At 63.2% G+C, this 57,500-nt stretch carries 48 protein-coding genes and 7 pseudogenes (1 of these 55 running past the window's edge); 20 read left to right on the top strand and 35 right to left on the bottom strand.

What is annotated here, in order from left to right:
• Both ACQCSX_RS22860 and ACQCSX_RS22855 read left to right on the top strand, forming a co-directional pair.
• A protein-coding gene (locus tag ACQCSX_RS22860) for an ice-binding family protein (RefSeq protein WP_427019414.1) crosses the window boundary here: on the top strand, positions 1-872 show its 3' portion. The gene continues 757 nt to the left of window position 1, outside the view; only the last 872 of its 1,629 coding nucleotides appear in the window; its start codon lies off the left edge, out of view; the stop codon is at positions 870-872.
• Positions 873-972: 100 nt separating this feature from the next.
• Positions 973-1,779 (top strand): class F sortase, encoded by an 807-nt coding sequence (locus ACQCSX_RS22855; RefSeq protein WP_427019413.1) that lies wholly within the window; start codon positions 973-975, stop codon positions 1,777-1,779.
• Between the two features lie 273 nt (positions 1,780-2,052).
• On the opposite strand, the gene ACQCSX_RS22850 is transcribed toward ACQCSX_RS22855, so the two are convergent.
• The 4 genes and pseudogenes from ACQCSX_RS22850 to ACQCSX_RS22835 all read right to left on the bottom strand — a co-directional run bounded on the left by ACQCSX_RS22850 (position 2,053) and on the right by ACQCSX_RS22835 (position 6,267).
• Entirely contained in the window at positions 2,053-2,361 is a 309-nt protein-coding gene (locus tag ACQCSX_RS22850; protein ID WP_427019301.1) for a transposase, read from the bottom strand.
• Between the two features lie 21 nt (positions 2,362-2,382).
• Positions 2,383-2,502 (bottom strand): annotated as a pseudogene (locus tag ACQCSX_RS22845) (IS5/IS1182 family transposase); the annotation flags it as partial.
• Positions 2,503-3,214: 712 nt separating this feature from the next.
• A complete protein-coding gene (locus tag ACQCSX_RS22840; protein ID WP_427019248.1) occupies positions 3,215-4,558 on the bottom strand; it encodes a transposase in 1,344 nt (447 codons plus the stop codon).
• On the bottom strand, positions 4,483-6,267 hold the full coding sequence (locus ACQCSX_RS22835; RefSeq protein ID WP_427019412.1) for a DUF4158 domain-containing protein: 1,785 nt from the start codon (positions 6,265-6,267) through the stop codon (positions 4,483-4,485). The genes ACQCSX_RS22840 and ACQCSX_RS22835 overlap by 76 nt, the downstream gene beginning before the upstream one ends.
• A gap of 216 nt (positions 6,268-6,483) precedes the next feature.
• Between ACQCSX_RS22835 and ACQCSX_RS22830 the strand changes: the two genes are divergently transcribed.
• Positions 6,484-7,377 carry a tyrosine-type recombinase/integrase gene (locus ACQCSX_RS22830; RefSeq protein WP_427019246.1) on the top strand — a complete coding sequence of 298 codons (894 nt, stop codon included), beginning with the start codon at positions 6,484-6,486 and terminating at the stop codon, positions 7,375-7,377.
• A 19-nt stretch (positions 7,378-7,396) separates the two neighbouring features.
• Here ACQCSX_RS22830 and ACQCSX_RS22825 read toward each other — a convergent pair whose 3' ends face one another.
• Together ACQCSX_RS22825 and ACQCSX_RS22820 are read right to left on the bottom strand one after the other, a co-directional pair.
• Complete coding sequence (locus ACQCSX_RS22825) at positions 7,397-7,831, bottom strand: plasmid pRiA4b ORF-3 family protein (protein WP_427019411.1); 435 nt, start codon at positions 7,829-7,831, stop codon at positions 7,397-7,399.
• A 4-nt stretch (positions 7,832-7,835) separates the two neighbouring features.
• A complete protein-coding gene (locus ACQCSX_RS22820) occupies positions 7,836-8,423 on the bottom strand; it encodes a recombinase family protein (protein ID WP_427019410.1) in 588 nt (195 codons plus the stop codon).
• Between the two features lie 188 nt (positions 8,424-8,611).
• Here ACQCSX_RS22820 and ACQCSX_RS22815 point away from each other — a divergent pair.
• Positions 8,612-11,215, top strand: a pseudogene (locus tag ACQCSX_RS22815) (Tn3 family transposase); the annotation flags it as partial.
• A gap of 106 nt (positions 11,216-11,321) precedes the next feature.
• On the opposite strand, the gene ACQCSX_RS22810 reads toward ACQCSX_RS22815, so the two are convergent.
• The gene (locus tag ACQCSX_RS22810) at positions 11,322-11,894 is read right to left on the bottom strand and encodes a GNAT family N-acetyltransferase (protein WP_427019473.1); all 573 of its coding nucleotides are present in this window, start codon (positions 11,892-11,894) and stop codon (positions 11,322-11,324) included.
• 358 nt (positions 11,895-12,252) lie between these two features.
• Positions 12,253-12,987: a hypothetical protein gene (locus tag ACQCSX_RS22805; RefSeq protein ID WP_427019472.1), complete on the bottom strand. Its 735-nt coding sequence runs from the start codon at positions 12,985-12,987 to the stop codon at positions 12,253-12,255.
• A gap of 39 nt (positions 12,988-13,026) precedes the next feature.
• Between ACQCSX_RS22805 and ACQCSX_RS22800 the strand changes: the two genes are divergently transcribed.
• Positions 13,027-13,389 carry a hypothetical protein gene (locus ACQCSX_RS22800; protein ID WP_427019471.1) on the top strand — a complete coding sequence of 121 codons (363 nt, stop codon included), beginning with the start codon at positions 13,027-13,029 and terminating at the stop codon, positions 13,387-13,389.
• A gap of 168 nt (positions 13,390-13,557) precedes the next feature.
• On the opposite strand, the gene ACQCSX_RS22795 is transcribed toward ACQCSX_RS22800, so the two are convergent.
• Entirely contained in the window at positions 13,558-14,655 is a 1,098-nt protein-coding gene (locus ACQCSX_RS22795; protein ID WP_427019085.1) for an ISAs1 family transposase, read from the bottom strand.
• 271 nt (positions 14,656-14,926) lie between these two features.
• On the opposite strand from ACQCSX_RS22795, the pseudogene ACQCSX_RS22790 reads away from it, so the two are divergent.
• Positions 14,927-16,274, top strand: a pseudogene (locus ACQCSX_RS22790) (DDE-type integrase/transposase/recombinase).
• A 250-nt stretch (positions 16,275-16,524) separates the two neighbouring features.
• Positions 16,525-17,874 carry a DDE-type integrase/transposase/recombinase gene (locus ACQCSX_RS22785; protein WP_427019470.1) on the top strand — a complete coding sequence of 450 codons (1,350 nt, stop codon included), beginning with the start codon at positions 16,525-16,527 and terminating at the stop codon, positions 17,872-17,874.
• 417 nt (positions 17,875-18,291) lie between these two features.
• On the opposite strand, the gene ACQCSX_RS22780 is transcribed toward ACQCSX_RS22785, so the two are convergent.
• Entirely contained in the window at positions 18,292-18,906 is a 615-nt protein-coding gene (locus ACQCSX_RS22780) for a recombinase family protein (RefSeq protein WP_427019476.1), read from the bottom strand.
• Positions 18,907-18,958: 52 nt separating this feature from the next.
• On the opposite strand from ACQCSX_RS22780, the gene ACQCSX_RS22775 reads away from it, so the two are divergent.
• Entirely contained in the window at positions 18,959-19,579 is a 621-nt protein-coding gene (locus tag ACQCSX_RS22775) for a recombinase family protein (protein ID WP_427019469.1), read from the top strand.
• Between the two features lie 158 nt (positions 19,580-19,737).
• Positions 19,738-20,940 (top strand): polysaccharide deacetylase family protein, encoded by a 1,203-nt coding sequence (locus tag ACQCSX_RS22770; RefSeq protein WP_427019468.1) that lies wholly within the window; start codon positions 19,738-19,740, stop codon positions 20,938-20,940.
• A gap of 301 nt (positions 20,941-21,241) precedes the next feature.
• On the opposite strand, the gene ACQCSX_RS22765 is transcribed toward ACQCSX_RS22770, so the two are convergent.
• From ACQCSX_RS22765 to ACQCSX_RS22740, 6 genes and pseudogenes are all read right to left on the bottom strand, one after another.
• Positions 21,242-21,961, bottom strand: a complete 720-nt coding sequence (locus ACQCSX_RS22765; protein WP_427019467.1) for a hypothetical protein — start codon at positions 21,959-21,961, stop codon at positions 21,242-21,244.
• Between the two features lie 461 nt (positions 21,962-22,422).
• A complete protein-coding gene (locus tag ACQCSX_RS22760; protein WP_427019466.1) occupies positions 22,423-23,094 on the bottom strand; it encodes a DedA family protein in 672 nt (223 codons plus the stop codon).
• 140 nt (positions 23,095-23,234) lie between these two features.
• Entirely contained in the window at positions 23,235-24,116 is an 882-nt protein-coding gene (locus ACQCSX_RS22755) for a GTP pyrophosphokinase (protein WP_427019475.1), read from the bottom strand.
• Between the two features lie 139 nt (positions 24,117-24,255).
• A complete protein-coding gene (locus tag ACQCSX_RS22750) occupies positions 24,256-25,272 on the bottom strand; it encodes a hypothetical protein (RefSeq protein ID WP_427019465.1) in 1,017 nt (338 codons plus the stop codon).
• A 237-nt stretch (positions 25,273-25,509) separates the two neighbouring features.
• The gene (locus ACQCSX_RS22745) at positions 25,510-25,731 is read right to left on the bottom strand and encodes a hypothetical protein (protein ID WP_427019464.1); all 222 of its coding nucleotides are present in this window, start codon (positions 25,729-25,731) and stop codon (positions 25,510-25,512) included.
• 54 nt (positions 25,732-25,785) lie between these two features.
• Positions 25,786-26,124: pseudogene (locus ACQCSX_RS22740) on the bottom strand (chromosome partitioning protein ParA); the annotation flags it as partial.
• Here ACQCSX_RS22740 and ACQCSX_RS22735 point away from each other — a divergent pair.
• Together ACQCSX_RS22735 and ACQCSX_RS22730 are read left to right on the top strand one after the other, a co-directional pair.
• Positions 26,121-26,585 (top strand): annotated as a pseudogene (locus ACQCSX_RS22735) (SCO6880 family protein); the annotation flags it as partial. The pseudogenes ACQCSX_RS22740 and ACQCSX_RS22735 overlap by 4 nt on opposite strands.
• Positions 26,586-26,657: 72 nt before the next feature.
• Positions 26,658-27,860, top strand: a pseudogene (locus ACQCSX_RS22730) (ATP/GTP-binding protein); the annotation flags it as partial.
• Between the two features lie 59 nt (positions 27,861-27,919).
• Here the strand turns inward: ACQCSX_RS22730 and ACQCSX_RS22725 are convergent.
• The 3 genes from ACQCSX_RS22725 to ACQCSX_RS22715 form a co-directional block, all read right to left on the bottom strand.
• Complete coding sequence (locus tag ACQCSX_RS22725; protein WP_427019463.1) at positions 27,920-29,290, bottom strand: hypothetical protein; 1,371 nt, start codon at positions 29,288-29,290, stop codon at positions 27,920-27,922.
• 407 nt (positions 29,291-29,697) lie between these two features.
• Complete coding sequence (locus ACQCSX_RS22720) at positions 29,698-30,048, bottom strand: helix-turn-helix domain-containing protein (protein ID WP_427019462.1); 351 nt, start codon at positions 30,046-30,048, stop codon at positions 29,698-29,700.
• Between the two features lie 4 nt (positions 30,049-30,052).
• Positions 30,053-31,144, bottom strand: coding sequence for a tyrosine-type recombinase/integrase (locus ACQCSX_RS22715; RefSeq protein WP_427019461.1), 1,092 nt, complete (start codon positions 31,142-31,144; stop codon positions 30,053-30,055).
• 221 nt (positions 31,145-31,365) lie between these two features.
• Here ACQCSX_RS22715 and ACQCSX_RS22710 point away from each other — a divergent pair, with 221 nt between their 5' ends.
• The 6 genes from ACQCSX_RS22710 to ACQCSX_RS22685 all read left to right on the top strand — a co-directional run bounded on the left by ACQCSX_RS22710 (position 31,366) and on the right by ACQCSX_RS22685 (position 37,402).
• A complete protein-coding gene (locus ACQCSX_RS22710) occupies positions 31,366-33,138 on the top strand; it encodes a type IV secretory system conjugative DNA transfer family protein (protein ID WP_427019460.1) in 1,773 nt (590 codons plus the stop codon).
• Positions 33,135-33,563, top strand: coding sequence for a DUF4913 domain-containing protein (locus ACQCSX_RS22705; RefSeq protein ID WP_427019459.1), 429 nt, complete (start codon positions 33,135-33,137; stop codon positions 33,561-33,563). The genes ACQCSX_RS22710 and ACQCSX_RS22705 overlap by 4 nt, the downstream gene beginning before the upstream one ends.
• 376 nt (positions 33,564-33,939) lie before the next feature.
• Entirely contained in the window at positions 33,940-34,419 is a 480-nt protein-coding gene (locus tag ACQCSX_RS22700) for a DUF4231 domain-containing protein (RefSeq protein WP_427019458.1), read from the top strand.
• Positions 34,419-35,054 (top strand): GTP cyclohydrolase II RibA, encoded by a 636-nt coding sequence (gene ribA, locus ACQCSX_RS22695; RefSeq protein ID WP_427019474.1) that lies wholly within the window; start codon positions 34,419-34,421, stop codon positions 35,052-35,054. The genes ACQCSX_RS22700 and ribA overlap by 1 nt, the downstream gene beginning before the upstream one ends.
• A gap of 492 nt (positions 35,055-35,546) precedes the next feature.
• Positions 35,547-36,239 (top strand): hypothetical protein, encoded by a 693-nt coding sequence (locus tag ACQCSX_RS22690; RefSeq protein ID WP_427019457.1) that lies wholly within the window; start codon positions 35,547-35,549, stop codon positions 36,237-36,239.
• Positions 36,239-37,402 (top strand): ImmA/IrrE family metallo-endopeptidase, encoded by a 1,164-nt coding sequence (locus ACQCSX_RS22685; protein WP_427019456.1) that lies wholly within the window; start codon positions 36,239-36,241, stop codon positions 37,400-37,402. Before ACQCSX_RS22690 ends, ACQCSX_RS22685 begins: the two co-directional genes overlap by 1 nt.
• Positions 37,403-37,490: 88 nt before the next feature.
• Here ACQCSX_RS22685 and ACQCSX_RS22680 read toward each other — a convergent pair whose 3' ends face one another.
• Genes ACQCSX_RS22680 through mobC form a run of 3 tightly spaced genes read right to left on the bottom strand, consistent with a single transcriptional unit; the run spans position 37,491 to position 40,260 of the window.
• On the bottom strand, positions 37,491-38,249 hold the full coding sequence (locus ACQCSX_RS22680) for a hypothetical protein (RefSeq protein ID WP_427019455.1): 759 nt from the start codon (positions 38,247-38,249) through the stop codon (positions 37,491-37,493).
• Between the two features lie 9 nt (positions 38,250-38,258).
• Positions 38,259-39,857 carry a relaxase/mobilization nuclease domain-containing protein gene (locus tag ACQCSX_RS22675; protein ID WP_427019454.1) on the bottom strand — a complete coding sequence of 533 codons (1,599 nt, stop codon included), beginning with the start codon at positions 39,855-39,857 and terminating at the stop codon, positions 38,259-38,261.
• Between the two features lie 7 nt (positions 39,858-39,864).
• On the bottom strand, positions 39,865-40,260 hold the full coding sequence (mobC, locus tag ACQCSX_RS22670) for a plasmid mobilization relaxosome protein MobC (RefSeq protein WP_427019453.1): 396 nt from the start codon (positions 40,258-40,260) through the stop codon (positions 39,865-39,867).
• Positions 40,261-40,483: 223 nt separating this feature from the next.
• On the opposite strand from mobC, the gene ACQCSX_RS22665 reads away from it, so the two are divergent.
• Positions 40,484-40,783, top strand: a complete 300-nt coding sequence (locus ACQCSX_RS22665; RefSeq protein WP_427019452.1) for a hypothetical protein — start codon at positions 40,484-40,486, stop codon at positions 40,781-40,783.
• A 336-nt stretch (positions 40,784-41,119) separates the two neighbouring features.
• Here ACQCSX_RS22665 and ACQCSX_RS22660 read toward each other — a convergent pair whose 3' ends face one another.
• The 4 genes from ACQCSX_RS22660 to ACQCSX_RS22645 all read right to left on the bottom strand — a co-directional run bounded on the left by ACQCSX_RS22660 (position 41,120) and on the right by ACQCSX_RS22645 (position 47,682).
• Positions 41,120-41,389 carry a helix-turn-helix domain-containing protein gene (locus ACQCSX_RS22660; RefSeq protein ID WP_427019451.1) on the bottom strand — a complete coding sequence of 90 codons (270 nt, stop codon included), beginning with the start codon at positions 41,387-41,389 and terminating at the stop codon, positions 41,120-41,122.
• Between the two features lie 141 nt (positions 41,390-41,530).
• Complete coding sequence (locus ACQCSX_RS22655; RefSeq protein ID WP_427019450.1) at positions 41,531-46,426, bottom strand: helicase; 4,896 nt, start codon at positions 46,424-46,426, stop codon at positions 41,531-41,533.
• A 209-nt stretch (positions 46,427-46,635) separates the two neighbouring features.
• Complete coding sequence (locus tag ACQCSX_RS22650) at positions 46,636-46,914, bottom strand: hypothetical protein (protein ID WP_427019449.1); 279 nt, start codon at positions 46,912-46,914, stop codon at positions 46,636-46,638.
• A gap of 183 nt (positions 46,915-47,097) precedes the next feature.
• Positions 47,098-47,682, bottom strand: coding sequence for a recombinase family protein (locus tag ACQCSX_RS22645; RefSeq protein ID WP_427019448.1), 585 nt, complete (start codon positions 47,680-47,682; stop codon positions 47,098-47,100).
• An 853-nt stretch (positions 47,683-48,535) separates the two neighbouring features.
• Between ACQCSX_RS22645 and ACQCSX_RS22640 the strand changes: the two genes are divergently transcribed.
• Positions 48,536-48,874, top strand: a complete 339-nt coding sequence (locus ACQCSX_RS22640) for a hypothetical protein (protein ID WP_427019447.1) — start codon at positions 48,536-48,538, stop codon at positions 48,872-48,874.
• 1,278 nt (positions 48,875-50,152) lie between these two features.
• Here ACQCSX_RS22640 and ACQCSX_RS22635 read toward each other — a convergent pair.
• From ACQCSX_RS22635 to ACQCSX_RS22615, 5 genes are all read right to left on the bottom strand, one after another.
• The gene (locus ACQCSX_RS22635) at positions 50,153-51,106 is read right to left on the bottom strand and encodes a hypothetical protein (RefSeq protein ID WP_427019446.1); all 954 of its coding nucleotides are present in this window, start codon (positions 51,104-51,106) and stop codon (positions 50,153-50,155) included.
• On the bottom strand, positions 51,103-51,807 hold the full coding sequence (locus ACQCSX_RS22630; RefSeq protein ID WP_427019445.1) for a cytochrome b N-terminal domain-containing protein: 705 nt from the start codon (positions 51,805-51,807) through the stop codon (positions 51,103-51,105). Before ACQCSX_RS22630 ends, ACQCSX_RS22635 begins: the two co-directional genes overlap by 4 nt.
• A complete protein-coding gene (locus ACQCSX_RS22625) occupies positions 51,804-51,971 on the bottom strand; it encodes a hypothetical protein (protein ID WP_427019444.1) in 168 nt (55 codons plus the stop codon). The genes ACQCSX_RS22630 and ACQCSX_RS22625 overlap by 4 nt, the downstream gene beginning before the upstream one ends.
• Positions 51,972-52,522: 551 nt before the next feature.
• Complete coding sequence (locus ACQCSX_RS22620; RefSeq protein WP_427019197.1) at positions 52,523-52,756, bottom strand: hypothetical protein; 234 nt, start codon at positions 52,754-52,756, stop codon at positions 52,523-52,525.
• Positions 52,757-52,911: 155 nt separating this feature from the next.
• Positions 52,912-53,202: a DUF4190 domain-containing protein gene (locus tag ACQCSX_RS22615; protein WP_427019198.1), complete on the bottom strand. Its 291-nt coding sequence runs from the start codon at positions 53,200-53,202 to the stop codon at positions 52,912-52,914.
• Between the two features lie 179 nt (positions 53,203-53,381).
• Here ACQCSX_RS22615 and ACQCSX_RS22610 point away from each other — a divergent pair, with 179 nt between their 5' ends.
• Positions 53,382-53,696, top strand: coding sequence for a PASTA domain-containing protein (locus ACQCSX_RS22610; RefSeq protein WP_427019443.1), 315 nt, complete (start codon positions 53,382-53,384; stop codon positions 53,694-53,696).
• 132 nt (positions 53,697-53,828) lie between these two features.
• Here ACQCSX_RS22610 and ACQCSX_RS22605 read toward each other — a convergent pair whose 3' ends face one another.
• The 4 genes and pseudogenes from ACQCSX_RS22605 to ACQCSX_RS22590 form a co-directional block, all read right to left on the bottom strand.
• Entirely contained in the window at positions 53,829-54,380 is a 552-nt protein-coding gene (locus ACQCSX_RS22605; protein WP_427019199.1) for an NUDIX hydrolase, read from the bottom strand.
• Between the two features lie 174 nt (positions 54,381-54,554).
• Complete coding sequence (locus ACQCSX_RS22600; RefSeq protein ID WP_427019200.1) at positions 54,555-55,367, bottom strand: AAA family ATPase; 813 nt, start codon at positions 55,365-55,367, stop codon at positions 54,555-54,557.
• A pseudogene (locus ACQCSX_RS22595) lies at positions 55,367-56,751 on the bottom strand (Mu transposase C-terminal domain-containing protein). Before ACQCSX_RS22595 ends, ACQCSX_RS22600 begins: the two are co-directional and overlap by 1 nt.
• 7 nt (positions 56,752-56,758) lie before the next feature.
• Positions 56,759-57,355 (bottom strand): recombinase family protein, encoded by a 597-nt coding sequence (locus ACQCSX_RS22590; protein WP_427019442.1) that lies wholly within the window; start codon positions 57,353-57,355, stop codon positions 56,759-56,761.
• Positions 57,356-57,500 lie beyond the last annotated feature (145 nt).

The following is a 57,500-nucleotide window of genomic DNA, read 5'->3' as shown; positions in this document are numbered from 1 at the left end:
GTAGCTCCGGCACTCCGACACCCACACCGACACCCACACCGACCCCCACTCCAACGATTACACCCACCCCCACGATTACGCCCACCCCCACGATTACTCCCACTCCCACGATTACGCCCACCCCCACGATTACTCCCACTCCCACGATTACTCCCACCCCCACGATTACTCCCACCCCCACAATCACGCCCACACCCACCCCCACAATCACGCCCACACCCACCCCCACAATCACGCCCACCCCCACACCCACCGACAACGGCGGCGGTAACGGCGGCGGCGGCAACAATGGCGGCGGCGGCGGCGGCGGCAACAATGGCGGCGGCGGCGGCAACAATGGCGGCGGCGGCGGTAACGGCGGCGGCGGCAACAATGGCGGCGGCGGTAACGGCGGCGGCGGCAACAATGGCGGCGGCGGTAACGGCGGCGGCGGCAACAATGGCGGCGGCGGCGGTAACGGCGGCGGCGGCAACAATGGCGGCGGCGGCGGTAACGGCGGCGGCGGCAACAATGGCGGCGGCGGCGGTAACGGCGGCGGCGGCGGCGGAACGCCGACGGCCACGCATAGCGCTACGGCCACACCGACTGTCACTGAGACCCCGGGAGGCGGCGGCGAAGGCGGCGGAACGCCGACGGCCACGCCTAGCGCTACGGCCACACCGACTGTCACTGGGACCCCGGGAGGCGGCGGCGAAGGTGCAAGTGAGGGACCCGGGGGCATGAATCCAGGCTCGGGCGTCCAGACGGCAGCCGTGGCGTACGATCAAGGCCCTCGGCGCACCCTGGTGTCCGGGGCTCTCATCCTCATAGGGCTGACGCTTCTCTTCGCGGCCAGGACTGTCATGCGCCGTGAATACCGCAGGAAGCACTAAATAGTTCCTCGTTCCTACGAAGTGCCGGCTTTCAGCCAGGCCGGGCACTCGTCCCAGGGCAAATAGGGAGGTGCCGGCCCTTTCCGGGCTGGCACCTCCCATGGCTGACGATAAGGGGTACTCTGCCGTGAACCACCTGGATAATACTCGCCCCGGGTCCTCACCCCGGCCGGCCATACCAGCGCTGTTGACAGCGGTCTTTCTGGTGCTGGTCGCGACGGCGCTGATGGTCGTTGCAGCCTTCGCTCTGAACCCACAATGGACGGGCGGGAATACATGGCCAGGGCCAGGTAAAGCATCCGCGGCAAGTACCGAGCATACAGCGATACCAGTCCCGGTCCCATCGGTCCAGCCACCCTTTACTGCCGCGCAATCAATCTCCGGTTCCCCGCCGCTGACGGCCGGGGTCATCCCTGCGCCGGTGCCGGTGCCGGAAAGGAACAACACCCCCACCGCCTCTTCCGTTCCCGTTGCGTCCGCTCCCATTCGGTTCAGTATCGCGGCTGCCGGAGTCGACATCCCGGTACTGCCCCTCACCCCCACCGGCGCTGGCCAGCCGATTGAACCGCCCCTGACCCTGGACGGGTACTGGCTGACCTCCTTCGGGAAGCCGGGCAAAGGATCCGTGAACACCACCTACATCATCGGCCATAGCTGGGAGGGTCTGAACGCGCCCTTCAACCAATTAAGCACCCGTGTTCAAATCGGGGATCTGATCAAGGTCACAACGGGAACGGGAACGATGATGTACATCGTGGATTCAATCACCACCCATGACAAAACGACCCTGCAGGACGCTGACATCTGGCGCATCGTGCCCGACCGGCTCGTTATCATCAGCTGCTACACCCGGGACCTATGGGGCCAAAACCTCATCGTCACAGCCTCCCCGGAACCCCGGCCCTGATTATTCTCGGAACCGTGACAGCCCGGTCCTGCACGGCCGCTGCCATGCCTGCCTGCCTGCCTGCCTCCGGGGTGAACTACGCGGCCCGGCCCTTTTCCTTGTTGAACAGGCCGGTTACCTCACCGACGAGCTTGTCGTGTCGCACCTGGCGCGGGGACGGGCGCTTGGGCCTGCGCCACCGGTAGAACGAGGCCCGGGAGACCTTCAGGGTCCGGCACAGCCAGGCAATCGGATGGCTCGCCTTCTCCGCTTCGATGAACTCGTAGAAATCTTCTACCGTTGCTTCGCTGCAAAGAAGGCGCTGACCAAGAATTCGACGTCCTGCTTCAGCTTCGCGTTCTCGGCCAAGAGCTTCTGGTGCTCATCCCAGGGCACCGGCGCCTTCTCATCGGCGCCGAACCTCTCCGGATGATCGGCACGGTACAGCCGCACCCAGTTCCCCAACGTGCCCTCGTTGACGCCGATATCAGTGCAGACCTGGGCGATCGGCCGGCCCGAGGAAATCACCAGCTCCACGGCATCATCCTTGAACTGCTGCGTGTACTTCTTACGATCAGTAATGCGAAAAAGGGCTCCTAACAACCTGTCTCACAAAACCATACGGCCGCACCGGGACAGTCCTTCCAGGGAGGGGCGGAGCAGGGGCGAGTCATGCCGGTTCGCCGGTGCGACCTCGGTGTGGAGCGGGATGCCTTTGCCATCGACGAGCAGGGAGCGTTTGGTTGTCAGCGGCCAGAAGGAAGTGCCCGTAGATGGCCAACAGGAATGCCACAGTTCGATGGCCGTCAGTGGGCTCGGCTGTCGTCATGCCGGCCCCAAAAATTCGATCCTTCATTGCCGGAGGAGCTGTACCAATAACTGCCTTCAGGATACAGCCGTGGTACCTCGCCCCGGCACCGGCCAGGGAGGCGCCAGCGGCCCACCGATCCCTGCATTCACGTGCCAGCGGCCTCTGGGACGTTCAGGAGGCGTCGCCGGTTGTGGCGACGCAGGTCGTCAGTCGAGGCTGTTCCGACTCGAACCCTGGCCCGTCGAACAGCCTGAATTCGGGGATTCTGACAGCGGAAACAGGCGCGATTCGCGTGGCCGCCAGGGGGCACCCTTTGTGGCCATCCGATGCGTATTCGGCGAAATCCTCTTGACCGCCGGTGGGCATCTTCTCGTGGCCACTAACATTTGGTGCCCTGTTTGCCGCGGTCCACCGGGGATCGTCCGGCTGCCTCGCCCCTGCACGGGAGAGCGGGAAAAACCGTGGGAGGGCTATGCAGCGTCGGCTAGATCCTCGGCGGGGGGTGGGCAGTGCGCGAATCCGGGGTACCAGCGGTGGAAGTCGGCGTCGAGTCGGCCGTCGAGCACTCGGGTGCGGATCTGTAGTAGGGGTGGGACCCAAGTACGCCTGAAACCTGCCATGCCCCATGGCGGGGAATGCATGGTTCTAGATTCTGGTGGGTGGGAATAGTGCCCCTGGTTGCAGGTCTAGTTTCGTTTGCGGGTCTTGGTCCGGCGGGGCGAGGTTGAGGACGTAGTCTCCGAAGCGGCGGATGCTCCTGGTGATATAGGGAGAGATCGTGGCCAGGTCTTCGGTGTCGATAGTGTGGCCTTCGGCTGCGAGCTCGTTGGCGGCGGCGGTGATGTCGCAGGCGGTGGAGTAGATGACGATGTTGGCCAGCAGCTCGTTGAACTTGATGATCTTTTCCTGCTGTTCGGGGTCGTTGTGACCGATCATTTCGTTCCCGAAAGCCAGCCAGTCGCTGAATTTGTGGAACGATTCGACCCGGTTGGTGATCGCGGTGATCTGTTCGCGCAGTTCGGGGTCGGATAGATAGCGGAGCAGCGTGATGGTGCGCACGACGCGCCCGAGTTCGCGGAAGGCCCGGTAGAGGCGGTTCTTGCGGGAGTGGTTGCCCAGCCTGCGTAAAAGGGTGACTGATGACAGGCGGCCCTCGCGGATGGAAATGACGGTGCGCATCAGGTCGGGCCAGTGGGTCTCGATCAGTCCCCAGTCGATGGCTGTGTCACCGAACAGTGAGTCGATGTGCGTGTAGCGGGTGGTCGTGTCGGGGCGGTAGAGAATGAGGTCTTTCCAGTCCCGGATGCGTGGGAGCAGGTCAAAGCCCAGGAGCGCGGCGAGACCGAAGACGGGCAGGGACTGTCCTTGCGTGTCGGCGTGGATCGTGTCGGGTTGCAGCTCGGAGTCGTTTTGCAGCAGTCCTTCGATGATGTAGACCGCTTCCCACACTCCGCAGGGAATGAAGTGGCTGAACAGCGCGATGTAGGTGTCGGAAACGTGGCGGTAGGCGATGCCTCCGTATCCCCCGTAGCGGATATGGGACTCGGCCAGCAGGTTGTTCTCCCAGGTATCGACCTGGGTGCCGTCGGCTGCGACGGTGCGCCCATCGCCCCAGACGGAGGCGACGTCCAGATGCGCAAAGGCATTGATGACCTCGGCCGAGGCACGGGTGATCTTCTCGGCCGTGGCGTGCTTGTTCCCTGCGGTGTAGAGCTCGTGGGCGCTGACGGCGCCTTCCATGTGGCGGGCGACCTGTGCGGGGCCAAGGAGGGTGCCGTAGGTGAAGACAGTGAGGCAGTATCGGCCCAAGGCGTCGCGCAGTTTCGGGTCGGAGCCCGAGGCCGGTCCGAAATGCTTGTGCCAGCCCAGCCGGTGGGCGCTGACGGTAATGATGTCCAGAAGTCCGCGTTCGCTCAGGCGCTCATGGACGGCTGCTTCCAGGGCGATGGCCGATGGCCTCCGGTCGGCCCCTTTCCGGCGTTTGAGCAAGGGCCGGTCGCCTTCCAGGACGAGGTCGGTGTTGGCCGGGTATCCGGCGTCGGCGGCCTGTGCGGTGTCGGCCAGCTGCGCCTTGAAGTGCTCGACCAGCCCGCTCCCGGTTGCGGGGATGCCGGTCTGGGAGCAAAGTCCTCGGCGAGGTCGCGGCACTGCTGCCAAGTCATCATCTGCCGGTGCAGCCCCGCGTAGGAATCGGCGCCGACCACTGCGATATCGCCCGAGCGCAGTTCCGCGGCGAGGAATGAGAACACGCAGACCTCCAGGTGGCGGCGCGCGAGTTTCCCGGGGTGCTTCTTGTCACGGATGACCTTCTTCCACGCCTCGGTAGCGAAGGAGTCCAGATCGAGTGCCAGCTTCCGCAAGGTGCCATCTTCGCCGGCAACCGTGAGGGTTTCGGGGACGTATTCACCGGTGCGTTTGCGGCAGGCACGAATGAAGTTCACGGCATTCACCACGCTGGCATCAGCGCTGGTCGCTTCCAGGACAAGGGCCTCCAACAGCTCGAACAGGGCGGCGCGGTGAGCCCGGCAGAACGATTCCAGCAGTGGCAAGTAGTTGCGTCCGTGGTGGGCCGAGACCGCTTCGTGTGCGGCTGTCAGCCGCTTCAGGCCACCGGCGGCCTGAAGCGTCTCCAAGAGTTTCTGCCCCGCCGCGGCTGCGTCGAACCCTCCCTCGGAGGTCTCTTCATTCCCGGACACCTCATGGGCCAGGGAGAGGACCTCTCCGAACACATCGAGCAGGTACTCCGACTCGGCGCGGTGGGCGAGTTTGAGTTCCTCGAGCCGCTCGCGTCCCTTTTTGTGGACGAGGGCCATGCGTTTGCAGAACATCTCGACGGTCTCGTCGCGCAGGCGGATACGGGTCTCATGCAGCAGGCACGCGATGAGGGTCAGCCGCTTGGGCTCCCCGGTCCTGGAGAGTTCATCGACGAGGGCGCGGGCCTGCCCGGCGAAATGGGAGATCCGCTGCGCCGAGACGCCGCCGAGCCAGGTGCCGGTCTCGCCGACCGCGTCGAGCCGGCGCAGGAGCTCGATGCGGTCCTTGAATTTCCCCAGCTTCATCGCCGAGCCCGCGGGCGCCTTGAGCGTCTCGAATTCGCTGCGCCGCGATACAGGGTCCACCAGCAGCAATCGTTCCAACCGCAGCCGGTCACCGGAAGCCATCCGCTCTTGAACCCCGGCGAACAGCGTGGTGTTGTACCGGGCACGGATCCTGGCGACCATGCTGTCGAGAGTCGAATACCCGGGCAGCTCGCAGCCGGCACGGAGCAGTTCCTCCAACGCCACGTTAATCAGGTCGGCAGGGTGGTCTTTGGTCACCACCGCGGCCTCCAACGCCCCGGCAGCCATCCGGCGAACCCGTTTGGCATCGTAGACGACGCCCATGCGGACGCGGACATAATCGCGATAGCGCCACCAGGTCCTCGCCGCCCGGGACGCGCCGGCAAGGTCGATCGTCACACCCAACAGCGCTCCAACATGGCCGGTAACGGCCGCGGGAACCTCCTCGGCCCGCGTGAAATACCCCAACCGCTGATAGCACTTCAACACCGTCAGCAGCACCGCACGACCGGCTTCGTCCCGTGTCTTTGCCCCGGCCCAGTCCTTCTCGTCCTCGGTCGGGGTGAACGACTCTGCCAACTGCCGCTCCGATACCGCAGCGGTGAATCTCGGATAGGCGGTCCTGTCCACGGACGTCACGAATCTTCCTCTCCTGCAGGGAACCGGAGGCACCAGCGAGGCGCACAAGTCGAAACAACTTCAGATAACAACGAATATCTGAAGTAGAATACTGCAATGACTTCAGATATCGCGAAATCTGCGGGACAGGAAGGCCCCGGGGCAGCTTCAGATATCACAACGGAAGCAGAAGAAAAGCCTCGACGGGGACGTGCCCCGGCCGTGTTGGCCCCGTATTTGGAACAACTCTGGGGCGAATACCTCCTGCTTCTGGGGTCTGCCCCGCTCGATGACGATTCCCGCCGCGCCTACGCCTCACGGGTGCGTACCTTCTTCGCCTGGCTCGATGGCGCCGACGTGGACAGCTCGGCCCTCTTTGACCCAGCGGCGCGAGACGGAGCCGTCCGGGACTGGCGCACCCACCTTCAGAAAGTCCTCAAGCGCAAACCCGCCACGATCAACGCGCATCTGGCGGCCCTGAGCGACTTCTACACCCGCACCGGCGTGGGCACCCCGAACGCCAAACGGCTCGAACTGCCCTCCACCGCACCCAGGGCCTTGGACGAACGCAACCAGAAACGCTGGCTACGCACCTGTGAACGCTGCACCCACCCCCGCAACCGGGCCATCGGCTACACCCCGTTCTATGCCGGGTTGCGGATCAGCGAGATCACCGCACTCGACCTCGGGGACGTGCGCCTCTCGGCCCGCAAGGGCCTGCTGATCGTTCGTTCCGGCAAGGGCGGCCGCTACCGGGAAGTCCCCGTCCACCCCGTGCTGCGGGAGAACCTGGCCTTGTGGATCAACGAGGAACGCCCCTCATGGCCGGGCGCGGCCAACAACCCCGCGGTCTTCTTGAACTACCGCGGCGAACGACTGAGCGTCAAGGGATGCGATGGCATCCTTGGGGATCTGGCCTGCGACGCCGGTTTCACCGATAGCCCCGACATCGATTTCACCACCCAGATCCTGCGCCACACGTTCGGAACCAACCTCGTGCGCGAGGGCCACGACGTCGTGCTCGTCGCCGAACTCATGGGCCACGCCCGGCTGGAGACCACCCGCCGCTACACGAAACCATCCGAAGCCGACCGCCAAAACGCCATCGACACCCTCCCCACCGACCGATAAACCACGGGCGTGGCAGGTTTCAGGCGTACTTGGGTCCCACCCCCTCGAGGTAGTCCCAGGGGCCGTCCCAGTCCTCGTCCGGGCCGGTGCGGCGCCCACCGGCACACCGCGGATACACGCGCCCAGGTGCGGCGTCGGCGATCTGCTCGACGCGCAGGTCCAGGCGCCACCCGGCGGTGAAGTTGTAGTCGTAGGCGAACCGCTCGCCCTCGCGCAGCCCCCACTCGCGCAGCCTCACCCGGCTGCCGCCGTAGCGGGGCTCGTGCTCCGCGCCGTGGACGGTGAACCGGCACAGGTGCTCCCCGGACCAGCCGAACGCGGTTTGCAACACCTCACCCAGCCCGGCGATCGTCATGTCATCGCGAACGATCAGGCGCCGCCAGATCAGCGGGCTGACGCCAGCCACCACGACGCGTAGCCGGTAGACCGCGGCGGGCGGGCCCGGTTCGAGCACCGGGTCACCCCTGCCCGTCGGACGCCGGGTGGGGGTCGACGCGGATGTGGCGGTAGACGGTCATCGGGGCGACCGAGCAGGACGCGGCGATCTCGGCCATCGTGAACGACCGCGAGTCATACATCCGCTGCGCCTTGTCGACCAAGGTCGGGGTCATCTTCGGTGTGCGGCCGCCGACCCGCCCGCGGGCGCGGGCCGCGGCCAGACCTGCGGCGGTGCGTTCGGCGATCAGGGCGGCCTCGTACTCGGCCATCAGCGCGAACATGCCGAACACCAGTTTGCCGTGCGCGGTCGTGGTGTCGATGATCCCGTCGGTCAGCGACCTGACCGAGACCCGGCGTTGGTCGAGGGTGGTGACGATGTCGATCAGGTCTTTAAGGTTGCGGCCGAGCCGGTCGATCTTCCACACCACCAGGGTGTCGGTGGGGCGCAGATCGGCCAGGCACGCCTGCCACTGCGGCCGGTCGGCCTTGGTGCCCGAGGCGTGGTCGGTGTAGACCTTCAGGCAGCCCTCGCCGGCCAGCGCATCCAACTGGGCCCGCGGGTTCTGATCAGCGGTACTGACCCTGGCATACCCGATCTTGTCTCCCACCAGGCGACCCTATCGCAACCCATCTGCGGACGGCAGTTTCGTGGGATTGATTCCGTGGCGAGCTCTGGTGCACCCCACCGCGGGGAAACACCCTCCACCACCAGTCCGTCCCGGGGTCTATCGCAAACGGTCGTCTCCGATAGACCCCCCACCTCCCACGGTTTTTCCCGCTCTCCCGGGCGTGGACGTCGACGGAGGGACCGGTGCGTTTGTTTGAACGGGCGGCGCTCTGGCTACGTGAGCGCAAGGTCCTGCTCCCCGGCGTCTCCACGTTGACACGACTGGTTTCAGAGGTCCGTGCCGGATCAAATGACCGCCTCCATTCAATGTTGGTTGACGCGGCCGGACCCGCCTTGATCCTGGAATTGGAAGGTCTGCTTCGCGTTGGGGAGGGGTCAAGGCTGACTGCGTGGGAAAGGCTGCGGACCGGGCCCTCGAGGGTATCGGTGCCGGAGTTGCTGCGGCAGCTGGACCGACTGGCATGCCTGCGGGCCCTGGGCGCTGGGACTGTCGATGTGGAGACGATCCCCGAGGGCCGGATGAATGCCCTGGCCCGCTACGGGCTGGCGGGCAAGGCCTCATCGCTTCGAGGACTTTCGGGCCCGCGCCGGGGTGCGACACTGCTCTGTGCCGTGCGCGCATTGACGTCGGAGGTTGCCGATGATTTGTGCGACGCCCTGGACGCCATTGTCACCGAACGCGTTCTTCGCAAGGCAGCCAGGGAATCCACCGCAGCCCGGTTGAAGTCCCTGCCGCGCCTGTCGAGGGCATCACTGCAGCTGGCAAAGGCCGCGAAAACGCTGGTCGAGGTCCTGGGCAATGCGGAATATTCCAGCGCAGAGGCCGCCTCGGTGCTTGCCGAACAGATTTCGTTGACCGAGTTGCGCGCTGCGGCCGATGTGGTGACTGAGCTGGTGAATCCAGACGGCAGCGAGGGTGACACCGCGGCCGAGATGATGCGCCGATTCACCACGGTACGATCCTTCCTGCCGGCGTTGGCCGCGGCGGCACCCTTTGGGGCCACCGCAGGCGGGGCCCCAACATTGGCCGCCCTGACAGCGTTGCCGGACGTTTTGGACGGCCGTAAAGCCGACCGGGGCCAGGTTGACCTGTCCGTACTGTCACCGGCCTGGCAACGCCTCGTCGCGGGAGCGGCAGGGATCGATCGCAGGGCGTACACGGTGGCGGTGATGGACGCCGTCCATAAGGCGCTGCGGCGCAGGGACATTTTCGTTGTCGGCGGGCGCCGCTGGGGAGACCCCAGGGCGCGGCTGCTGACCGACCCGGCGTGGCAGGCAACCAAGAACGAGACATTGAGGGCACTCCAACTGCCTGAAGAGCCCGCGGCCCACCTTGATGGTGTCCGCCACAGCCTGGATGCCCGCTACCGGGCAGCGGCCGATCAACTGGCCAATAATCCTGCGGTACGGATTGACGATGACGGCAAGGTCCATCTCTCGCCCCTGGAGGCCAAGACGATACCGGAGTCCTTGACGCAGTTGCGGGGGCTGGTGTCGGCAATGCTGCCGCGGGTAGATCTGCCCGATGTGCTGTTGGAAGTGCATTCGTGGATGGGGTTCCTCTCGGAATTCAGCCACGTCTCGGAGGCCTCCGCGAGGATGGGCCAGCTCGACGTCTCCGTCGCCGCCATCCTGGTGGCCGAGGCGTGCAACGTCGGGCTGACACCGGTAGTCAAGGACGGCCACCCCGCACTGACTCGTGGACGCCTGACACACGTCGATCAGAACTATGTGCGCGCCGATACGCTTCGCGCGGCCAACGCCCGGCTGATCCAGGCCCAGTCCGGTCTTGGACTCGCGCAGCGCTGGGGAACCGGACTGCTGGCGTCCGTCGACGGGATGCGCTTCGTGGTGCCGGTGTCCACCGTCAACGCCGGGGCGAATCCGCGCTACTTCGGCCAGGGCCGCGGCCTGACCTGGCTGAACTATCTCAACGACCAGGTCTCCGGCCTGGGTGCCGTCGTCGTCCCGGGGACGGTCCGCGATTCCCTGCACATTCTGGATGGGCTGCTCGACCTTGACGGCGGCCAACGCCCCGAGATGGTAGCCACCGACACGGCATCCTACTCGGACCAGATTTTCGGGCTCTTCACCCTGCTCGGATACCGGTTCTCGCCCCGGCTGGCAGGGTTGCCGGACCAGCGGTTCTGGTGCATCGACACCACAGCTGACTACGGGGAGCTGAACGCGGTGGCCGGCCGCAACCGCATCAACATGGAGCTCATCACGGCCAACTGGCCGGACATGCTCCGCCTTGCCGGATCCCTGACCGCCGGGACCGTGCGCGCCTCGGAAGTCCTGCGGGTCACCCAGGGCGGAGGGACACCAACCCTGCTCGGAAAAGCGTTGGCGGAGTACGGCAGAATAGCCAAGACCGAGCACCTGCTGGACTTCATCGATGCTGACGAGGGCTACCGCCGGCAAATCCATGCCCAGCTGACCCTGCAGGAATCCCGGCACGCCTTGGCCAGGCTCATCTTCCACGGCAGGAGGGGGCATATACGCCAGTCCTACAGGGAAGGCCAGGAAGACCAGCTCGGTGCTCTCGGTCTGGTCCTGAACGCGGTCATTTTGTGGAACACCCGCTACCTGGACGCCGCGCTCACCGAGCTCCGCGACCGGGGAACCGGTGTTGCCGATGAGGATGTACAACGGCTGTCGCCGCTGGGCTCGGAACACATCAACATGCTGGGCCGCTACTCTTTCGCCGCGGACTCCACCGGCACACAGCTTCGGCCCTTCCGGAACCCCGAGGAGGATCGAGAGGCCTGAACGAAGCAATACTGCGCTGACCGCTACCGGCCCGTATAGGAACGCTAGGCGGGCGGCCCGTGGAGGGAAATCCTCAGCGTAATGACGCGGACGTTGGCGCTGCCTTTTACGGAGTTCCGACGAATAGCTCGCAAGTTTCGTTGTAGTACTTCGTTGTTGGCCCCCGGTGGGTCAGGCCGATTCGAGTGCAAACTTTCTGAGATGCATGGTTCTCTGGGGAAGTGACAGCAACGACCTTGTTCAGCCCGCAACTGAAGGCATGATCGAGTACAACCGCGGCCGCCTCGGAGGCGTAGCCGTTGCCCCAAAAGTCCGGGTGAAAATGCCAGCCGATTTCGATATCGCCAGATGGTTGTAGAGGGCTCGTCTCTCCTGAAGCAGGGATCGGCTTCAGGAGGATGGTGCCTACCAGCCCATCCGTGTCTTTGCGACCGACTGCCCAGAATCCATGAACAGGATGCTCTTGGCTCCTCAACCGTTCGATTAGCGCAACCGCCTCGGATCTGCCTTCCATGACTCTCGGAACGCGTCCGATGAAACGCTGCACGTCCCAACGCGAGTACATGTCGAACACGAAGTCGGCATCCTCATCCTCCCAGCGTCGAAGGAAAAGTCGGTCGGTCTCGAAACTTAGCACCATGAATAGTAACCCGCGGTCCCGAATTTCAGTCTGGCGCATGACTCAGAGGACTGCCCGTAAGCTGGTCCCCCACCGCAACACCTTCCGGCCACTCCCCCGACCCGAAAAATCTGTCACTTTTCGAAGTCGCCTGCACGGAAGGTTCGAAGTCGTCTGCACCAGCTGCTTTGCCAAAGTGGAAGGCCCAGAATTTCCGAAGGCGACCTCGCGCGTCGTCGTTCCGCGTCTTAGCAGGGGTCGCTGAGCATACGAATTTCTCCGTATCTTGAAGCGACTGCTCCATGAGATCGCCTGCTGCCAAATGGTGCCGCCATCACAAGACGAGCGACGGCGGCACCATTTCATCCAACTGGAGTCGATCCCGCAGGACGAGAATTACCGCTCCTACGGGACATTGCTACTTATTGGGGTTGTCGATGACTTCGGGCAGCGGATAGTAGTCAAAGTCCAGCGTCGTAGTCCCCGCACTGAGTTCACTGAACAATTCCTTGGACTCCGGTTCTGCAACCTTCTGCCGCTCCAGAGCATCAGGACCGGCCGACGGGCTTGCACTGCTCTGCGCGGTCCCCGAAGCTTCCCCCTTGGCCGCTATGTTGTTGTATGGGTTCGTCACCCCAGGATTCGTGATGGAGAAGGTCACCCAGTTCGGACACGCCGCCGCACCATCAGGATTGTTGCAATAGGCCGTGAGCATGCCCATGAGTCCATTGACGGGCCAGGTGTAGTAGGTCGAATAGGTTCTTCCATCATGGACACCGGTCAGCTGGCGCTGGTCAGTGAGAGTGCACGTCGATCCGGAACAAGTGTATTTTCCGGCGTAAGCAGTCAACGCGTAGTTGCCATTGCCCTGCATGACGTAGTTCGTCGAGAGCATGATCCGCCGCATGGCTTCACTGCTCCACAGGTTGTGCTTATTCCAGGCCTTATCAAACCCGAAGCCCTGGTCCGGCACGGAATCCCAGAATCCACGATGAATGGGAATCGGCCCCAAAATCGGGTTCTGGGCGGTGACCATGATCTGATCGGTCGGATATCCCGGTGGCGGAGGGCTGGCAGAAGCTGGCCCGGCCATTCCGGCGATGACAGCGAGTGATGCCCCAAGCGTGATGATGAATCGGAATGGTTTCTTCATAGTTGACCTTCCACGTTGTCCTGGTGAATGGTGGCAACTGTGGATAAATCAAATGATGCCGAACGTGTCGTCTCAGCGTTCCAGAAAGCGATGAATCAAGATCCGGAATCTTCCGTCGTGATTCATGCCGTCTGGGCAGATACTCCCCACAGTGCCTGCGTACTCTATGAACGTAACCCATCGAAGCTGGGATTAATCGGACGTCGCATCGTGTTCCCGCCTCATGCCATCGCGGGCGATCCCGAGTCCACGGGTAATGATTGGGCACAGAATGTCCGTGAACCGCTCGGCCGTCTGGTGTCCTATCTTCGGAAGGACGAGCGGGGAATCTCGTGGATTGGAATCCGGGGAGATACCTTCCCGCTCCCTCCGATCGGGGGCCCAGAGCAGGTCAAGAGTTGAACGACGGCGCGTATCGATTGGCACGGACAAATCCGCGCCGAACGCACGATTTTCCGTGTTCTAAAGCGCCCCCAAGAAAGCATCCAGGTCCTGGATGTTCCGGAAGGCTTGATGGCTCCAACCGCCACACCCATTCTGGCGTGTCGGCCAGGGCTCCTGCAAAGTCGTTTAGCTGGTAGTGAGGCCGGCGAGTTTTAGGGCGCGGAGCGGGTAGTTGCGGGCGGCCCGTGTGGCTTTGGCGAGGTTGGTTTCTCCTTCCAGTCGCAGGATGCTGATGGCAGTGTTGCGCAGGGAGGCCATTACCCTGGGGGCGTTGCCTCTCCTGACCTGGCTGTGGTCCTCACGGTAGAGAACGTCCCTTCTCCAATGGAGGCCGTTTTCGATGGCCCAGTGGCCGCGGACCAGGGCGCCGATGTGGGCCGGTTTTCCGGCTGCCGGTTTGAGCGACGTGACTATGTAGACGGTCTCCGTGTTCCACTTCCGGGCCCCTATCGGCCGGGACTTTCTGGTGATTTGTCCGGCTTGGGCGGCGTGGGGGAAGTTGATCCCGCCGGCCAGACCGACGCACTTGATGGTGCGTTCGATCTCGCGGCCATTGGCGGTCTCCAGTGTCTTGCTCCCTGACCGGATCCGGTTCCAGGGCAGGGAGCGAAGCTGGTCGTGGAGCTTGGGTTGGTTGGCTTTGACGGTGAGTACAAAGTGGGCGCCACGCCCGTGCAGGTAGACGGCGTGCTCACGCTGGGTGTGGAGGGCGTCCGCTGTGACGATGACACCCGTCAGCTCTTTCACGCCCTCCAACAGTGGCTTGAAATAGGTGATCTCGTTGTGCTTCTCGGCTACGTTCTGCTGCATCAGGACGGCGCCGGTTCCCTGGTCGATGCCAGAGAGCAGATGGACCCGTGTGCCTCCGCCATTCTTGGCGCCGCGGACTTCCTTCCCGTCGATGGCCACAGCCGTCACGGTCGCGGCAGCTTGCACCCAGCTCCCCGCCAACCGGTCCAGCAAGTCCGCATCGAGGCGTTCAAGGACCCGGCCCAGCGTCGTCGCGTGCGGGGTACCAATCCCCAAGACGGCCAGCTGGTCCCGCGCTGTGTCGGCAGCCCATTCAGCCATCTCCACCAACGATGTTGCCCCAGCCAACACCGAACAGACCATGATGACCAGCAAGTGGGCGAAACGGTGCCGCACCCCGCGTTTCTTCCGCGGATCCGGCAACCCGCACAAGGCGGCCAGAACAGCTCCAGGATCGATTTCCACTGGTCCCATCCGGGCGAATTCGTCATGGAACAGGGCAAGGTGGGAAGATGGCACGAGAGAACTCCTGGCAACATGTGGGACTGAACAATCACATGCTTAACAGGGGTTCTCGCCTTTTAACAGTGTTATCTCGCAGGACATCGGTAACAGTTCTGCCTCACGACATCGGTGACACAACAGTGCTCCTTGGTGGTGACACTTCACCCCACCTTTTAACCTCGGCAAGCACACAGCCCGCCTCTGGCACGAAGGCCAACGGCGGGCTGCTGAACTGGATTGTGTGAAAAATGATCCAGTTGAACCGACGATACGCCTGGCCATCGCCCGATGGCCAGAAGACGCACCCAGAGGAGCTGTCACAGCGTTTTGCACCGAGAACCACATCAGCCGCAAAACGTTCTACCAAATCCTCAAACGAGCCCGCACCGAAGGACAAGCAGCCGCACTCGAACCCCGTTCCCGCCGCCCGAAGACCTCGCCCAACGCCACCACCGAAACCCTCAAAGACCAAGCCGTCGCCATGCGCAAGTCCATGGAAGACGCAGGCTGGGACCACGGTCCGATCAGCGTGCACGACCAAATGCGCAAGCTTGGCATGCAAACCCCCTCGATTGCGTCCCTGGCCAGGATCTTCAGCGAACGCGGCCTTGTCACCCCGGCCCCGCAGAAGCGTCCCCGCTCCTCCTACCGTTCCTTCCGCTATCCGATGCCCAACGCCTGCTGGCAGCTCGATGCTACCGAGTACGTGGTGGAAGGCGGTCGCAAATGCGTGATCTTCCAGCTGCTCGATGACCATTCCCGCCTGGCCGTGGCCTCGTTAGTGGCAAGGACGGAGAACGGTCCGGACGCGGTGAAGGTCTTCCGCATGGGTGTCGCCGCCCACGGAATACCACAGCGCCTGCTCAGTGACAATGGCGAGGCCCTGAACCCCATCCGTCGGGGCGTGATCAGCGAACTGGTCGCGTACGCCAACAGTCTCGGCGTTGCCACGATTACCGGCAAGCCGTATAAGCCCACGACTCAGGGGAAGAATGAGCGCTTTCATTCGACGCTGTTCAAGTGGTTGAAGAAGCAACCTTTCGCCAAGGACCTGGCCGAACTGCAGGCGCAGGTTGAGGTCTTTGACCAGGCCTACAATACGCAGCGCGGCCATCAGGCCTTGGAGGATCGGATGACACCGCAGGAGGCGTGGGATGCCACACCGGTCGCTGAGCCCCTCGCACCCGGGGAATGGATGAAGCACAGCACCACGCCTCCTCCGGGCGTCGGCGAAGCCGTCCTGGCCGTATGGCCCAGTGAAGAGCAATCGCCACCGCCGCAGGACGGTTCAACCCCGGAGCCGGCCAAATAGTGCCACGCTGCGCACCGAGCACATGGAGGCGACCGGCAGTCAGCTGATGCGGGTCAATAAGAACAGGTGCCTGCGGGTTGCGGGTGTGGAGCTCTATTTGGGCAAGCTACTACGCAGCGCCATGGTGAAAGTCGTCTGGGATCAGGCGGAGTTGATGGTGATCTCGATGGAGGGTGAATTGATCACGAAATATGACTATCCGTTCCCAGACGGCGTCACGTATCTGAGCTTGAAGCATGCCATTGCAATGTTCCAGAACCCGCCGGAAATGGGGTAAGTGTCACCGATGTCTTGAGACACCGAGTGCTACCGATGTACTGGTGCAGAACTGTCACCGGTGTCTTGAGACATCACACTCGCCTTTTAACAGTGTTATCTCGCAGGACATCGGTAACAGTTCTGCCTCACGACATCGGTGACACAACAGTGCTCCTTGGTGGTGACACTTCACCCCACCTTTTAACCTCGGCAAGCACACAGCCCGCCTCTGGCACGAAGGCCAACGGCGGGCTGCTGAACTGGATTGTGTGAAAAATGATCCAGTTGAACCGACGATACGCCTGGCCATCGCCCGATGGCCAGAAGACGCACCCAGAGGAGCTGTCACAGCGTTTTGCACCGAGAACCACATCAGCCGCAAAACGTTCTACCAAATCCTCAAACGAGCCCGCACCGAAGGACAAGCAGCCGCACTCGAACCCCGTTCCCGCCGCCCGAAGACCTCGCCCAACGCCACCACCGAAACCCTCAAAGACCAAGCCGTCGCCATGCGCAAGTCCATGGAAGACGCAGGCTGGGACCACGGTCCGATCAGCGTGCACGACCAAATGCGCAAGCTTGGCATGCAAACCCCCTCGATTGCGTCCCTGGCCAGGATCTTCAGCGAACGCGGCCTTGTCACCCCGGCCCCGCAGAAGCGTCCCCGCTCCTCCTACCGTTCCTTCCGCTATCCGATGCCCAACGCCTGCTGGCAGCTCGATGCTACCGAGTACGTGGTGGAAGGCGGTCGCAAATGCGTGATCTTCCAGCTGCTCGATGACCATTCCCGCCTGGCCGTGGCCTCGTTAGTGGCAAGGACGGAGAACGGTCCGGACGCGGTGAAGGTCTTCCGCATGGGTGTCGCCGCCCACGGAATACCACAGCGCCTGCTCAGTGACAATGGCGAGGCCCTGAACCCCATCCGTCGGGGCGTGATCAGCGAACTGGTCGCGTACGCCAACAGTCTCGGCGTTGCCACGATTACCGGCAAGCCGTATAAGCCCACGACTCAGGGGAAGAATGAGCGCTTTCATTCGACGCTGTTCAAGTGGTTGAAGAAGCAACCTTTCGCCAAGGACCTGGCCGAACTGCAGGCGCAGGTTGAGGTCTTTGACCAGGCCTACAATACGCAGCGCGGCCATCAGGCCTTGGAGGATCGGATGACACCGCAGGAGGCGTGGGATGCCACACCGGTCGCTGAGCCCCTCGCACCCGGGGAATGGATGAAGCACAGCACCGCGCCTCCTCCGGGCGTCGGCGAAGCCGTCCTGGCCGTATGGCCCAGTGAAGAGCAATCGCCACCGCCGCAGGACGGTTCAACCCCGGAGCCGGCCAAACTTAGTGCCACGCTGCGCACCGAGCACATGGAGGCGACCGGCAGTCAGCTGATGCGGGTCAATAAGAACAGGTGCCTGCGGGTTGCGGGTGTGGAGCTCTATTTGGGCAAGCTACTACGCAGCGCCATGGTGAAAGTCGTCTGGGATCAGGCGGAGTTGATGGTGATCTCGATGGAGGGTGAATTGATCACGAAATATGACTATCCGTTCCCAGACGGCGTCACGTATCTGAGCTTGAAGCATGCCATTGCAATGTTCCAGAACCCGCCGGAAATGGGGTAAGTGTCACCGATGTCTTGAGACACCGAGTGCTACCGATGTACTGGTGCAGAACTGTCACCGGTGTCTTGAGACATCACACTCGCCTTTTAACAGCCCCGCCCGCGTCGTCTCACATCTTAAGACCCAAGCCGCCCATCAAAGACTTTGCAGGAGCCCTGGCGTGTCGGCTGACCATCACCGCCTTCTAGCGGAGGGGCCGGTGGCTGCACCTACCGGGCAGGTCGCCCGATGGTCACGAACCTCGGTGGGCCAGAGGGGGTTCATCGGCCCGGCTCCGATGCTGCCGGAAATGAGTGGAGCGCCTGGTTGGTCGGGGATAAGGTTCGCGTTCGAGACAGCCTTGAAATTTAGACTGCTCATAGGGCCGATCTTCCAATACGCGTGCGGGTTCGGCCAATGTTCACTATGGCAGGGACGCTACTGTCGGGAGAGGAGCCTTGCTCCGTCCGGTCGCAGTTCCCCTGCCGGTGACACGTGCCGGTACAGCGTCTGGCGGGTGACGCCCAGTTCGGTGCACAGGTCGCCGATCTTGGTTTCGGGCTTGCCCATGGAGGCCATGGCGAGGCGGACCTTCGCCGCCGTCATCTTGTGCGGGCGCCCACCCTTCCGTCCCCGGGCCCGGGCCGAGGCAAGGCCGGCGATCGTGCGTTCGGAGATCAGCTCGCGCTCGAACTCGGCCAGGGCCGCGAAGATCCCGAAGACCAGCTTCCCCGAGGCGGTGGTCGTGTCGATGGCCGCGCCCTGCCCGGTGAGGACCTTCAGGCCGATGCCGCGTTCGGTCAGGTCATGGACGATGTTGACCAGGTGGCGCAGGTCCCGGCCGAGCCGGTCCAGCTTCCACACGAGGAGGGTGTCGCCGTGGCGCAGGGCCTTGAGGCAGGCGGCCAGCTGGGGCCGGTCCTCCTTCTTCCCCGAGGCCCGGTCCTCATAGAGGGCGTCCTTGTCGACGCCTCCGGCCAGGAGCGCATCGCGCTGCAGGTCCGTGGATTGGGACCCGTCGGCCTTGGAGACGCGCATGTAGCCGACGAGCATGGCCATTTCCCCTGTCATTTATACGTTCGTATAAATGACAGGGGAACGAAGCATGCTGATCGGATACATGCGGGTCTCAAAAGCGGACGGATCCCAAAGCACCGATCTGCAACGCGATGCACTCCTGTCCGCGGGAGTCGAGCCGGGGAACCTCTACGAAGATCATGCTTCGGGGAAAAAAGACGACCGGCCCGAATTGGCCGCGTGCCTGAAGGGAATGCGTGACGGGGACACCCTGCTGGTGTGGAAACTCGATCGACTCGGGCGAAATCTCCACCACCTCGTGAACACCGTCCATGACCTCACAGCCAGGGGGATCGGGCTAAGAGTCCTCACCGGGCAGGGGGCCGCAGTCGATACAACGACTGCGGCCGGGAAGCTTGTCTTCGGCATCTTTGCCGCCCTCGCCGAATTCGAACGCGAACTCATTTCCGAACGCACCAAAGCGGGCATGGCTTCAGCCCGGGCCCGGGGACACAAGGGTGGGCGACCCTTCACGATGACGCCGGCGAAGATCCGTCTCGCGATGTCTGCCATGGGCCAGTCCGAGACTCACATCGGGAAACTCGCCAAAGAACTCGGCGTCTCCCGGCAGACCCTCTACCGGTACGTCTCACCCACCGGCGAGCCCCGCCCTCAAGCACAACGAATACTCAAACCCACCAACGGTTAGCCCCGGCGCGGAAAACGGACTCCAACGTGCCGCAGAACCACCGAAATCCTCTTCCTTACGACACAATAAAATCCGTTTTCCGTAGCGACCCCAGCTGGCAGTACCTTGGCGGGGCCGAGGCGTTCAACAACATACTTGACGCGCGGTTGCTGGGGCTGATGGACGCCAATGCCGGAGGCCGGCACCAGCCCTCCGTGCCCGACGCGGCGGCCGGCCCGCTCACCAGCGGACTCTCCATCAGCCACCAGCTCGTGCTGGCCACCGGCAACCTCGTCGGATCCAGTCTGGTCCAGACCAGGCTCGTGAACGCAACCATCGCCCAGCGCACCGAAACCATCACCTTCGATGACCTGGCCACCGGCGCCTCCTACGCCGGACTCGACCTGGTCTCCCCGGACCGGGTCGGCACCTTGCGCACACTTATCGTTGACGCCTCGGCCGCCGCCACGACCCCGGGGTTCGGATCCATTGCACGCCTGCACGCCGCCGGACGCCTCCCGGACGCAGACCTCCTGTCCGCCCTTGCCTTCACACCCGCCGGGGACCTGGACGTTTCCCTCAACGAGGATCCCGGCACCGGAGCCCCGCTGGCCCACCCGGTGACCGTGACGCTGGCGCCCGAGGCCACGGTGCGGATGCTCTCCCCGGCCGGAGCCGCGGTGCGCCGGGCCGCCAGGGCCAACGCCCCGTTCAACGTGCCGGCCGCGGCGCCGGGCGCCCTGCGGCACATCAATTGCGACATCGTCCCGTGCGCCGCCCTGACCTACGACGACGGCCCCAACACCCAGACCAGCCGACTGCTGGGCATCCTCGCCCAGCACCAGGTCTTTGCCACCTTCTTCGAACAGGGCGCCTTCATCAATAGCTTTCCCCAGATCTCCCGGTCGGTGGCTGACGCCGGGCACGTGATCGGCAACCACACCATGAGCCACCCACACCTGACCAAACTCCCCGTGGCCGGCGTGGTCGGTGAAATACAAGGTGACACCGAAGCCATTCAAAAAGCCGCCGGCGTAACGCCGGCGTTCTTTCGGCCACCCTACGGAGACACGAACGCCATCGTCGCCCGCGCGGTTGGCCTGCCGCAGATCATGTGGAGTGTGGACTCGCTGGATTGGCAGTCTCGGAACAAGGAGGTGTTCCTGCCGCGCATTCTGGACCTCATCCGGCCCGGATCGATCGTCCTCCAGCACGACATCCATGCCAGCACCGTTGACGGGCAGGACCAGCTCATCTCTTCGCTGCAGGAGAAGGGATACCACCTTGTGACGGTCCCGCAGCTCTTCGCCGGCATCACACTGCAACCCGGCGGCACGTACAAGTGCCGGGGAACGCAACCGGGCTGCACCCCCGGACGATAACCGGCATTTCCTGTACAGGTGGTTTGACGTCGTGCCTTGGAGGGGACGAAGCGTCCATCAACCTGACGGCCGCCCGACACCGGCTGCGGGGTTCCGTGCCCGAGCGATCCCGCCCCGGACAGCATGGGGCCAGCTCACGCAACGGAAATACTGACCCCGACGGCACACCACCGACCGCCCATACCGGCGGATTGCACGCCAGTCAGAAAATCACCAGCCACAAACACTGATCCCAACCCCTACCTCAAACGGCAATCCTGCTAGCGCTAACGGCTGCACGGATCCTACTCAGCCCCAGCCCCTACCGGCTCAGGGTTGCGTCAATAAAGATGTCGCGGTTGCCGTTCCACGATGAGCCCAGCACCTGGATGTGTGCCGACTGATCGCCTATGTTTCCTGCCAGGGCCGTTCTGTACCCGTCGATGTTCAAGTCATCCGCCAACGGGTAGACCCCGGAGTTGCGGATGCAGGTGGGCAGGTCTTGGGAAAAGACAAGATTCAAGGCTGCCGCGTCGTACTTGTGGCTATTGGCCAAGGTTCCACTGATGGCCCCCGTCTGGGCGTCGTAGGTGAAGCTCCAGTAGACAAACAGGATGTCCCGCTGCGAGCCGCCGATGATCCGTCCGTAAAAGGACGAGGTCAAACCCCATGCTCCGTCAGCTGCCTGCACATCCGTCGCCAGTGAGAACGTGAACGGGTTGGGGTCGCGGACGCCGTTGCTGTCATGGAGGCTGGGACCGACCAGGAGCGTCACAGGCCGGGCGTAGGTCTGTTCTCCAATGAACCGCCGCTGCGTCGTGCAGTAGTCGTAGTGCCGCAGGACGACGTTTGCCGTCCCTCTAAACACGAGGGACGCCGAAGGCGCCACCGCCAGCGGGTGAAAGGTGGCCCGGCTCGAATGATTGATCGCGTTGACGCCCTGGCTCGGGACATCGCCGAGCGCGGCCGCGGGGCCCATCACAAACAGAAGAATTGTTGTCACCAAGAAAGCCAGCCATGACGCTGGCTTGTAGCGTTTCATTGCTATCACCACTCATGACCGAGGCATTCCCCCGACTGTAAAGCCTACCCCTGGGAGCTCCCACCTGGAATGGGATCGGCTGCCGCTGCCGGCATTCTCGACGTTTTCGACTCCATTCCCGCGTAGGACCCGCCTGACCACGGTGGAGCAGGGCCCATGACGGGCCGGCACGTCTGAATGGCTGGCCACACCATCGCCCACTTGCATGGCATCTCGAAATCGGAGATACCTTGCGTTTCCGCGACCGACCGGAAGAGGTGGTACAGGGAGCGATTAGCGGCCTGCCACACCAGAGACCAGAGGCTCGGGAACCATCTCGCGGAAAAGTAGCCCTAAGCCGTCCCCTGACCCCGACCCTGACCTAAAGCCAACCCCGGAGGCTTGGCGCCAACCACTGTTCCGCTCCAAGTCAGCCCCCGGGTCCCCGGGCGGCCCGGCACCGCTGATGGGGTGGCCGGACATCACTGGGCCTCCGGCGCATCGTCTACGGAATCGTTCCGTCCTCCGGCCGGCGGGGTGCCGGTCCGGCGCCGTTCCCGGCGTGCCTTCCGCACACGCCAGATAATGAGTGCGGCTAGGGCTACCAGAACGACGATGACGGTGACGTCCCGGCCGGCGATTTTGGCCACGCCTTCGTAGGAGTTGCCAGCCAGAAAGCCCAGCAGGACAAACCCCACACCCCAGACCAGTCCACCCGCGGCGTTGAAAGCCAGGAACCGGGGGTAGTGCATGCGAGAGGTGCCGGCAAGGGCAGGCATGACCGCCCGGAAGAACGCGACGAACCGGCCCAGAAATACGGCCGAGCCTCCGCGCCGGCGCAGGAAGTCCTGAGCCTTTTCCAGCTCCGCCCGCCGCCGATCCATCACCTTCAGGTTAAGCACCCGGGGCCCGAAGTGTTTGCCAATTTCATAACCGACCGTGTCCCCGATGATTGCGGCCAGCACAACCAAGGCCATCATCAGCCACAGCTGTACGTGACCGCGGCTGGCCACCACCCCACCCAGGACCGCGGCGGTCTCTCCCGGGATCACGAATCCGACGAACAGGGCGTCCTCGGCGAACACCAGCAGCCCCACAAGCGTCAACGCCAGGGCAGGGGTGACGTTCAGAATACTGTCCACGAACCCGCCCATCAACACCCTCCCGCCAGCCCGGACGGTGCGCGGCACCGCAACCTGACAGGTTCGGTGCGGGTGCTAAAGACCCTTCCCTTGGCCACTGCGGCTTGGCCTGACACCGGCAAGTGATTCCCGCACCTATCCTCTTCAGACCCCTAGCCGATGAGGCAAGCCAATCGGAACTTGAGTTTGTCCCGACGATTCGCATCATGGCTCATGTCGACGCTGGCGTCGATATACCGTCGGCCCCAGTTCATCAGGAGAAAATCGTCGAGGGCACGGATGTGCCCTGGCTTGCTCTGGTAGTTGAGCTTCCTTGAGATTTGGTCCCACTCTGCTGTCGCAAGGAGCTCAGCGGCTTGGGATGTGGTGAGGACCCTGTGGCGCCGAAGAAGCTTGGCCATCCATTTGTAGTCCTCCGCTCTGCTTCGGGGATGGCGAGGCAGAGCGCCCTCCAGCAGGACTCTCAGGTCTCTGCCGGTAATCTGGCGCTGTTTGTCTCCAGTGCTCTGCCGGCCATCCTCGGATTCCTTCTTGGCAACCACCTCATTGATGGTGCCAAACTCTTTGTCTGTCAGCTCAATCAGCGCCGACGCCAGAGTGAATGCCCTGTTCACAATGGGCGGGGCTGGAGTGCTTCCTTTGTAGCGGATGTCATGTTCAAACTCGGCCCAGTCGTGTTGAAGAATCGTTCGAAACTGAACTTCAAATCGTTGTCCTTCGTTCTCGACGCCGACTCTTTGAAGCGCATTTGAATCCACGCGAAGAATCAGATGCTGGCCACAGTAGCCAAACTCTCCCCGCTCCTTCTGCTCCGCCGTCTTGTTCACACGCTCAAGCACGGTGAAAGTCTTATCGAGGGATCCGATGGCACGATGGACATCCACGTCCAGATAGGCGAGGACCCGGATTCCGACGTCCTCGAGCCGTGCAACGACAGCGCTCTGAATCCTTCTGGTTGCAAGCTTCAACTGCGGTCGATTGGAGCCGAATTCGCGCACCCATTGGTCGATTTGGTCCTCGTCCTCAACTGACATCACGGCACCTCTTCATGGTCGGCGAGGGACAAACGCTTCGATAAGAATCCGCCCCGCTACCGCGAATTTCAAGTGCTGGCCATGACAACTTCCAGTCCCCGAACTGCTGAGAGAGGGATAAGAGTTCTGGGCCGTGGTTTCAACGGCTTGCATCGAAGATGGCCCGGATCTGTGCCAGGGCGGTGACCTTGGCTGGAGAGGCCCCTTCGCTGAGCCGGGCGGCGCGTTCTGCCTGGCGTTCGAGCACGCGGCGGCTCTCGGTTTCCTGCTGCCGGCGTTGCTCGGCCTGGCGGGCGGCGGCTTGCTGGTCGCGGGAACGCAGCGGCTCGGCGGCTTCGGTGCGCCAGGCTCCGAGGCGGTGGCGGAGCCAGCCGCGCATCCGCCAAGCGTCTTTGGTGTCGGGTGCGCCGCTGTGCGGCCAGGCGGTGCCGTCGGGCTTCCAGTCCAGGGCGTGCAGGAGGTCGGCGACGGTCCAGCCGGCCAGGAAGAAGTCCCGGCACGTGCTGGCCACGTCCTTGGTCGTCATGCACCGCAGGGGAAAACTCCGGTTGCGGATCTCCGCAGCAGCGGCGACACGCTGTATTCGGCGGCTTGTCGTCCGGTGGGAGGGCCACTGGATTTCTGGCCGCCATGGCACCTGGGCGGCAGGTGCGGCGCTTGCGCCGCCATCAACAATGAGTCGTGGCGAAGCCACGTCCTTAGTGAAGTTATTTTCTCGTGCGCGCGTATGGGTTAACTTTTTTTTCTTAAGGTGAGAACCGCCTAGGGCGGGAGGGGTGCCAACTTTGTGCACAAGGGCTAGGGGGGAGGGGGTGCAGAGGACGTAGACGGCGGCTTCGTTGATGCGGTCCCCGTCGGGGCCGGTCGCTGCGTATTTGGCCTGCCGGCCGGCGGCGACACGGCCGATGATGCCCCAGGCGAGCAGAAGGCGCAGGACGCGTGCCACGGTTGTTCTGGAGGTTCCGGTGGCGGTGATGAGGGCGTCCCAGCCGGGGCGGGTGGTCATGGTGTCGTAATCGGCGCGCTCGGTCAGGGCGGAAAGGACGGCCATGATGGTGGCCTGGCCGTTGCGGTTGCGGGCAGCGAACGCCTCGTGGTGGAGCAGCGCTTTCATGGATTGGCGGCCGTGGGCGGCACGGACGCTGCCTTTGGGCACGGCGGCCAGGACCACGGCAGAGTCGGTTTCGCGGGCGCGGTTGACACGCCGAAGCCGCGTGAGAGGCAGTGGTTCGCTGGGCTTTAAAGCGCGCGCATGTACACTAGAGGGCATGCAGTACCTTTCGCAATGAAGGTGTGACTGTGGGAGCCCTTCACCGGACCGCCTGCCAGCTAATGCGGTGGAGAGCTGAATAACTTGATACGAAGGCCCGCCTTTTAGGCGGGCCTTCCTCGTTTAACTGGCCTTACTGAATAAGGCCCCCTGATTTTTGAGCTTTCCCAGATCGACATCGGACAGGGACTGACTCACGATCATTTCGAGGAGATCCTGATAGGACTGCTTTTGCAGGTCCGCTAGTTCGCGGAGCCGTTCGCCGTCACTCAGGGTGAGCTTGACGGTGAAGACGTCACGCGGGCCACGGCTGGGCCTGCCCGTTCGCTTCTTCATCGGTGTCATAGCTCGATCCTTGCCTATGTTTCGTATGATCAAAGTTATTTTGGCCGCGTGTCGCTAGAATCCTTTGGCGACGGCGGCCGCTGCTGCCAGCCAGGCCCTCCGTGTGGCCGGTTGTAGGGCGTCGTACCTGATGGGTCCATTGACCAGGGCCGGATCGTAGGGGATCCGGACAATGGCGCGGACATGGGGGGCGAAGCCGTCGGCGATGCGCTGTGCTTCAGCTTTGGCGCGTTTGAGTGCGTCGCCGCTCATGGTGCGTTTGGCGTCGGTGGACTCGGAGACGATCACGACGGCGCCCCGTGCCAGTTCCGCGTCGTGGCCTCCGCGGGATTCCAGCGTCTGCAACGTCAGGCGGGCCGCTTCGGCCCGGTCTTCCACAGCCGTCACGGGCACCGCGCGGCCACATCCTCTCCGCCGTGCTAGCCCGACTGGTGGCCCGGCACGGGGACATCGACCGCAAACGGGTGACGCTGCTGTACCGGCCCATTGACTCGGGCCGGGCCGCCGCCATGGTCGAATCGGACCAGACGAACGCCCTGACCAGGGCCTCCTCGACGAACCGTCCCACGGCCCGTTCCCTCGTGGACGCCCGCGCAGCCCAAGCCACCGCCGCCGAAGAGGCGAAGGGGGCCGGGCTGGTCAACTTCGGCCTGGTGGTCACCGCCACCGTCCTCTCACCGGAGAACCTGGCCGATGCGGTGGCCACGGTGGAAGGCAACCTTGGCCCGTCGGCCCGGCTGCTGCTGCGCCGCGCCTACGGCTCCCAGGACTCGGCCTTTGCCGCCTCTCTGCCGCTGGGCCTGGTCCTGCCCAAGCACCTGAAGGTTCCCGAAGAGATCCGCGAGGCCCTGTGATGTTCCCCCGCTGGATCAAACACACCAGCACCACCGCCGGCACGCGCACGCTTCCGGCCGCCGGCCGGGCCTGCGGGGCTGGTGCGGCACATGGTGCTGGGCCTGGCCGGCCGGGGCATCAACCCCCTCATCCTGGGGGACTTGAAGCCGGACTATGTGGACCTGATCAAGGCCATGGACGGGCAGGTCATCAGCCTGGGGCCGGGCCGCGGCCACCTGAACGTCCTCGATCCCGGGGAGGCCACCGGCGCGGCCGCCCGGCTGCGCACCGCCGCCGACGACCACCGGGCAACCGCCGCCCGGGCCACAGATGAGGGCGGGGCGAAGCGCCTGCTGGGCAAGGCGGCGCAGGCCCAGAGGCTGGCCGAAGAACTCACCGCCGACGCCCACAACCGGCGGCTGAACATGGTCACGGCGCTGGTCACAATTGTGCGGACCCAGAAACCCAGCGCCCAGGAGGAATCCCTGCTCGACCGGGCACTGCACATCCTGGATGACCGTCTGGGCCGGGTGCCGTTGATCGGGGATCTGATCGACGTCATTAAGGACGCCCCGGACCAGCTGCGCACCTCCCTGTATTCCCTCAACGGGGCCGGCCGCTTCGGTGACATGTTCTCCCGGCCGACGGACCAGCCGATGAACCTCTCCCAGCCGGTCGTCTTTGACCTTTCGGGGATCTCCGACACCCAGCGCGACATTCAGGCCGCCTGCCTGTTGGCGTGTTGGTCCACCGGGTTTGCCACGGTGCAGGTCGCCCACGCCCTCGCCGATGCCGGGCTGGAGGCGCGGCGGAACTACTTTGTGGTCATGGATGAACTGGGGCGGGCGCTGCGCTCCGGGGAAGGCATGGTGGACCGGGTCGACTCCCTCACCCGCCTGAACAGGACTGAAGGGGTGGGCCAGGCGATGATCACCCACACGATGAGTGACTTGGAGGCGCTGCCGACCGAGTCCGAACGGATGAAGGCCCGCGGATTTGTCGAACGCTCCGGCATGGTGGTCTGCGGGGCGCTGCCAGGAGGTGAAATGGAGAAGCTGAACAAGGCCGTCACGCTCTCCCGGGCAGAGCAGGCCCGGCTCATCTCCTGGGCCGACCCCGGGTCCTGGACGGATGTGGGGGGCTCCCGCAAGCGGGTGCGGCCCGGGCTGGGGAAGTTCCTGTTCAAGGTCGGCGGCCGCCCCGGCATTCCGGTGGCGTTGAAGCTAACCAGCGTTGAAAAATCGCTGCACGATACGAACAAGCGCTGGCACGATAACGTTGAGAAGTTCGCGTGAATTTTGACGCTTTCGGCGCGAACCTGAGCATGCCCGGGGGCTGCAGCGGGTGTTGGTGCTCAGGTTCGGGGAACCTGTTCGCCCTCAAGGGTGAGGTCCGGGTGCTCTACGGTGTTGAGGTAGCGGGTGGCGCCTTCGACGCTGAGCCCGAAGAGATCGCAAATGCGGCGGACGTCGCCGCCGGTCGCGTGGATCTCGTGCAGGATACGGTCCTCGCGCAGCGCCTGGGGCCGCAGCGTCAATCCGGTCCAGGGGAACTGCCGACTGACGGGCAGGAGCCTGGGCGCCGTACGCCGGTTGATGAGCAGGTGCGGGTTGGCACTGCCTGGCCAGGTCCGGTTGCGCTGGTCGAGCCAGGCTGCCAGGCGGGTGCGCACGGGCGCGGCCAGCGGAATGTCGCGGTTGCCCAGTACAAGATGTCCGTCGCTGATGTCGGTGAGCCGCAGCTCGCTGAGCTGTTTCTTGGTCAGCGCGTGGAAGGCAACCAAGGCAACCGCGAGGGCGACCACCGGGTTCGGGGAGTTCAACTCCTCGCGGATCACTGCGGCGTCCAGAGCGAGAGGGATAGTGCTCCCCTTCGGGGACGCCTTCATCCCGCGGGTCGGATTCGCGAAGATGAGCCGGCGGCCTTTGAGGGTCGTGAAGAGCGACTTGAGCCCGTTCCCGGCGACGTGGCGGCGGACCCTCGTTTCGTCCAGCGCGGCTGTGATGTCGGCGCGGGTGACCTCGGCGAAAGACTGGAAGCCTGCCTCGGCCCAGGCGTGGATGATGGGTTCGATGCCCAGGATGTGCGCCCTGATGGTCCCTGGGTCGCGCGGGATCTGCCGTGGCGCCTGGTGTGCGCCGTTGGTCAGGACTTGCAGCCACACCTCGAGCTGGTCCTTCATGACCGGCGGCAGGGTGCTGGTCTTGGCAGCGAAGTAGCGTTCGATCCGGGTCGGCCGGTCCTCGATGAGCAGGCCGGCCGCGGCCAGAACGTCGATCGTGGAGATGACGTTGCCGGAGTATTGGCGAAGTTGGAGGACGTCGGTAGCGCGGATCTTCGCGGTCGGGCTGAGCCGCAGACCCTGCAGCAGCCGCAGCGAGCGGGTTACGTCGTTGCGTTGCCGCTTGCTCCAGCCGGCCCTCGCGGCGTGTTCACGGACGATGGCGGCGCAATAGCGGGTCAGGTCGTTGTCTTCGAGGCGGGCACGCGCCGCGACAACCTTCAGGTCGGGCGCCAGGTCGAACAACGTCATCTGCTCGCCGTTGTCGGCGGCGGATCCGGTGCCAGGCAGGTAGTTCTTGTCCCGCCGCTTCCATGGGGCGCGTTGCTCCGGGCTCAACGGTGGTGCTCCACGGCGGTGGAAGCTCATGTTGGCGAAGAAGAGCTGGTGGCCGGCCTTATTCGCGCCGGCCAGGTCCAGGCCATGTCCGGGCTCTTGGATCATGCGGGCCTGTTCCAGACACAGCCGGCAGGCCCGCCGCTCCCCGATACGGGCGGTGCGCCCGCAAAAGTCGCAGATTCCTTCCGGGTTGTGGGAGCGCCACCAACGACAAGGCCAGCACGTCCAGTTGTAGCGGCGGTAGACGCCCCACGCCAGACAGTCCTTGCACGAGCCTGGGTATTGCGGACTGCCGGGATGGCAGCTGGCGCACAAGCCTTGGCTGAAGTAGCCCATGCTGGTGCCGCACTTGGAACACGGCGGTGCGCTGAACGGGCCGCCGGGAAGGCAGTCATAGCAATAGTCCACCCGGGGGAAGGTCCACGCGACCCGGTTGATCTGGCAGCGGGGGCACATCGATGGCGGCCGCAGCGGCGCCGTCGGGCCCGGGGCAGGACTCACAACAGCCCTGCCTATAGGGGCGGCTCGGACCGTGGCTTGCCGAATCTCGGCGTGACGATCGGCGATACCCCGCCATTGCCTGCGCCGTGGCCCGGGTCATCGCCGTTGACGGTCTCGGTCGCGCGTGGACGACGTGCAGCGACCTTGTCCGGCTCGGGACTCATCAGGTCCGTCGGCGTGCACTTCAACACTGAGCAGAGCACGTCGAGCTCCTCGAGTCTCATCGTCGCCGGTGTCCCGGCCCACCACGAGGACATCTTCCCGGCGCTGATCTCCAGCCCGGCATCGGCGAGCATCCGGCGCATCTGCGCCGACTTCCAGACCCCGCGTTCGGCGGCTCTGATCCGCAGATTCCACAGCACGGCATCATCCTTCCTTCTGTGTAGTCGCGAAGCGGGACTCGACCCGCTCATTGGCGTTCTTCCAGGCCAGCTCGACGTGCTCGCTGCGCACGTGGATGTAACCCGAGGTAGTCGCGAGCCACTGATGCCCCAGCAACTCCTGAAGCGCTTTGATGTCCATCCCGGCCCCGTACAGCGAGGAAGCGCAGTAATGCCGCAGAACGTGGGGAGTCATCCGACCCGACCATGCCGGCAACCACTGCTCGACCTGCAACCCCAGGCTGCGCCGCAACGCGTTGCCACCGACCCGGCCGCATCGCCCCAGCTCGCGGTCGAACCGCTCCGAGGGGAGCAACGGTGCGTCGGGATCAGCCCAGTCATCGCCGTACTGGTGTCGGACCTCGCCCAGCCACCAGTCGATCAGCTCGGCCGCGCCATTGATCGCGGGCACCAGACGCGGCTTCGGGCCACGGCCCTGTGCTCCCTTGCCAAACCGGACATGGAGCTTGCCGAACCCGCCCAGGTCCGGGCGCCAGTCACGGATGTCGAGCATCACCGTCTCGTTGATCCGCAAACCCAGCCGACGCCACAGCGAGGCAGCGAAGTAGTCCCGCGCGGCGGGCAGGTACTTGCGGGCCTGCGGGATCGAGTGCCGCCAACAGCTAAAGAACGTTTCGATCTCGTCATCGGACGGCGGCACCCGGACCTTGCCCAGCGACGCCCCGGACTGGCGGTTGAACTCATCGATGGGCTGCTCGACCAGCACTCCGGCCACCCGATGGATCCGGCCCTGGTAACGGCTGATCATGAACTCATAAAACAGCGCCAGAGTCCCTGCCTTGCCGGCCCTGGTGCTCACGCTGCGGCCCAGCCGCCTCTGTTCGGCCAGGAACCGGTCGGCGTCCTGGCAGGTCGCCGCCCACAGCGGGCCCGTCACCGACCGGGCGAACTCGATGATCGTGGCCCGGGTATTGCGGATATGCGAGTCGCTCAGACCAGCCGCGGCCATCGCCAGCGCGTACTGATCAACGATCTCCTGCTCAAAGTCCTCGGCCGCCTGCGCACTCCAGAACGCCGGATCCATGGCGCCGCCACCGGGCAACGCCACCAGCACCATCAGCTACCAACTTCACAAGGAGCGAGCATGCGTCGACATTACGCCCAAACCGTCACTCTCGTCGATGGTTTGTCGGTACAGGCCCCCAAGGGCTCCGAACCGACATCACCTGCTCAAACGCTAATCACGGCCGCAGAACAGGCCAACGAACCTAAGCGAATAGAGATACCTGCAGAGTCCCTGCTGGAAGCGGCTGTTCCGGTCCAGGAAGAGGGTGCGGCATGAGTGCTCCGAACCGTAAAGGGACAGGGATGGGCGACGGGCTGGGGATCTGGCTGGCCATCGGCGCAGCTGTCGTCATTGGGGGCGGCAGCTGGGTCTCAGCCCATCTTGGATCTTGGATGGCCGGCCTCTCGGCGCCGCCGGCCCACCCGATTGATCTGGTGGCAGGCCTGGTCAAGGGCCGGGTTCCCTGGCCGGTCCAGTCCACCATCGTCGCCTGCGTGCTCCTCGGTACATTGATTGCCCTGACGGTGACAGTGCTGGTGGTCCGCTCCAGGACAGCGCACAAGCGCACCCGGGTGGATAAGGCCGCCGTCCACATGGGCCGCGGCAAAGACCTCGATCACCTGGGCACCAAAGGAGCCACGGCCACGGCCGTGCGACTCGGCGTGGAGAACTCCACGGGTGTGCGGCTTGGCCGCAGCGTCGCCGGGAAACGCCCGCTGTGGGCGTCCTGGGAGGACATGCTGATCCTCATCGCCGGTCCCCGCACGATGAAGACCACCTCCTACGCCGTCCCGGCAATCCTGGACGCACCCGGCGCCGTGATCGCCACCTCGAACAAGCGCGACATCGTCGACGTCACCCGCCCGATCCGTTCAGAGGCCGGCGCCGTGTGGGTCTTTGACCCGCAGGCCGTCGCCGAAGAAGATCCCATCTGGTGGTGGAACCCGCTGTCCTACGTGAAGAACGAAGCCACAGCCGGGAACCTGGCACAGCACTTCGCCAACGGCTCCCGGGAACCCGGGACCAAACCCGATGCCTACTTCGACCCGGCAGGGCAGAACCTGCTCAAAGCCTTCCTGCTCGCCGCCTCACTCGACTCCGCCCCGGTCACACAGGTCTACACCTGGCTGACCCGCCCGCACGACGAGGCCCCCGCAGAACTGCTCAGGACCGCCGGCTATGACCTGCTCTCGGACATGGTGATGGGACACATCCGCGAACCGGAAAAGCAGCGGGCCGGCGTCTACGGCACCGCCAGGCAAATGGTTTCCTGCCTGACCGACCGCGAGGTCAGCCAGTGGGTCACGCCCCTGCGCGACACGACGGTGGACACCGACCCGCGGCCGCAGTTCGTCCCAGAGGACTTCGTGCGCGGCAAAGGCACGCTCTACAGCCTCTCCCGTGAAGGCGTCGGCACAGCTGGCCCCCTCGTCACGGCCCTGACCGTCGCCGTCGTGGAAGCGGCCGAAAAATACGCCACCTCCCAGCCCGGCGGCCGGCTCGCCACCCCGCTGCTGGGGATCCTCGATGAGGCAGCGAACGTCTGCCGCTGGAAGGCCCTGCCCGACCAGTACAGCCACTACGGCTCCCGCGGGATCATCCTCATGACCATCCTGCAGTCCTGGTCCCAAGGCGTGGAGGTCTGGTCCCTGGAAGGCATGCGGAAACTCTGGTCCGCGTCGAACGTGAAAATCTACGGTGGCGGCGTCTCCGAAGTCGGCTACCTCGATGAGCTCTCCCGCCTGATCGGCCAGTACAGCTACATCAACGTCTCCCGCAGCCACAGCAAAACCGGATCCTCGTCCTCCCGGCAGGAGAACAAAGACGAGATCCTGTCCGTCGCCGACCTGACCGCGCTCCCGAGGTTCCGGGCGATCCTACTCGCCTCCGGAGCCCCGGCAACCATGATCGAAACCATCCCCTGGATGAACGGACCGCACGCCCAGAAGGTTAAGGACTCCCTCGCCGCCAAGGAAACAATAGAGCGTCGTGCCCCTGTGGCTGTTGCCGCCCACAATCCATGGACGGACGGTGACCGGGGGTGAGCGGGGAGTTCGGGGACGCCTTCGACGACGAAGATGTTTCAGCCAGCAACAGCGGCTACGGCCATGCCGAACCTGAGCCGGAGCTGGTTTACCCCAATGTTCTGGAGTTTTTCGCCGAGCTGATGGCTCAGTCATATGTCAGGGAAGTTAATGAGGGCGCAGCGTTCGCGTGGTGCCCTGAGTGGTACAAACACCCCGAAGCCCTGATTCGGATGGAAGCGATTTGGCGGGCCTGGGAACACTTACGGCTGGAGCCTGCTCTCGGGCTCAGCACCTGGTGGCTGAATCACGCCGACCCACACATGCGCATCCTCATGGACAAAGAAGGCCCCTTCAAAAAATGCGCCTACGACGGACACAAAACCCCCGCCCGGGACAGAACTGCTCTTCCCCATAAGACCCCTGAAGCAGGAATCTTTGACTAGCACCGCCGGATGGTCACGAACGGATGAAAAGACCGAGGGATACGCTTAAGCCTTTGCCCTCGGGCCACACGGCCCGAGCTGAGCTGACTTCTAGCTGTCCATGCCTGGGGTCAATTGCGGGTTTATCCACGGCTGGAAGTTGGGAGCCGTTGGGGGGTGCTTCCCTCGGCAGCAGTAGCGGTGGATAACCCACGAGGATTGTCCCCGGCTGTGGGCAGCGGGGCCCGTCTTCACCCCACCCCGCAATTGTTCAACAGGCCGTTGCGCAATTGCCGAACCCGCCGGCGTAGCTCCACCGCCGTCCCGGCTGCACGCACCTCACTAGGGGCAATGCGTTGAACTTTAGGTGCAGGAGAATACTGGCAGTATTGATCGAGTGACAACTGACCATGAACCAAAAATCCAAGAGGACGCTGCCGACGCCGAGTGCCTTGAGGTCGCAAAATCAATCGGTGAGAAGGCAGATAAGAATAAGCGCAAAGCTCGCGCGCTAACTCTTGCCATGACTCTAAGCACCGCGCTCGTTCCCGTGCTCATCGTCGCCTCCGGAGATAACTTCTGGCTGGGAAAGGTGGCTCCGAGCGTCCTTGCGGCAGGTTCCGCGGTCCTTGCTGCACTAAACCAGTTCGAGCGTCCACACCAACGCTGGGTCCTGTATCGGAGGTATGAACGTCTCGTACAGGCGGAAGGCAAGCGATATCGCTTCAGAGTCGCCCCATACGACGGTGGCGACCGAGGCACCCAACTAGGGAAAGCCATCGCGCAACTCGAGATCGATCTCCAGTCGGAATGGGAAGGCCTTATCCCGACGCGAAATGAAATTGCCTCAACCGCTACGTCGATTGAACGCAAGTGATGGCGCAACAGTTTGAAAGTGCGTCATGTTCGTTCAAGAGTCACTACGGTCTTGCGACGCTCCACGTGTATGCATTCGGCCCACATGAAGAGGACAACATCCTCTGCATTGAAGTTCCCAAGTCCTCCGGCCGCGCACTGGGCGATGGGTCAACCATCGTTCGCGTTCAGAGCGCCTGCTACACCGCCGAAATCTTCCGAAGCACAGATTGCGACTGTCATGAACAACTTCACGGCAGTTTGGAAAAGGTCTTCCGCGATGGCGGTTTGGTTGTCTACATGATTTGTGATGGTCGAGGAGCAGGGCTACTCACGAAGATCCGCGGGCTCGCACTCGGAGACAGGCTAGGACTGGATACGCATGACGCCTATGTGCGGCTCGGAGTCCCGGTCGACCCGCGGGACTATCATCGCGTGGCTCAAGTGCTCAAGGATCTCGGAGTCCAACATGTTCGGCTCCTGACCAACAATCCGCGGAAGGTAGATGGGCTCGTCGCCGAGGGGTTAGCGGTCGCTCGTGTTCCATTGGAGATTCCTCCTACCGAGGACTCGAGGCCGTATCTGCATACCAAGCAGCAGAAGATGGGGCACCTGTTCCAATTCGGTGGCATGGGCGATGCTGACGCTGTGCCATAAAGTATCTCGGCTGGCCGGCGGGGTTTTCGGCCGCGCCGGTGCTGGTGTCGTTGGCGTCTGCGAATTGAACGCTCCACCGGGCTTTGTCCGTGGGCGTTCCCTGCGCCGGGTCAAACTGTGAAGGCTGGCTACTTGTGGCGCCTCTACAGCCCGGACTGACAGCAGGACGGAAAGAATCACTCCCCTGACAGCAGAGCGCATTCGTCCCCCAAATCACCGCGCGGTCCTCACGCCTTCTGGCGCATAACCCGCCGGGACCAGAGGAAGAATCCAGCAGGATGACCAAATGTCCTATTCATGCGCTAAAGTAAAGCTCAGATTGTTTCCTTGGTGCTTAAATGAATTGGGGCGTTGACGGGTATGGAAGATTTGAAAGTCAGCCAGTGGGCTCAGACAGCGTTTGGTGACGCAGCGGAAGAGTTGGCTACTCTCGTCCCTGGCGCCTTACGAGCCGCTCACGCTACAGCTCTGACTGCCCACGTATCGGCGGAGATGACCTCGAATGACACTTATGGCCACACCCTAAAAGTCAAGCAGTATGAGTTGCTCGTCGAGCACGTTCGCGACGTACCTGGCGTGACGACACGGCGGCCACAAGGAATGCGGTTTGAGCTGGCCGTGGTTCCGGAAACGAACGTCGCCATCCTCCCGCTTCGGTATACGACAGACCCCAAAGAAAGACGTGAGGACAGCCGGCTCCCGTCACCGGTTTCAGATCTGCGCAAATCCCTGCTGGGTCTTAATTCCTCGGCCGCGCCTCGCCAGCTCACCATCGAGCATGCCTTTGAAGACGATGCAACGCTGACCGGCAGCCTCGATGAGCTGGAAGAAATCGACAAGCAGCTCAGGAAGTTCGGCCGCATCGTCGTGGTGGGATATGCCAGCAACCCAACCGTTGGCGTGTGGGGAATCGGCTGGGGGGACCTTGAACTGGACGACGAAACCACAGGCAAAGTTCACTGGACGCACTGGGAATCCCTGGTCGAGAGCCCGGCTCTCTACCCCATGCGGGATATTCCGCTGCGCGCTGTGGCGGCCACTCGCAGCGCCGCTGATTCCAACCGGTTCGACAGCGGCGAGGACGAGGACGACTTCGGCCTGACGCCGCGGTCCCCCGGACTTGTAGCTCCTATCAGCGAATCAGAACGGAAACCGCAGTCAGCGGGAAATGAGGCAGAACAATAATGTCGCGTCTCAGCGTGATAGGCCACGGCGAGTCGGCCGGCACTCAAAGTGCTGTCGAAATCGCGGCGGCCTTTGATCCAGGACGACTGGTCCAGGCACGGCGCCTGGCCGGCTTGACCAAGAGTGCGGTTGCCAAGCAAATTGGTGTCTCCGCCGTGGCTCTGGGTCATTGGGAAGCAGGGACCAACCTGCCGCGTCCAGACCACGTACAGAAGCTGTGTGAAGCCCTAGACGTTCCGATTCCGTTTTTTGCTGCCGGACGTCCCTACGCACGCCTCAGCGAATCCGACGCCCATTTTCGCAGCCTCCGTCGAACCCCCGCTCATCAGCGAGCGAAAGCGATCGCATTCACTGAGCAAGTCTGGGAGTTGACCTACGCGCTGGAAAAGCGCGTGCAACTGCCACCAGTTCGTTTACCCGGATTTAGCGCTGGTGAAGTCACTCCCCTGGTTCAAGCCGCTGAACCTGCGCGTGCTGCACAAATGCTTCGGGCCGAGTGGGACCTGGGATTAGGCAAGATTCCGCGCATGGTGAGGGTCATGGAACAACACGGCGTGGTCGTGACCCTTTCGCCTTTCGCTGGCTCCGCAACACCAACGGTAGATGCCTTTTCCACGTCCCGCTTGCCACGGCCGGTCGTAGTGCTGACACCCGACAGAGCCCAGGACGTCAACAGGCACAGGTTCACTGCGGCTCACGAGTTGGGCCACCTAATCATGCACCCTGACGCGGCCCCAGGAGATCCGCAGATTGAGAAGGAGGCTGACCAGTTCGCGGCTGAACTCTTGACGCCCGCAGAATCAATTACTCCCCTGCTACCGAACCGATTAGACCTTCATGCCCTGGATCGGCTCAGCAAGGAGTGGGGAGTCTCGATTGAGTCTCTTATATATCGCTGCCATGAGCTAGGGACAGTCTCAGAGGCAGCCTATAGACGAGCTTTCCAAAGGTTGAATCAGCTGAGAAAAGTCAGTCTATTCAACCTCGAGTCAGTTGATGGCTACCCCGGTGAGATACCGGCACTGCTCCAAAAAGCATTCGAAGTTGCAGAGTCAAACGGACTATCGCTGACCGCTCTCGCCCAAGAGCTTTCGTGCAAGCCCGCCCGGGTGCGCATGTTGCTGGGTCAAAGCGACCGTCGGCCGCAACTGCGGTTGGTTTGACACGGTCTTCTTAGGTTTTCAAAGACGGCCACCTGAAGAAATGAGCGGGCGCCCACGACGCGCCCCCTGATTTTCCTGTCTTCGACCCTCAGCGCTCTAGTCCCCCGCGCTCCAGCGCTTGGCCCTTGCCGCTCTGCTTGGCCATCTTCGTTGTCTTGGACAGCGAGGGTCTTTGCACCACGGCCGCCGTCGCCGGCGCGCCTTGATGTTTGTCCGCCAGAAGACGGGAATTGACCGCCTCGCGGTCTCCGTTACCTTCGAGGCTTTCGGCAAGCTGCTCACGTCGCTCAGGGGAATCGTAGGCAGGTTCTGCCTGCGCTTTCCCAGCGGCCCTGTCCTTTCGGTTGGCGCCGCCAACGGCTGCGCCGGCCACTACCTCATCGGTGCGCGCGGCCGATGCTTTGGTCCGTTCACTTTCGGCTTCGGAGCGGGCCTGCTGTGCCCGGGTGAGGGCTTCGGAAACGGATGCTTCGTCGGCGCCGGTGTTGTTCACGTCGATGCCGTAACGGCTCTGGAGCTGTTCGCTGATATTCCCGGCTGCCTGGACGGCTTCGGGGTCGTAGGCCTTCCATGCCGTGGCTGTCTCGTGAACCCGTTCGATCATTTCGGGGGTGGCTTTGTCCCACCAGTCCTCGCGGCCGACCGGCGCCAGCTGGGCCCGGGCGGCAGCGCGCTGGGCGTCGAAGCGTTCCTGCAGCTCCCGCGCCCGTTGTTCCTCTGCTGCGACGATGGTGCGCTGTTCCTGTTCGCGCATTTTGGCAAGCTGCTCGCCGATGCGGCTGGCAACCATCAGCCCGGTACGCATCGCCCCGTCCACTGCATCTTCGATTCCGTCTGCTTCGCTCATGCTCTTCCCCTATCGCTCGATGCCTGGATTGTTCTGCCGGTGGGTCTCTTCGGTCCGTGACTGCGCTCCCTGCAGCTGCGCTGCATCCGGTCGGGTCAGAACGGGAGGCAGCGGTGATCCGCCTTGTGAACGTTCGACCAGGAGCCTTGATTTAAGGGCTTCCTCGGACGCTTCCGGGTGCTGTTGGCGCAGCGACTCCATCGACATCGGCTGTGCCTTGAGTGTCTGTGCGGTGGCGCTGGCTTCGACAACCTTGCTGGCCGCCCGGACAGCTGTCGCAAGTCCCCGGACGCGGCGCAGATCGTCGGTGGCCTTGTGCATGTCGTGGATGGCCCGGGCCGTCTGGGCGAGCTGCCGGAACATGAGGGCGTAGGCGGCGCGGTCACTCTTGGACGTCGCCGCCAGGAGGATCATGGTCGCCCCCCGTGCCGATGGCAAGGACACTGCCGGGCGTGCCGGGTATCGGCGCAGCTGAGCGGACTTGGCGAGTTCTCTGGCGGCGTCTGCCAGCGGTCCCGGCGTCGGTTCGATCCGCTTGGACCATGCACCGAACGCCGCCGATGTCTCGCGGGCTGCCTGCGCCCAGGCAGCATGATCATCGTGCGGGGTGGTGGCCAGTTTCTCCCGGAGGGAACTGACCTCATTGGCGTACTTGCTCCAGAGCTCAGCCGAGGGCTGCAGCGCCTCCCGGCCGGGGCTTACCGGCCGGCGGTTGCGCGCCGCAGCGTTCCATTCCGAGACAGCGGAAGCCGCTGACTCCGGGGTGCTCTCCCACTCAGCCCGAAGCTTGGGCAACGCCAGGTCACGTCCCAAAGAGTTGCCGCCGAACCACACGGCGCGCTCTCCCTTGCGGGGGCGTTCAGCCACGGAGTAGCCGGTCACGACGTCGGTACGGCCGGCCGCGTAGCGGGGGCGCACGAGCATGCCCTCCTGGCGTGCCCGGCGGACAAACTCTGCCTCATCTGTCGATGCTCCGGCGCAGACGCGCACCTTGCGGGCGAGGCTGTGGCGCTCGACTTCCGGCAGTCCCTGGCGGATGGCTTTGGACTGTTCAGCCGGGGTGAATCCGCGCTCGGCACGCAGGGTCCCGACAGCGTTCAGTCCGTACTTCTTCTCCAGTGTCCTGGCCGCCTGCTGGGACTTGTACTTGCTTTTCCAGCCGTTCCATTTGGTGCCGTCGTCCCGGACCATGCTGGCCACGATGTGGATGTGGTCGTTGCCGTTCTTGCTCAGTCCGTGACGGACGGCGACCCACCGGGCGGGGGCTTTTCCGCCGTCCTCGGTGAAGTCCATTTCCTTCATGAAGTCGTTTGCGATGGCGGCCCATCGCTCGTCGCTGAGCTGGCCTTCTTCTGCGGCCAAACTCAGCGAGCAGTGGAAGACGTGTCCGCCGTCTACTTCGGTTTCGAAAAACTGCTTGGCCCGGTCGAGTGCGTTGGCGATATCCAGGGCAGCATCGCGGTTCAGCTCGTTGTCGTCGTGCCAGGCCATGAGCGCCGAATCGCCCGCAACGAGGTGCGGTTCTTCGTGCTCGTTTGCCCGCCCCGGGCCCGCGAGGTAGATCATCAGACCCGCCATGCGGTCGCCCTGGGTAATGTTCGGAATCACGGAGAAACTACCGTCCGGCCATGTCGGCGAGCTGCCGGTCGATCCGGATGATGACCGCCCGTGCGTGGGCGATGGAGGCGGCAGCTTCTGCCGGCACTTCCCCGGTCGCATTCGCGTGGCGTGCGATCTGGTTGATGTTGTTTGCCACGGTCCCGACGAGGCGCTGCAGCGTAGAGAGCTGCATGAACTGATCCCGCCGCTCCGACGGATTCCCTGTGCCCTCGCTGAGAGCCGCCTCGATCAAAAGCCGCGGGATAGTCACGCGATGCTTCGCCGCCAGGGCGAGGAGCTGGGCTTCTTCTTCCGGGCTGACCTTGACCTCGTGACGGTGCATCCGGCCGCCGTCGACGTTGGCCCGGCGGCGGCGGGACTTCCAACCGGCGAAGCCGTTGCCTTCAGTCACTTGTCCCGCCCTTCGAATTTGCCAGCGCAGCGACCCCGGAAACCCAGGGACCACACTGACAAGTGTGCCGCATCCGAGACAACAAGTCGAGGATCGAGCCAGCTTAGCCGTGCTAAGTTACCAGCTTGCTCCGGACGGTCTTCTTTGAGGGTTTTTCGCCTTTCGCGCTTGATCACCGAAAACCTGCTTTGGGGGTGTCGGTCGTGCCCGATAGGGTTTGGGTATGGATATCAACGACATTGCCGCTAAAGCCGCCGCGAAGATCGACGCCGCCAGGGACACCAAAGTGAACGCCGTCAAGAGGGCCGCCGCCAGCGGAGTTGAGGTTCAGGAGGCCGCCCAGCTGCTTGCCGCAGCTGAGCAGAAGTATGCCAAGGACTATCAGGCAGCGTTGCGCGCAGACTGGACCGAATCGGACCTGCGGGGCTTCGGTCTGGACGCTCCGGCCAAGAAGGCCGGCGGGCGTCCGCGTGGCCGGAAAACCACGCAGGAGTCCGTTCCGGTTGCCGACGGACCTGAGTAGTAGCCCCTCGCCCCCATGGGCACGGCAAAAGCCCAATCGCTCCGCTGCTTTTCCCGCACACATGGGGACGACGGGACCCAGCTGATCGGCTGCACACAACCGCCAGGGAACCTCTGCCTCGCACCTCACCAGCGAGACCGGCGGCCATGCACAGCCTGGAAACTGGCCGGTCACCAACGGCAACGTTTCCCATGGTCCAAGACATGCCGCTTCCGACGTCGGCAGAGCGCTGTGGCTGGCTCTTTTCAGCCATAGACCAGATGCGGCTCCGGTGGGCAGATACGGTGAAGGCCGGCACCTTTTCGAGGTGCCGGCCTTCGTCGTAACCGTGTTCTTTTAGTCTTCCGCGGTGACGTCGTCATCCTTGATCTGACCGGCCGCGATGCGCTCTGCGGTCTTCGCGAACGCGGCCTCGATGTACGCCGCGAGGTCACTTTCCCGGACCCTCCACACACCCCGTCCACCGAACTGCCCGGCGGGGAGCTCACCGCTGCGAACGAGCGAATAGACCAGTGCACTTTTGACGTTCAGGACCTCCTGAACTTGTTCCAGGGTCAGCATCCTGGGGAACACCGGTACCGTCGTCGACGCAGGTTCCTCGGTCACGTCCTCTGTCCGTTTCGGCATTCTCAGTCCACCTCGTTCCGGTGTTGCAGTTCGTCCCTGGCGCGATGTCCGCGGCAGAGGGATCCGGCCGCCGTGGAGCTTCCGGAGTCATTCCAGCCCAGCTCTTGACGGACGGATGATCTATCGTTCCAACCCTCCGCTTCTCTCGTGGTGTGGATGTCTGGTTGAAGGCGCCTGGGTTGACGCCGGCGATGGCCGGCTGGGGCTGGGGCCTGTAGGGAAGCTGGCGTCGTGAAACTTTCTAAAGCTTGCCAGTGCAGGATCGACGACATCCGCAACGTCAGGCGCGTCGGCGGAGTTCTGCTTCGGTGGCTCAATGGAGGCCCTGAGCTTCCCGTCCAGTTCCGCGCACTTCGCGCGGGCGGTGACAAGTTTGGCCTCGTACTTGAAGGGTTTCCCGGCCTGGCTCTCGACGTCGGCAAGCACCGCCTGTTTGTCCGTGATGGTTTGGCGCAGCTGGGCTTCGTAATCGGGAAGCCCCGCTACTTTGTTTTCCAGCCGGGTGATGATCCCGGCACTTCCTTCCAACAGCTCCAGTCGGGTAAAGACAAGCGGTGGTGCCGGCACGTCTTTGAGGGTGACAGCGAGGTCCTGGTAAGAGCCGAGCCGGGAGTCGTCGGCCGCGTTTCGGACCTGCAGCTCGTGGCCGCCGAGGGTGGCCATCGTGCCGTGGTCCTGTTTTTGGCGGTAGTAATTTCCGTACTCCGGTGTGTGGGTACGGACCCATTCAGATATAGCCGTGACGGCCTCCGGACGTTTGGTGTAGCTCTTGCCGTCGATGGTCGCGGTGAAGGCATCCCCGGCCGTCGGGGTGATGCGCGGGAGAGCGGCCTGCAATGCGGGCAGCTTGCTTTCGGCTTTGGTGATGCTGGTTTCGGCGGCGGCCCGTGTCCAGGAGAGGGTGCTCTGTCCTTTCTCGTGGGCTCGTTTGAGCCGTTCGAGTTTGGTCCGGGCGGCGTCGGCCTCGATCTTCTCCATCACCAGCGGGTTGCCGCTGGTCGCTGCCTTGATCTGTGCGGCGTTGAGGGCAAGGTCTCCAACGTCCTCGATCTCGCGGATATCGAGTCGTCCGCGAAGGACCTGCTGGATCATGGTGGCCTTGCGCTGGATCCCATCCCAGGCGGCACTGTCGTAGCTGCCGACGGTGGCGTACTGGAAGTTGTGGACCTCCGCGTTGGCGTTCCGTTGACGGATGATGCGCCCGTCGCGCTGGGTCAGGTCAGCTGGCCGCCAGGGACACGTGACGTGGTGGATCGCTTTGGCGCGGAGCTGGACGTTGGCGCCGGTCCCCATCATGGCGGTGGAGCCGATCAGCACAGCTACTTCGCCGGTGCGGCATTGGGCGAAGAGCTGGGCTTTCTGCTCGGGCTTGGGCGCGTCCTGGATGAACCGGATCTGCTCTGCCTGGATGCCGCCGGCAACGAGCTGGTCCTTGATCTGCTGGTAGGCGGTCCAGACCGGTTTGCCGCCGGGACCGGTGTTCTTGGATGGTGTGCTGAGGTCGCAGAAGATGATCTGCAGCGCACCCTTGTTCGCCGAAGGGATCCCGGATTCGAAGCTGGTTTCGTACTCGTTCTCCCGGTTCTCCTCCCAGACTTTCAGGGTCTTGGCGACCACGTGGTCCAGCTTCGTCCCGGATTCGGGTTCGATGCCGACCATGCGCAGGTCCAGGGCGGCTTTGCGGCCGTCGTTGTAGACACTCAGGGCGTTGTCCGCGCCTTTCTCAGCCCAGCCGGAGAGGGAATCCAACCGGTCCGCGAGGCCCTTCATGTATTCGGCCAGTTCGGGCGGTTGCGGGATCAGCACCAGTTCCGGCTGCCGTTCCCCGTCTCCGGGCCGGCGGGCGAGGTCCGGCTTTTCGAGGTAGGTCAGGTCTTCGGAGAGCTTCACGTCGGCGAAGACGTGGAAGGACCGCAGCATCTCGGGGACGTTCTTGAATTTCGCGAAGCGCGGCTTGTTCTTCAGCCGGCCTCCGGCGTCCATCTCGATGGCGGTGACGGTTTCCCCGAATGTCGCTCCCCAGACGTCGAAGTTCTCCACGCCCGAAGCCTGGAGCAGGTCCGGGCGCAGGTAGCGCTGCATGACGTGGGCTTCGGTGATGGAGTTGGCAATCGGTGTGCCGGTCGCCATCGTAACGACGCGTTCCCCGTGGGTGCTGCGCAGGTATTCCAGCTTCAGGTGCATGTCGGTGGCCCGGATGGAGCCCGCGATTTCTGCGCCCTTGATGTTGGTGACCGTGCGCAGGTTTTTGTAGTCGTGGGCTTCGTCCACGAACAGGTAGTCCACCCCGGTGTCCTCGAATGTCAGTCCAAGGTCCGGCGCGGTGTCCATGAGCTTCTTCATGCGTTCTTCTTCGGCCTGGAGCTTTGTTTCAAGCTTCTTCACCGTGGTCCGATCTTCGCCTTCGGCCTGGGCGTTGACGATGGTCTGCCGGACGTCGGCGATGATCGACTCCTGGTAGGCCTCAATGGTTTCGGCTTTCACTCCGATGCTCTTGAAGGCCTGCTGGGTCATGATGATGCCGTCCCAGTCGTTCGCCGCGGCGCGGGCGACGAACTGCCGGCGCGCGGCCAGGTCTCCGCTGTTGGTCTTGATGTCATCGGACCCGGCTGAGAGCAGGCGGGCCTGCGGGTACAGTTCCAGCCACTCGCGGGTGAACTGCTCCAGCATGTGGTTCGGGACGACAACCATGGGCTTGGAGGCCATGCCCAGGCGTTTGAGTTCCATCGCTCCAATCACCATTTCGGCGGTCTTGCCGGCCCCGACTTCGTGGAAGAGGCCCACGGCCGGTTCGGAGATGATGCGCGCCACGGCGGTGCGCTGGTGCGGGTGCGGGGTGAAGGTTTTAGCCAGCCCCGGAAGGGTCAGGCGGCCGCCTTCCTTGGTGTAGTCGCGCAGGGCCAGGGAGTTGAAGCGGCGGTTATATTCGTCAATGAGCCGGCTGGCACGCTCGGGGTCTTCCCAGACCCACTCGGCGAAACGTTCCTGCAGGGCCTCGGCCTTTTCCTGGGCTGCTTCGGTTTCTTCGAGGTTGGCGACGGGTTTGCCGTCCTCGTTCTTGTCCTCGACCTGAATGCTCTTTTGTTCCAGGATGCTTTGCAGCAGGTCCGGGGCGGGCCTGCGGCCCGTTCCCCACTCGTTCGTGGAACGGACCGTTCCCCGGTTGGCTTTGACCCGCCAGATGCCGCTGCCGACGCTGGTCACGCTGGCGTTGGGATCGGCCAGGATGTCCTGGACGAAGCGTTGGTGTTCCTCGGGGGAGATCCAGACCGCACCGATGCGCGCCTCGACGTCTTCCATGCCGACCCGCGGCGGCTGGACTTCCTCCAGCGCGGTGACGTTCACGCTCAAGCGCTCGTCCCCGGCCGCCGCAGCGCGGGCAGCTTCGAGCTTGGTCCGGACGTTCCCGGACAGGTATTCCGGGGCGGTGACGAGCTTGCCGGTTTCCGGGTCATCGAACACGAGCGTGCCCAGCTGCTCGCGGGCTTCCTCTTCCGTGACGCCCAGCAGGTCCGCGATCTGTTCCAGCTCCGGGGCACCGTAGGTGTCCAGGGCGATGGCCAGGGCTTCGTCAACGGTGTCCGCGCCCATGAGCGGTTTGCGGGCCACCACCTGCCGGTGCTGAAGCAAAGCCGCCGGTGTCGCGGTATTCGTCTCCTCGTTGAACCTCTCCAGGGCCGGCGGCAGAGTACCGAAGGGGTCCGTCTGGCGCAGGATCCGCACGGCAGGTGCTACACGGCGGGTGATGATGTCCTCGCCCGTTTCCTTGTCCGTGCGGACAGATTCCGTGAAACGGTTCAGCGGCCCATATTTAGCGGCATATGACGTGTACTGCTCAGCCAGGGCCGTTCGGTGAGCCGACATCGCCGGGGTGTCTTCGCTGTCGGAAGCTTCCATTTCCAACAGGGCGCGTGCACCGTCGCGCAGCCCCAGCAGGTCACGAAGTTCGACTGCATGCGCTTTGGGTACCGGGAACGATATCTGTTCCCCTGCACGGGCAACGGTGAAGGTTCCGTCTTGTTGGGCGGTGATGGTGCCGTCCCATTCCTGTCCGGTGGACGGCAGCAGTGCCGCCGGGGTTTTGCCCGGGGCCGGTTCGGCCGGGGCGTGGTTCAGGCCGCGGTCCAGTGCTTCCTGCACCACGGCGTCGAGCCGCCGGGCGAGCAGCTGCGGGACGGCGGCGAGATCGTCGGCTTTGACGCTGACGGTGTCCTCGCCGTACATGCCGTTCCCGACGGTGATCTGCCCCAGGACATTCTGCGGGTTCAGGTCAAAGTAGCTGTTGATCTTCACATTGCGGCCGTCAATGATGACGGGGCCGACCTTTTCCCAGTCCGTGTTGGCGGGCTCCCGGCCCGGCTCGCGCTTGCGCAGCAGCAGCAGGTCAGTGAGTGCTTCGGTGCCCGCGGCACGGCGGTGGGCTCCGGTGGGCAGGCGCACGGCTCCCACCAGATCCGCCATGGCACTCATCTCCCGCCTCGAAGTGGGGTTGGTTGCGTCCAGGGTGAAGCTGGAGGTCAGCACGGCGACGTAGCCACCGGGTTTCACCGCGGCCAGGCTCTTGAGGATGAAGTGGTTGTGCATGGAATGCCGGGATTCGGCATTGTGGGTCTTGTCGTAGAGCGCGTTCTTGCTGAACGGGACGTTGCCGACGGCAAGGTCAAAGGAGTTGGTCCTGATCGGGGTGTCCGCGAAGGACTCGCCGCGGATCGTCGCGTCGGGGTACAGGCCCCGGGAAATTGAGGCGGTCAGCGGATCAAGCTCCACGCCGGTCATCCGGGCGCCTTCCGGGGCGAAACCAATAAACGTTCCCGCACCCGATCCGGGTTCCAGCACCTCTCCCCTGGTGAAGCCGAGCCGGTCAACGGCTGACCAGATTTCCTTCACCAGGGCAGCGTCGGTGTAATAGGCGTTCGTCGTGGTCCGCGACGCTGCAGCGAACTCGCGCTCGCTCAGGACGTCCTGCAGCTGGGCGCGCTCGGCCGCCCATTCGGCCTTGTCGAACAGCTGGGGCACCGCTCCCCAGCTGGACCACCGCGCCAGGGAACGCTGCTCTGCCTCGGTGGCCGGCCTCTGCTGGTCCTCCAGCTCCCGGACGATGCGGATAGCTTCGACGTTTGCTGCGAAGCGGGCTTTCTGACCCGATGGCGCAAGGTCAGCCTGGGATGCTGGGCGGAACCGTCCAACCGCGGCAACCGCTGCCGGCTCCGGCTGGGGTTCTGCCTCTAGCTCTCCTCGTCCTCCTGGGCCCCGTAGAGCGGCTCCATCTCCTCCGGCTCCGCGGGAAGGCTGTCGTAGATCATCTCCTGATACACCATCCCGCGTGCCCGGAGCTTGGCCATGTTCGCCAGCCCGATGTACTCCAGCGGCGGTTCCGAGCCCCTGGTTGGTGTCAGCTGTTCGCTGAGGTCCCAGATTGCCTGCTGGATTTCCTCCCCCAAGGTCGAAAAGTGTGTCTCGGGGTCCGCTATCTGCGCGAAGCTCTCCGGGTCGTGATTCTTCATGGTTTCCATGGCGTGTCTGCCGTGCTCGTTCGTTGATTACCTCTTTCCGGTTCGGCCCACAGGGACTCCAGACTCATCTGGCCCTCAATGTGGTTCTTAGATTTCCTCGGTGCCATGTGCGCCGCTCCCCCTCCGTTTGTCTCCACGCTAGCGAAGGCACCGGGAGGATTAACAGCCGCACCCTTACTCTTGCGGTACCTGCAGACTCTTCCGCTGCCGTGCAAGCTCGCGCACGACGGTGGCCTCACTGACCTCGATGGTCTTGGCAATGTCGCGGATCGTCCGCTTCTCACCACGCATCCGGTGCGCGGTAGCTGCCTTATCCGGCGTCATCTTGGTAGGCCGGCCACCGACGCGGCCGCGGGCCTTCGCCGCCGCAAGACCGGCCTTCGTCCGTTCACGCAGCCGGTTCCGCTCATACTCGGCGATAGCGGAGAAAAAGTGGAACATCAGCAACCCCTGGGAGTTGGTCGTGTCCAGCCAGGTCTCCGTCAGCGACCGGAGACCAACCTGCCTGTCAGCCAGCGTCTTCACGATGCCGGCAAGGTCGGCGGTGTTCCTCCCGAGCCGGGACAAATCGTTGACCACCAAAATGTTCCCCCGCTGGAGATGATCCAGACAGTCCTGCCACTGCGGCCGTTCCGCCGTCGCACCCGACGCAAAATCCGTCCAAATCCGGAAGCACCCGGCAGCGTTCAAAGCATCCAACTGCAGGTCCACCGACTGCTCAGTAGTGCTTACTCGGGCATAGCCAAGCAACGTAGCCACATCAGTCCCCCTCATTCATTCAAAAACCGTCGTCCGCGGAGTTTCGACCAACACCGTCCCCGTAGATTTCGCAGTCGAGTTCTGACACAGCCTAGCACCGTCGAAGCCGATTCTTAGAGGTGTCAGTTTCAGAACTCGTGTGCACCGTCAGAAGTCCTCTGCACCCGGGCCGTCCTTCCGCAAGACTCCTCACTTCCGTCACGACATCATCATTGACCCCAACAACGGGCTGCCCATCGGGGAACGTCAAGTTCTTACCGACCTCCGGGACCATGCCGCAGGAACAGCGAGGGACATGGACAACGGTAGAGACCTCTGCCTCATACACCGCCCCGTAGGCTGCGTGACGCTAGCGGCTGGCCTACCGAGGAACAGCGCGACTGAGGCCCACCTGCGAAGCGCTGAGAGCTAAGTCTCACGGATCCAATCCGGAGGCTCTTGGAGCGGCTGATTGGACGACGCCCGGATGTTGCGTGCGATCTCTTGCAGCTCGTTTATCAGGGCCATGGTCTGAAATTCCACCCACGGCCGCGGATCAGGACTGATGAGGCAGTCTATATAGAGCACCAGGCACGCGCAGGGGGAGGGTTCCTTGCATTCGACACAAGAGTCCATAAACCCTCCAAAGCTAGCGTTTCATCACTAACCAATATTACAGGCGACGTCTCAGTATTTCAATGTATTGCTCATGCAATATAAGGACTGTAGTATTGACTCATAGACATCACGACCGGTCTCACTCTTTGGTGCGCGTTGCGAGCGAAGGAGTGATGCCACAACAGGAGAAGCACATGCGCCGCAACACACCTCTCGGTTCCAGTACAGCGGCGGCATAGGGAAGGAGATGGACCCCATGGCTGAAGCAAATAATGCAGTGGCCGACCTTTCGCAGGATGGACCGCCGGGCGGTGCCCCTGAGAAAACGAAAGAGCGTCGGGAGCCACTTCCTGGGCGCGAAATGGATGACGCGCAAGAACTTGTCATGGCCTCCTTTCGCATAACCAAGGCTCAGGCGAGGGCCCTTGAGATCGTCTCCGATCTGACGCGGAAAACCAAAGCGGAGGTAGTGCGCGAAGCGCTTGATGACAAAATCACCCAACTGACATCCGTGGAATCCGTCCAGGCCATGGCCGACGCCTACAGGGAGCGTCTCTTCGAGCAGACAAGCCTCCTGCAACAGCGGCTGCACTGATTACCAGCGCAACACCAAACTAAATTACGCCAGCGATAGCGCTGGGCGCAGTTCAAGCCAAGGACTCGCGCTCAGCGCCATCACTTTTTAAAGCAATGGGACTCCGATGTCTTGCCTGTATTGCTCGTCATGACCTAAGCTAGTAGTGGATCCCTTGGGAACCAGGTCGCGACTCGAAAAAAGTAAGGCCTAGCCGCTAGAACGACTAGGCCTTGCTGTTCCCGATAAATACTCAAACACCCACAGAACCAGGAACTGCAATGATGCTACTCCGTACGCTCCGCAAACTGGAGCACAAAGGGCTCTATCAACTTTCGAAGATGATCGTTGCACTCCTAATGTGCACGATCCTGTTGGTCTCCAGCGTAACTCCCGCTTCCGCCACGCCCGCCCCAGCGGGCACCGCCGTAGCCTCCTCCGTAATCGCTACCGCTCAACCCAAAGCCATCGGCGGTGCTGTCCCCATGTTGAGCACACGTCCTGGAGGGGGATTCGGTCAGTACGATGTCTTGCTGGATCGCTACGATACTGAAAAGGCTGCTAAATCCCCGTGGGCTGGATCAGTACTCTGCTGGAACGCGGGGCTGGCCTGGAACCCCGCCATCTACAGCAGCTGCCTAGCGCTAATCACAGTTTGCGCGGCTCGCGCATACGTTACTGGCCAGCGCGCTGGTATGACCGTGACCATCTGGAACTACGGATGGTGCTGGAAGTACTGACCGTCGGCCGCGGTTTCAAAAGGTCCCGTCCCGAACCATCCGGACGGGACCTTTTTTGTGTCCGCTATTCCGAGACGGGAGCGTCTGGGAGGTCGCCCCGGCCCCACTGGAGCAGCACTAGTTCGTCACCCACCGAACCTGGGCCTAAGACACGCGTATCAGGATGCAGCCGGCTGCATCCCCGCGCGGGCGTGAGGCGGATCTCTAGAGCCCTCACAAACGAAGGATTTCGAGAGGGTGCCGAATCGAGAATCAGGCCCGGGTCGAATTCCCCGAAATCTGTGACTTTCAGCGATAAGTGGCGGTCTTTTCGCGGCGCTATTTGTCGCCTTGCAGTCCGCAAGCCCATCCCTTGCGGGCGTTTGCTGCTTAGGTCGTTAGGACCATCGTTCGGACCATCAGGAGCTCCCGCACGTCATCTTCAATCTTTACCGAACCGGCGGCGACAAAGCCTTTCTTCCGGTGTTTGGCAGCCTGGTTCGAGGGTGGTGTGGCTGGCGTTGCGGACTTTTCCTGCCGGTGGAGGAGTCGTCCGTCTGTGCTTCCCTTTACTGGCGGTTTATCGTCGCCGGTAGTAGTCCTTCCAGATCAGCCGGTGTATTGGTATGCGGCGGGGCAGTGACCTCAGTCCTGGGATGAAGGGGACGAGGGTCAGCAGGAGGGTGAGAAAGACCATGATGGAGACGACGAGTATGTCTGCGTTGGGTGAGGATTTGATCGGCTCCACCTGATACAGAAGGGAGAACAGCCAGAGCCAGGATTGGCCTGGATAGTTACCGGTTTCGTTCATCATGCCCCACTGGTCACCGGTGAGGTGAGCGGTGTCGGCTAGGCCGGGGAAATAGGTTCCGTCACCGAGGAACAAGATGGCGGGAGTGTAATCGGTGCTGTAGAAGGAGCCGTTTGCCTGGAGCACGCCGTCGAGGGCTCCTTGTTGGGCCATGGTGAGCAGGGCCCCCGTGAGCGCGGGGACGGGCCCGTAGTCGCCGCTGGCAATTTTGGCGGGGTCGTTATCCGGAGCTTTCGAAAGGGCATCGGTGTACGCCGCGGTCCAGTCCGTGTGTTGCTGGTCGGTTCCGGCCGCCCACTCGGGGACCGCTGTCGGGGGTGTGGGTAGTGACTTCAAAGGGGTGATGACGAAATCGTTTGCGGTATCGATAGGAATGCGGACCCCGGAGAAGGTTTGCAGATCTATCGGACCAAGTCTTTGGGATGAGTCCTGCGTGGGGTTATACGGGGGTCCGTAATTGGCAGTATCGCTGGTGCCGCCCAGTTCCGCCGTCGCGGTCGCGACGAAATCCGCCGGCGCCGCTGTCGCCCACGATTTGAGGGTGACACTGGGATCATCCGGGGAGCTAAGGACAGCCGAGAGCCCCAGCACGAGCAGCCCGACGACAACGAGGCCGACGGTAAGTTCCTTGAACAGGTCGTATTCGCGCGCCCTGCCCCGCCAGGGCCGGCCGGCAATATCGTCCCGCTTCCGCCAAGACATCGGGTCAGGTTTGTTGCTCATGGGTGTTTCCCCTCCACCGCGGAGGTTTCCGGAAGATCCTGCTGGAGTTGCGCGTCGGTTGCGGCTGCGCCCAGCGGCGGTACCACGCCGTGCATCCGAACCAGGACGACGTGCAGGGCGACGACGCCTGCCACCGCCAGGGGAAGAAGGGTGATGTGCCACATCAGGATCTGACCCAGGTTGGCGACATTGAACCAGGCCCCCACCCCCACTGCATTCAGGGCGTCCTTCGCCTGGAAGGCAATCCACTGCGAGTCGAAGTTGGTTTGGAGAAGGTAGCCGGTGAACGCCGTGACGATGGAAACAACGAACGCTATCATTCCGGTGATCCAGGTCAGTACGCGCCCGCCCCGCCAGGCCGCCATCCAGTACTTACCCCACAGGTGGATCACCATGAACATGAAGAACAGCTCAACGCTCCACAAATGGGTGCTGTTGATGAAGTGACCAAACCCTGAAACGTGATACCAGGCTGGGCCGTTCAGGGCCAGAACGCAACCGGAGACAATAATGTAGACCAAGGCTGCGATCGCGCCCATGCCGAAGACGTAGATCCAGGACGCGACGTAGCTGGGCTGATCCTCCGGTAGCAGTTTGTCCGGCGGAAGGCGGTGGAGTATCCAGCCGCGGGCTTTACCCGTCCAGGTCGAGAAGCGTGGCTCCGCTTCAACCCCCGTACCGGAATCGCCGTCGGCGGTCATTTCCGGTCTTTTCCGCGGGGAAAGGGAAGGAACAACGCTGCCGCGAACAGAACAATCATCAGGACGATGACGATCAGGTTACCGAATTGAATGAGGAAACTTCCCCACCCAACATAAATTCCCGGAACCGATATTCCGGCATCCGCCAAAAACAACCCACTCATCGTGGCCTCCTGCCCCAAAAGGGCATATCGGGATTCCTAAGGAACCGCCTTAGTAGCCCACAGTACAGCCGTGCACCAGCCTTGGGCCCCTTACGCTGTCCACCTTTTAGGAGAACCCGGCTGTTACGCCCACGGACGGGAGATCATGGCCTTGTTAGGGAACTCTGGCGGTAACCGGTTGTGGCTTCTTTTGTCAGGAGTTCGGCACCGAGACGGAGAACAGAGTGCTCATGCCCTTCCACTCCGCAGCACAACAGAGGCAGCTCGCTAGCCGCTCTTTCTCGGGATGCGAGGCAAAGGTGAGTGCTGCAGGTCCGACCGTTGGTGAAACATCGCCAACTACTGTCTTGGAATACAACAGTTTTTCGAGATACGGAGGTCGTGTCGTGGAGGATCGAAGGAATCGACGTCGTGCGGGGCCTCCCCGTGTCTTGGAAAGATGGCTCACCGTGGATCTGTCGTTTTCGAACTCGACCGCACTGAGAGTTCGAAGTCCTCTGCACCCCCACCCTGCCCGGAAGGGAACCCGCAGCGGGACGCGGCAGAAGATTTCACCCGCGAGTCGGCTCCTCGTCGTTGGCGACAGCCTCGATCCAATCCACAGCCTCGTCGGAAAGCTGGGGACCGTCTGCTGATTCGCCAGCCCACCACTCCGAATCGGTCGTGCCGCCCGTAACCGCCATGATGCCGGCGATTACATTCGGCGGCAGCGGCTCGCCGTTGTGCTCAATGAGCCAGTCGCGTGTTTCCGCATCGACCAGAGGCCACCACTCGAGGATGTTCATCAACGCAGTATTGCACCGACGAAATCGTGCGTACAGATTCCGCCGTAGGACGAACTCCGGCGGAGGCACCGGTTAACGAGCACAGCTTCCCCCGTTAGCGACGCCCCAGAGGTGTCCCGTTGGGGATCCTCTACCGGGCGCTAGGCGCGCCGAGTCTAGGCGGCCGTCTGCTGGAGTGCAGCTGGGATATACGACAGGGTGTTGAACAGTGCCCAAGTTGCAAGTCCATAGCCGAGAACGAGGGCAACTATCGCCAGAGTGCGACCCTTTTCATTTTTCAGCTTGATCTGATTCAACGAGACATGTCCGGCTCCCACAGCAAAAACGGCAAGAACCCCGACGCCGAAGAACCAAATACCCGAAGCGGCGATGGCTGCCAGCACCACGGCTGCAATAGCTAGCTTGTTAATTCGGCCGGTGGCCAGCGGTGCCTTAGCGGTTGACATACTCACAGTTTCCCCATTTCGTAAGCGTCAATTTAGTCTAACTGCAGTACTGGGAGGGCCAACCGCACGCCCGATTGAGAACCCTCTACCCGGCGCCGCACCGGTCAACGGCAGTATTCTGGTGGGCAAAAGGTTCGGGTTCACCGGTCTTGCTGTTCAGGCTCAAAGGAGATGCCGAGATGGTTGAACGTCAGATGCTGACTGTTCCCAATCTTGTTGGGCAGCCTGTGCATATTGCACAAGAGATGGCGGCGAACATTGGGTTTGGTCTCGCAGCCGGGGACCCTGACGGGCCGGGGCTCCGTTCGCGTACGTGGCCGGGGGTGTTCTGGGTGACCTCCCAAGATCCGTACGCAGGGTCGGTCCTTGAGTCGGGGAGCCAAATTAGGATTACTTTCGTTCAGGACGGTCAAGCCCGAAGCGACGTGCCGGAGCAGACGGGCGGGCCGACCCCCTCATTGCAGAGTCATGCGGAGGCTGAGAAGGACGAGTGAGAGATGTCCGGTGAGGGATCCATTTCCGGACGCCACCAAACTCGTCGCGACGGAACCCGCGTTGCAGTTTCGCCCCCACCGGTTCTACCTGCAGCTCGGGTTTGTCGGCTCCCATAGAGCCACTGCCGTTCATTAGCCGATCCGTGTCCCAATCAGTGACATCGCCGTGCGCCGGACGCGTTCCAAGCGCGCGCAGAAGCCTGCCGGCACTTGAGTTGGCAATTCGTTGATCGGGAACCAGCGGACGTCCTCGCTTTCATCACTCACGGAGATCTCGACATCTGGGGTGATGGCCGCAGCGAACCCCACATCCCAATGAGCGGTACATGAGAATCCCGCATGCAGATCGTGCCGGTCAAGATCCACGATCGCGGGAGAAAGTAGGACAAGGTCGCCAATTCCGGACTCCTCGCGGGCCTCCCTCTGTGCGGCTTCCGCCACCGATGCGTCCTTCGACTCGAAGTGACCGCCGAACTGCACCCAGAACTGCCCCTTGCGATGGAAACACAGGAGAACACGATCGAATGCAGGCGAAAACACGAAGCAGGACCCCGTGACATGCTCCGGGCCGCCATCTCGACGCAACGCGGCGTTCCCCGCTAAGTTCAGGAACCGCAGATACTCGTCTCGCGGTCCTGATTCAGGAAGTGCCCTGAGGCTAGTGAGCAGATTGGCAAGAGGCATCCTGCCATCTTGCCGCACGCGGCAACGAACAACTCAATGCCACGACGAAGGGACAGGTTTCGGCTGTCGAGCCGCGCCCGTTAGCCGGTCCTCCAACGGCGCAAGCGGCACTCAAAATTTCCAGATTGTGGATTTGATGGCTCCGTGGCGTTGTTCTGTGATCGCTCGGTGTCGCTAATTGCCGATGACCAGGATGCTTGCTGCAGCTTCAACGACGTCGTCGGTGATGGTGTCGAGCTGGTTGATCTTCAGTACCCGGTTGATCTGGGGGAAGAGCCGTTCGAGGAGTCGAAAGTTGCCGCGCGTGATTCTTTCGATGGCGGCGATGGCTTGGGCGTCGGTGAAGTCCTCTGGGTCGAGGGTTTTACCAAGGCGTTTCCAGTGGCGGTCTAGGACGAACAGGATCTCTTCTCGCCCGAGGGCGCGGTAACGGTGTGAGAACCCGAGTCGGCTGTAGAGCTGTGGGTAGTGGCGGAATCGTTCGTCTATGCCGGGCATGCCGATAAGGATCATTGCCAGATGAGTGCGGTCGTGCTGGTCTCGGAGGAGTTCGAGGGCGGTAGGAGTGAGGCGTTCGGCTTCATCGACGATGAGGAGCTCAACGAGCCGAGTGACATCCTTGCGCCTGACCGTCTTCGCCTCAGGCATGAGGGAGCTAAGGTGTTCGTCGGCGCAGATCCCGACTTTGTACTGCCAATGCTCGATGTCGTGCATGAGTTCTTTGGGTCGGCAGAGGACTTCGGGTGTGTAGAAGACGGTGCGGGATCGGTTCGCGAGGGCGTAGTGCTTCGCGTCGTGATCTCCCCTCGGCCCCCACTCGTTGATGTAGGGCTCAAGGGCATCCCAGTTGGCGTAGCGGCGGGCGGAATTCGTTTTCCCAACGCCAGCCGCGCCGTGGCAGATCCCGATGGTCTTTTCCTTCCGGACGGCATTCGCGAACTCGGTGAAGCGTCGGTGTTCCTTGGTGACGATGAATGCTTGATTCATCACTCGTCCTCTTCGTAGGTGCGAAGCTTTGGCCGCCGCTTTGTCGGTTCCGGGGTGCGAGCTTCATCGCGGGTGACGACCATCGGAATCCGATCGTTGATGACTCGGCGCAGTTGCTTGCGTCGGGCACGGCGTGCCGTTTCGATGTCCCGAAGACTGAGGCGAAGGTTCGGGTGGGCCTCGTCGATAGCGGTGCAGACAAAGGCATCCCGGTCGTAGACGCGGATCTCGGAGATATCGCGAGGGTCGTACCGGATGGTGATGGTGTGCCCGACGAACGAAGCGAGAGTTGGAGAGAGATAGCGCTGGCCTTGGAAGTGAATGCCGTCACGTTGCACGACCCGGTTCTTGGGAACAGTCAGGAGCAGCCCGTCGAGTTCCTCAAGACTCTCCGGCATCCGGGGCAGCCAACCGTCAGCGACCCACGCGTCCCGCGGCGACATCCCCAACTCGCTGTGGGGCCGGTCGTTGTAGGTGGCGATAAAGTCGCGGACCGCTCGATCAAGGCCTGGCAGATCAAGCACAGGGGCGGGTGAGCGCGCACCGGGTCCGAGGTGCCCGGGGAGGATGCTGAGGAGTTCGGTGTTTACTGTGCCGAAGAACCGCTCGACCTTCCCGCGGCCCTGGGGCCGGCCAACGGTGGAGTGGATGATCCTGATGTGCAGGGCGATTGCGGTGCGCTCGAGGTGGTGGCTGATGAAGTCGGAGCCGTGGTCCACGTGCAGGATGTCGGGGATCCCGCACATCGCCCAGGCAGGGTCGGTCTTGCGCCAGATCGCCTGTCGCAACGCGAGGGCCGTGTTCAGGGCTGACGGGGCGCCGGTGAAGACCATGTACCCGCAGATGGAGCGGGAGTAGTCGTCCATGACGGTGGTCAGCCAGGGTCGGTCAGGTTTCCCGTTGGCACCGACGATGAGGATGTCGAGTTCGGTGTGGTCGGACTGCCACGTCTGGTTGGGTCGTTCGGCGCGGCGACGGAACACGAGCTCGTGTTTGTCCCGATACGACACCGGCCCTTCGAGGGCGAGAGTGACCAGGGCCGGATCGAGGGCGCGAACGATCTGCCGAATGGCCGCGTAGCTTGGCGTCGGGAGCTCGCGTTGCTGCGCGTCGGCGACGGCGAGGCGGTGCAATGTTGCAAGAGCTGGGCGCGGCCGGGTCAGTGCCAACCGCTCGATGAACGCCACCGTCCCGGGGCTGTTCGCCGGACACCTTTGTCGGCGCGGGGACGAGGATCAAGGGCGGCGTCGCCGCCCTTGCGGTAGAGCTGGTGCCACCGGTGCAACGTTCGGGCCGAAATACCGGTCTCCCTCGCCAGGACAGCGATCGGGATCTGGTCTTCGACATGCAGCCGAAGAACACGCCATCGCTCGATCGCGTCCACTGGACACCTACACTGTCGTGCTCTCGCGCGCCGCGAGGGCCTGCTGGTGGCGATACAACGTCGCGCGACTCCACCCTACGAGCTTCGCCGCGTCCTCCGCGGTCCGACCCTTGGCCCTGGCTTCGGAGACAAGCTTAAGCTTGTCGGCGACGACGACGGGATCTGACAAGGGACGGCCGAACCGGGTGCCGCCTTTTCGGGCGGCCGTAATTCCAGCGTTCACTCTTTCAGTGATCAGCTCGCGTTCGTATTCGGCAAGCGTGGCGAGCATGTTCAGCATCAGACGGCCCGACGTCGTCGATGGGTCGATGCCGTCCGAGATGCTCTTCACCTGCACTTCCCGCTCCCGAAGCAGCTTCACCGTGTTCAACACGTCGATAAGGGACCGCCCGAGCCGATCGACCCTCCACACGACGACGGTATCGCCAGGCTTGGCGTACTCGAGGAGCTTCTTCATCCCCGGGCGCGAAATCGCGGTCCGGCTGCCAGAAGTGACATCGGCGAAAATGTCGCGCTCTTGGACGCCTGCTTTGACGAGCGCATCGACCTGAAGCTGCGCGTCTTGGCTCTTGGTGCTGACCCGTGTGTACCCGAGATGTCTCACAAGCCTATTCTGCCTCAAAAACCGCTAGAAGAGACCGAGGAGAGACGAATTTCGGCAAGACATGTTTACGAGACAAAGTGAGTGCCGGAAAGTCGCCACTTTTGTTCGGCCGTTTTCGCGCCGTCCGAGTGCCTTGGAAAGCTTT

The organism is Pseudarthrobacter sp. P1 (genome assembly GCF_050156935.1).
GTDB lineage: Bacteria > Actinomycetota > Actinomycetes > Actinomycetales > Micrococcaceae > Specibacter.
This window is presented reverse-complemented; position numbering and strand designations above follow the sequence as displayed.

What these genes read in the sequence shown, in the direction of transcription:
- ACQCSX_RS22855 (WP_427019413.1), top strand. Translation starts at nt 973, where the DNA reads ATGGCTGACGATAAGGGGTACTCTGCCGTGAACCACCTGGATAATACT.
- ACQCSX_RS22810 (WP_427019473.1), bottom strand. Translation starts at nt 11,894, where the DNA reads ATGCGCCAGACTGAAATTCGGGACCGCGGGTTACTATTCATGGTGCTA.
- ACQCSX_RS22805 (WP_427019472.1), bottom strand. Translation starts at nt 12,987, where the DNA reads ATGAAGAAACCATTCCGATTCATCATCACGCTTGGGGCATCACTCGCT.
- ACQCSX_RS22795 (WP_427019085.1), bottom strand. Translation starts at nt 14,655, where the DNA reads ATGGGACCAGTGGAAATCGATCCTGGAGCTGTTCTGGCCGCCTTGTGC.
- ACQCSX_RS22780 (WP_427019476.1), bottom strand. Translation starts at nt 18,906, where the DNA reads ATGCTCGTCGGCTACATGCGCGTCTCCAAGGCCGACGGGTCCCAATCC.
- ACQCSX_RS22775 (WP_427019469.1), top strand. Translation starts at nt 18,959, where the DNA reads ATGCTGATCGGATACATGCGGGTCTCAAAAGCGGACGGATCCCAAAGC.
- ACQCSX_RS22770 (WP_427019468.1), top strand. Translation starts at nt 19,738, where the DNA reads ATGGACGCCAATGCCGGAGGCCGGCACCAGCCCTCCGTGCCCGACGCG.
- ACQCSX_RS22765 (WP_427019467.1), bottom strand. Translation starts at nt 21,961, where the DNA reads ATGAAACGCTACAAGCCAGCGTCATGGCTGGCTTTCTTGGTGACAACA.
- ACQCSX_RS22760 (WP_427019466.1), bottom strand. Translation starts at nt 23,094, where the DNA reads ATGGGCGGGTTCGTGGACAGTATTCTGAACGTCACCCCTGCCCTGGCG.
- ACQCSX_RS22755 (WP_427019475.1), bottom strand. Translation starts at nt 24,116, where the DNA reads ATGTCAGTTGAGGACGAGGACCAAATCGACCAATGGGTGCGCGAATTC.
- ACQCSX_RS22745 (WP_427019464.1), bottom strand. Translation starts at nt 25,731, where the DNA reads ATGACACCGATGAAGAAGCGAACGGGCAGGCCCAGCCGTGGCCCGCGT.
- ACQCSX_RS22725 (WP_427019463.1), bottom strand. Translation starts at nt 29,290, where the DNA reads ATGATCCAAGAGCCCGGACATGGCCTGGACCTGGCCGGCGCGAATAAG.
- ACQCSX_RS22715 (WP_427019461.1), bottom strand. Translation starts at nt 31,144, where the DNA reads ATGGTGCTGGTGGCGTTGCCCGGTGGCGGCGCCATGGATCCGGCGTTC.
- ACQCSX_RS22710 (WP_427019460.1), top strand. Translation starts at nt 31,366, where the DNA reads ATGAGTGCTCCGAACCGTAAAGGGACAGGGATGGGCGACGGGCTGGGG.
- ribA (WP_427019474.1), top strand. Translation starts at nt 34,419, where the DNA reads ATGGCGCAACAGTTTGAAAGTGCGTCATGTTCGTTCAAGAGTCACTAC.
- ACQCSX_RS22690 (WP_427019457.1), top strand. Translation starts at nt 35,547, where the DNA reads ATGACCTCGAATGACACTTATGGCCACACCCTAAAAGTCAAGCAGTAT.
- ACQCSX_RS22685 (WP_427019456.1), top strand. Translation starts at nt 36,239, where the DNA reads ATGTCGCGTCTCAGCGTGATAGGCCACGGCGAGTCGGCCGGCACTCAA.
- ACQCSX_RS22680 (WP_427019455.1), bottom strand. Translation starts at nt 38,249, where the DNA reads ATGAGCGAAGCAGACGGAATCGAAGATGCAGTGGACGGGGCGATGCGT.
- ACQCSX_RS22665 (WP_427019452.1), top strand. Translation starts at nt 40,484, where the DNA reads ATGGATATCAACGACATTGCCGCTAAAGCCGCCGCGAAGATCGACGCC.
- ACQCSX_RS22650 (WP_427019449.1), bottom strand. Translation starts at nt 46,914, where the DNA reads ATGAAGAATCACGACCCGGAGAGCTTCGCGCAGATAGCGGACCCCGAG.
- ACQCSX_RS22640 (WP_427019447.1), top strand. Translation starts at nt 48,536, where the DNA reads ATGGCTGAAGCAAATAATGCAGTGGCCGACCTTTCGCAGGATGGACCG.
- ACQCSX_RS22635 (WP_427019446.1), bottom strand. Translation starts at nt 51,106, where the DNA reads ATGAGCAACAAACCTGACCCGATGTCTTGGCGGAAGCGGGACGATATT.
- ACQCSX_RS22630 (WP_427019445.1), bottom strand. Translation starts at nt 51,807, where the DNA reads ATGACCGCCGACGGCGATTCCGGTACGGGGGTTGAAGCGGAGCCACGC.
- ACQCSX_RS22625 (WP_427019444.1), bottom strand. Translation starts at nt 51,971, where the DNA reads ATGAGTGGGTTGTTTTTGGCGGATGCCGGAATATCGGTTCCGGGAATT.
- ACQCSX_RS22620 (WP_427019197.1), bottom strand. Translation starts at nt 52,756, where the DNA reads ATGAACATCCTCGAGTGGTGGCCTCTGGTCGATGCGGAAACACGCGAC.
- ACQCSX_RS22615 (WP_427019198.1), bottom strand. Translation starts at nt 53,202, where the DNA reads ATGTCAACCGCTAAGGCACCGCTGGCCACCGGCCGAATTAACAAGCTA.
- ACQCSX_RS22610 (WP_427019443.1), top strand. Translation starts at nt 53,382, where the DNA reads ATGGTTGAACGTCAGATGCTGACTGTTCCCAATCTTGTTGGGCAGCCT.
- ACQCSX_RS22605 (WP_427019199.1), bottom strand. Translation starts at nt 54,380, where the DNA reads ATGCCTCTTGCCAATCTGCTCACTAGCCTCAGGGCACTTCCTGAATCA.
- ACQCSX_RS22600 (WP_427019200.1), bottom strand. Translation starts at nt 55,367, where the DNA reads ATGAATCAAGCATTCATCGTCACCAAGGAACACCGACGCTTCACCGAG.